Origin of the sequence: Clostridioides sp. ES-W-0018-02 (assembly GCF_020658175.1) — a bacterium.
Taxonomy (GTDB): Bacteria; Bacillota; Clostridia; order Peptostreptococcales; family Peptostreptococcaceae; genus Clostridioides.
On sequence record NZ_JACVVY010000008.1, the window covers coordinates 57,672 to 115,342 of the forward strand.

General features: G+C 29.1%; 53 protein-coding genes and 1 riboswitch (1 of these 54 only partly in view). Of the genes, 1 reads left to right on the top strand and 52 read right to left on the bottom strand.

The window, feature by feature from the left end:
* Positions 1–82 precede the first annotated feature (82 nt).
* The 40 genes from upp to purR form a co-directional block, all read right to left on the bottom strand.
* Positions 83–712, bottom strand: coding sequence for a uracil phosphoribosyltransferase (gene upp, locus IC219_RS16110; protein ID WP_227436248.1), 630 nt, complete (start codon positions 710–712; stop codon positions 83–85).
* 35 nt (positions 713–747) lie between these two features.
* A complete protein-coding gene (gene rpiB / locus IC219_RS16115) occupies positions 748–1,200 on the bottom strand; it encodes a ribose 5-phosphate isomerase B (RefSeq protein ID WP_227436250.1) in 453 nt (150 codons plus the stop codon).
* 16 nt (positions 1,201–1,216) lie between these two features.
* Positions 1,217–1,666: a low molecular weight protein arginine phosphatase gene (locus IC219_RS16120; RefSeq protein WP_227436252.1), complete on the bottom strand. Its 450-nt coding sequence runs from the start codon at positions 1,664–1,666 to the stop codon at positions 1,217–1,219.
* A gap of 16 nt (positions 1,667–1,682) precedes the next feature.
* Positions 1,683–2,723, bottom strand: a complete 1,041-nt coding sequence (locus tag IC219_RS16125) for an L-threonylcarbamoyladenylate synthase (RefSeq protein ID WP_227436254.1) — start codon at positions 2,721–2,723, stop codon at positions 1,683–1,685.
* Positions 2,724–2,751: 28 nt separating this feature from the next.
* A complete protein-coding gene (locus IC219_RS16130) occupies positions 2,752–3,432 on the bottom strand; it encodes a ZIP family metal transporter (RefSeq protein ID WP_227436256.1) in 681 nt (226 codons plus the stop codon).
* A 128-nt stretch (positions 3,433–3,560) separates the two neighbouring features.
* Positions 3,561–4,625, bottom strand: coding sequence for a peptide chain release factor 1 (gene prfA, locus IC219_RS16135; protein WP_227436258.1), 1,065 nt, complete (start codon positions 4,623–4,625; stop codon positions 3,561–3,563).
* A 43-nt stretch (positions 4,626–4,668) separates the two neighbouring features.
* On the bottom strand, positions 4,669–5,520 hold the full coding sequence (prmC, locus tag IC219_RS16140) for a peptide chain release factor N(5)-glutamine methyltransferase (RefSeq protein ID WP_227436268.1): 852 nt from the start codon (positions 5,518–5,520) through the stop codon (positions 4,669–4,671).
* Positions 5,521–5,537: 17 nt separating this feature from the next.
* Positions 5,538–6,431 carry a DUF1385 domain-containing protein gene (locus IC219_RS16145; protein WP_227436270.1) on the bottom strand — a complete coding sequence of 298 codons (894 nt, stop codon included), beginning with the start codon at positions 6,429–6,431 and terminating at the stop codon, positions 5,538–5,540.
* Positions 6,432–6,575: 144 nt separating this feature from the next.
* The gene (gene rpmE, locus IC219_RS16150; protein ID WP_003421397.1) at positions 6,576–6,776 is read right to left on the bottom strand and encodes a 50S ribosomal protein L31; all 201 of its coding nucleotides are present in this window, start codon (positions 6,774–6,776) and stop codon (positions 6,576–6,578) included.
* Between the two features lie 151 nt (positions 6,777–6,927).
* A complete protein-coding gene (rho, locus tag IC219_RS16155) occupies positions 6,928–8,547 on the bottom strand; it encodes a transcription termination factor Rho (protein ID WP_227436272.1) in 1,620 nt (539 codons plus the stop codon).
* A gap of 509 nt (positions 8,548–9,056) precedes the next feature.
* A complete protein-coding gene (gene galU / locus IC219_RS16160) occupies positions 9,057–10,022 on the bottom strand; it encodes a UTP--glucose-1-phosphate uridylyltransferase GalU (RefSeq protein WP_227831523.1) in 966 nt (321 codons plus the stop codon).
* Between the two features lie 117 nt (positions 10,023–10,139).
* Positions 10,140–12,029: an oligoendopeptidase F gene (pepF, locus tag IC219_RS16165; RefSeq protein WP_227436275.1), complete on the bottom strand. Its 1,890-nt coding sequence runs from the start codon at positions 12,027–12,029 to the stop codon at positions 10,140–10,142.
* A 350-nt stretch (positions 12,030–12,379) separates the two neighbouring features.
* On the bottom strand, positions 12,380–14,752 hold the full coding sequence (gene spoIIE / locus IC219_RS16170) for a stage II sporulation protein E (RefSeq protein WP_227436277.1): 2,373 nt from the start codon (positions 14,750–14,752) through the stop codon (positions 12,380–12,382).
* 89 nt (positions 14,753–14,841) lie between these two features.
* Positions 14,842–15,762: a Ppx/GppA phosphatase family protein gene (locus tag IC219_RS16175; RefSeq protein ID WP_227436279.1), complete on the bottom strand. Its 921-nt coding sequence runs from the start codon at positions 15,760–15,762 to the stop codon at positions 14,842–14,844.
* Positions 15,763–15,874: 112 nt separating this feature from the next.
* Positions 15,875–16,159, bottom strand: coding sequence for an FtsB family cell division protein (locus IC219_RS16180; RefSeq protein ID WP_227436281.1), 285 nt, complete (start codon positions 16,157–16,159; stop codon positions 15,875–15,877).
* Between the two features lie 5 nt (positions 16,160–16,164).
* Positions 16,165–16,695: a spore cortex biosynthesis protein YabQ gene (yabQ, locus tag IC219_RS16185; RefSeq protein ID WP_227436283.1), complete on the bottom strand. Its 531-nt coding sequence runs from the start codon at positions 16,693–16,695 to the stop codon at positions 16,165–16,167.
* The gene (locus IC219_RS16190) at positions 16,696–16,950 is read right to left on the bottom strand and encodes a YabP/YqfC family sporulation protein (RefSeq protein WP_003421411.1); all 255 of its coding nucleotides are present in this window, start codon (positions 16,948–16,950) and stop codon (positions 16,696–16,698) included. It lies immediately after the preceding gene.
* A gap of 61 nt (positions 16,951–17,011) precedes the next feature.
* Positions 17,012–17,254, bottom strand: coding sequence for an RNA-binding S4 domain-containing protein (locus IC219_RS16195; RefSeq protein ID WP_227436285.1), 243 nt, complete (start codon positions 17,252–17,254; stop codon positions 17,012–17,014).
* Between the two features lie 71 nt (positions 17,255–17,325).
* Complete coding sequence (locus IC219_RS16200) at positions 17,326–17,604, bottom strand: HU family DNA-binding protein (protein ID WP_227436295.1); 279 nt, start codon at positions 17,602–17,604, stop codon at positions 17,326–17,328.
* Positions 17,605–17,692: 88 nt separating this feature from the next.
* The gene (gene mazG, locus IC219_RS16205; protein WP_227831524.1) at positions 17,693–19,141 is read right to left on the bottom strand and encodes a nucleoside triphosphate pyrophosphohydrolase; all 1,449 of its coding nucleotides are present in this window, start codon (positions 19,139–19,141) and stop codon (positions 17,693–17,695) included.
* A gap of 106 nt (positions 19,142–19,247) precedes the next feature.
* Positions 19,248–20,861 carry a polysaccharide biosynthesis protein gene (locus tag IC219_RS16210; RefSeq protein WP_227436298.1) on the bottom strand — a complete coding sequence of 538 codons (1,614 nt, stop codon included), beginning with the start codon at positions 20,859–20,861 and terminating at the stop codon, positions 19,248–19,250.
* Between the two features lie 119 nt (positions 20,862–20,980).
* Positions 20,981–21,520: a stage V sporulation T C-terminal domain-containing protein gene (locus IC219_RS16215; RefSeq protein WP_227436300.1), complete on the bottom strand. Its 540-nt coding sequence runs from the start codon at positions 21,518–21,520 to the stop codon at positions 20,981–20,983.
* A 123-nt stretch (positions 21,521–21,643) separates the two neighbouring features.
* Positions 21,644–22,639 carry a peptidylprolyl isomerase gene (locus IC219_RS16220; protein ID WP_227436302.1) on the bottom strand — a complete coding sequence of 332 codons (996 nt, stop codon included), beginning with the start codon at positions 22,637–22,639 and terminating at the stop codon, positions 21,644–21,646.
* A 30-nt stretch (positions 22,640–22,669) separates the two neighbouring features.
* On the bottom strand, positions 22,670–26,056 hold the full coding sequence (gene mfd / locus IC219_RS16225) for a transcription-repair coupling factor (RefSeq protein WP_227436304.1): 3,387 nt from the start codon (positions 26,054–26,056) through the stop codon (positions 22,670–22,672).
* Between the two features lie 16 nt (positions 26,057–26,072).
* Positions 26,073–26,633, bottom strand: a complete 561-nt coding sequence (gene pth / locus IC219_RS16230; protein ID WP_227436306.1) for an aminoacyl-tRNA hydrolase — start codon at positions 26,631–26,633, stop codon at positions 26,073–26,075.
* Positions 26,634–26,646: 13 nt separating this feature from the next.
* A complete protein-coding gene (locus IC219_RS16235) occupies positions 26,647–27,297 on the bottom strand; it encodes a prepilin peptidase (protein WP_413927529.1) in 651 nt (216 codons plus the stop codon).
* A gap of 102 nt (positions 27,298–27,399) precedes the next feature.
* On the bottom strand, positions 27,400–28,182 hold the full coding sequence (locus tag IC219_RS16240; RefSeq protein ID WP_227831526.1) for an A24 family peptidase: 783 nt from the start codon (positions 28,180–28,182) through the stop codon (positions 27,400–27,402).
* The gene (locus IC219_RS16245; RefSeq protein ID WP_227831527.1) at positions 28,163–29,245 is read right to left on the bottom strand and encodes a type IV pilus twitching motility protein PilT; all 1,083 of its coding nucleotides are present in this window, start codon (positions 29,243–29,245) and stop codon (positions 28,163–28,165) included. The genes IC219_RS16240 and IC219_RS16245 overlap by 20 nt, the downstream gene beginning before the upstream one ends.
* Positions 29,246–29,350: 105 nt before the next feature.
* Positions 29,351–30,889 carry a hypothetical protein gene (locus tag IC219_RS16250; RefSeq protein ID WP_227483598.1) on the bottom strand — a complete coding sequence of 513 codons (1,539 nt, stop codon included), beginning with the start codon at positions 30,887–30,889 and terminating at the stop codon, positions 29,351–29,353.
* A 20-nt stretch (positions 30,890–30,909) separates the two neighbouring features.
* Positions 30,910–31,437, bottom strand: coding sequence for a prepilin-type N-terminal cleavage/methylation domain-containing protein (locus IC219_RS16255; RefSeq protein WP_227436318.1), 528 nt, complete (start codon positions 31,435–31,437; stop codon positions 30,910–30,912).
* 38 nt (positions 31,438–31,475) lie between these two features.
* On the bottom strand, positions 31,476–32,042 hold the full coding sequence (locus IC219_RS16260) for a prepilin-type N-terminal cleavage/methylation domain-containing protein (protein ID WP_227483599.1): 567 nt from the start codon (positions 32,040–32,042) through the stop codon (positions 31,476–31,478).
* Positions 32,043–32,068: 26 nt separating this feature from the next.
* Positions 32,069–32,977 (bottom strand): type 4a pilus biogenesis protein PilO, encoded by a 909-nt coding sequence (pilO, locus tag IC219_RS16265; protein WP_227831528.1) that lies wholly within the window; start codon positions 32,975–32,977, stop codon positions 32,069–32,071.
* Positions 32,970–34,682, bottom strand: a complete 1,713-nt coding sequence (locus IC219_RS16270; protein ID WP_227436323.1) for a PilN domain-containing protein — start codon at positions 34,680–34,682, stop codon at positions 32,970–32,972. Before IC219_RS16270 ends, pilO begins: the two co-directional genes overlap by 8 nt.
* Positions 34,683–34,697: 15 nt before the next feature.
* A complete protein-coding gene (locus IC219_RS16275) occupies positions 34,698–35,906 on the bottom strand; it encodes a type II secretion system F family protein (protein WP_227436325.1) in 1,209 nt (402 codons plus the stop codon).
* Positions 35,907–35,917: 11 nt separating this feature from the next.
* Positions 35,918–37,594, bottom strand: a complete 1,677-nt coding sequence (locus IC219_RS16280) for a GspE/PulE family protein (protein ID WP_227831529.1) — start codon at positions 37,592–37,594, stop codon at positions 35,918–35,920.
* Positions 37,595–37,748: 154 nt separating this feature from the next.
* The gene (locus tag IC219_RS16285; protein WP_227831530.1) at positions 37,749–38,240 is read right to left on the bottom strand and encodes a type II secretion system protein; all 492 of its coding nucleotides are present in this window, start codon (positions 38,238–38,240) and stop codon (positions 37,749–37,751) included.
* Positions 38,241–38,397: 157 nt separating this feature from the next.
* Positions 38,398–38,483, bottom strand: a riboswitch (cyclic di-GMP riboswitch).
* 843 nt (positions 38,484–39,326) lie between these two features.
* Complete coding sequence (locus IC219_RS16290; protein ID WP_054271950.1) at positions 39,327–40,277, bottom strand: ribose-phosphate diphosphokinase; 951 nt, start codon at positions 40,275–40,277, stop codon at positions 39,327–39,329.
* 94 nt (positions 40,278–40,371) lie between these two features.
* Positions 40,372–41,751 carry a bifunctional UDP-N-acetylglucosamine diphosphorylase/glucosamine-1-phosphate N-acetyltransferase GlmU gene (glmU, locus tag IC219_RS16295; protein ID WP_227436330.1) on the bottom strand — a complete coding sequence of 460 codons (1,380 nt, stop codon included), beginning with the start codon at positions 41,749–41,751 and terminating at the stop codon, positions 40,372–40,374.
* A gap of 210 nt (positions 41,752–41,961) precedes the next feature.
* Positions 41,962–42,240 (bottom strand): septation regulator SpoVG, encoded by a 279-nt coding sequence (spoVG, locus tag IC219_RS16300; RefSeq protein ID WP_003421453.1) that lies wholly within the window; start codon positions 42,238–42,240, stop codon positions 41,962–41,964.
* A gap of 155 nt (positions 42,241–42,395) precedes the next feature.
* Positions 42,396–43,274, bottom strand: coding sequence for a pur operon repressor (gene purR, locus IC219_RS16305; protein WP_227436331.1), 879 nt, complete (start codon positions 43,272–43,274; stop codon positions 42,396–42,398).
* 218 nt (positions 43,275–43,492) lie between these two features.
* Between purR and murC the strand changes: the two genes are divergently transcribed.
* The gene (gene murC / locus IC219_RS16310) at positions 43,493–44,845 is read left to right on the top strand and encodes a UDP-N-acetylmuramate--L-alanine ligase (RefSeq protein ID WP_227436333.1); all 1,353 of its coding nucleotides are present in this window, start codon (positions 43,493–43,495) and stop codon (positions 44,843–44,845) included.
* A 77-nt stretch (positions 44,846–44,922) separates the two neighbouring features.
* On the opposite strand, the gene IC219_RS16315 is transcribed toward murC, so the two are convergent.
* From IC219_RS16315 to IC219_RS16370, 12 genes are all read right to left on the bottom strand, one after another.
* Entirely contained in the window at positions 44,923–45,717 is a 795-nt protein-coding gene (locus IC219_RS16315) for a hypothetical protein (RefSeq protein WP_227436335.1), read from the bottom strand.
* A gap of 69 nt (positions 45,718–45,786) precedes the next feature.
* Positions 45,787–46,683 carry a cation diffusion facilitator family transporter gene (locus IC219_RS16320; protein ID WP_227436337.1) on the bottom strand — a complete coding sequence of 299 codons (897 nt, stop codon included), beginning with the start codon at positions 46,681–46,683 and terminating at the stop codon, positions 45,787–45,789.
* Positions 46,684–46,868: 185 nt separating this feature from the next.
* The gene (locus IC219_RS16325; RefSeq protein WP_227436340.1) at positions 46,869–47,984 is read right to left on the bottom strand and encodes a M20/M25/M40 family metallo-hydrolase; all 1,116 of its coding nucleotides are present in this window, start codon (positions 47,982–47,984) and stop codon (positions 46,869–46,871) included.
* A gap of 149 nt (positions 47,985–48,133) precedes the next feature.
* Positions 48,134–49,420, bottom strand: coding sequence for a hypothetical protein (locus IC219_RS16330; protein WP_227436342.1), 1,287 nt, complete (start codon positions 49,418–49,420; stop codon positions 48,134–48,136).
* A gap of 65 nt (positions 49,421–49,485) precedes the next feature.
* The gene (gene rsmA, locus IC219_RS16335) at positions 49,486–50,355 is read right to left on the bottom strand and encodes a 16S rRNA (adenine(1518)-N(6)/adenine(1519)-N(6))-dimethyltransferase RsmA (protein ID WP_227825271.1); all 870 of its coding nucleotides are present in this window, start codon (positions 50,353–50,355) and stop codon (positions 49,486–49,488) included.
* A gap of 161 nt (positions 50,356–50,516) precedes the next feature.
* Positions 50,517–51,047, bottom strand: coding sequence for a ribonuclease M5 (rnmV, locus tag IC219_RS16340; RefSeq protein ID WP_227436345.1), 531 nt, complete (start codon positions 51,045–51,047; stop codon positions 50,517–50,519).
* A 357-nt stretch (positions 51,048–51,404) separates the two neighbouring features.
* The gene (locus IC219_RS16345) at positions 51,405–52,472 is read right to left on the bottom strand and encodes a putative 2-aminoethylphosphonate ABC transporter substrate-binding protein (protein ID WP_227436348.1); all 1,068 of its coding nucleotides are present in this window, start codon (positions 52,470–52,472) and stop codon (positions 51,405–51,407) included.
* 11 nt (positions 52,473–52,483) lie between these two features.
* Positions 52,484–54,172: a putative 2-aminoethylphosphonate ABC transporter permease subunit gene (locus tag IC219_RS16350; RefSeq protein ID WP_227436349.1), complete on the bottom strand. Its 1,689-nt coding sequence runs from the start codon at positions 54,170–54,172 to the stop codon at positions 52,484–52,486.
* Positions 54,173–54,189: 17 nt separating this feature from the next.
* A complete protein-coding gene (locus IC219_RS16355; RefSeq protein WP_227831531.1) occupies positions 54,190–55,185 on the bottom strand; it encodes an ATP-binding cassette domain-containing protein in 996 nt (331 codons plus the stop codon).
* On the bottom strand, positions 55,186–56,022 hold the full coding sequence (locus IC219_RS16360) for a PHP domain-containing protein (RefSeq protein ID WP_227436354.1): 837 nt from the start codon (positions 56,020–56,022) through the stop codon (positions 55,186–55,188).
* Positions 56,023–56,025: 3 nt separating this feature from the next.
* The gene (locus IC219_RS16365; protein WP_227831532.1) at positions 56,026–57,195 is read right to left on the bottom strand and encodes an alpha-D-ribose 1-methylphosphonate 5-triphosphate diphosphatase; all 1,170 of its coding nucleotides are present in this window, start codon (positions 57,193–57,195) and stop codon (positions 56,026–56,028) included.
* Positions 57,196–57,671 carry the 3' portion of a phosphonate C-P lyase system protein PhnL gene (locus tag IC219_RS16370; RefSeq protein WP_227436358.1) on the bottom strand. 238 nt of this gene lie beyond the right edge of the window, so 476 of the gene's 714 nt are visible here — the last part of the coding sequence; its start codon lies beyond the right edge, outside the window — the gene reads right to left on this strand; the stop codon is at positions 57,196–57,198.

The window sequence follows — 57,671 nt, forward strand, 5'->3', positions numbered from 1 at the left end:
ACATATAAAAAGGAACCTCCTTATATTAAATAATTTTTACTATATAAGAAAGTTCCCAATAAATATTTATAGTTATTAATTTTTATTTAGTTCCAAATAATCTGTCTCCTGCATCACCAAGACCAGGAATTATATATCCATGTTCATTTAATTTCTCATCAATTGATGCAACATATATATCAACATCATCATGATATTTTTGTACTTCTTGTATTCCTTCAGGTGCAGCTACTAAATTAGCTAATTTTATACTTTTAGCTCCTTTAGATTTAAGTAAATCTATTGCTGCAACAGCAGAACCTCCTGTAGCAAGCATAGGGTCAACTACTATTATATCTCTTTCTCCTATGTCTTGAGGAAGTTTACAATAATATTCAACTGGTTTTAATGTTTCTGGGTCTCTATATAATCCTACATGACCAACTTTTGCTGCAGGCATTAAACTTACTAAACCATCTACCATTCCAAGCCCTGCTCTTAAAATTGGAATTATAGCTAGTTTTTTACCTGCAACAACTTTAGATGATGTTTTTTGAATAGGAGTCTCTATTTCTACATCTTTTAATGGTATATCTTTTGTTATTTCGTATCCCATTAGCATTGCAATTTCAGTTAAAAGTTCTCTGAAATCTTTAGAACCAGTATTTTTATCTCTCATTAAAGTTAGTTTATGTTGTATTAATGGATGGTTTGTCTCTACCACTTTGCTCATTTTGATAATTCCTCCTGATAAAACTGTAATTTTTATTATTTATTGTGTTTTTCTTCTATTGATTTAATCATATTTACTCTTCTAGCATGTCTATCACCTTCAAAATCTGTACTAATCCAAGCCTCAACTATTTCAAGTGCTAAACCTTTACCTAAAACTCTTTCACCTAATGACAACATATTTGCATCATTGTGTGCTTTTGACATTTTTGCAGAAAATACATCTGATACAACTGCACATCTTATTCCAGGAACTTTATTGGCAGCTAAAGATATTCCTATCCCTGTACCACAGCATAATATTCCATAATCTACATCTTTATCTATAACTGCATTTGCAACTATTTCTCCATACGCAGGATAATCAACAGAATCTGTAGCATTCTTAGTTCCATAATCTACACATTCAATCCCTTTTCCTTCTAAATAGTTTATTATTTCTTTTTTTAAATTATATCCTCCATGGTCACAGCCTAATCCTATTTTCATTTCTTTATCCTCCGTTTTATATATTTTTTACTATTTGGTTGACAGAATATATTATTTCTTTCATAGTATCTCTATAAGTATCCAAGCTTCCACCAAATGGGTCAGATATATCTGACTCATCCTGATTTGCGAACCCTTTAAAAGTATACACTTTTTCTTTGCATTTTGGAACTGCTTGGACTAAAATTTCTTTATGAGATTTAGTCATTGTTAGTATGATATCTGATTTATCTAATAAATCCTTAGTAATTACTCTACTTTTATGATTTGATAAATCTATTCCAAGCTCTTTTAAAGCTTCTATAGAATTATTAGAAGCATCCATACCATTTGCTGTAGATATACCCGCTGAGGATATGCAATATTCTTCAATATTTTTTCCAGACTCCTCAATAGCTTTCTTTAATATAACTTCAGCCATAGGACTTCTACAAGTATTTCCTGTACATACAATAAGTATATTCATATTTCACAACTCCTTTTTAAGCTTTTATTACTTTATATCCTGCTGACTTAAGTAATCTATTCATAATTGCTTGTCCGACACCGCTCTTAGGAAATTCCTCAGAATATATAACATCCATACCTTTTTTATCCATTTCTATGAGAGCATCAAACAAATTACTTGCTACTTCCTCAAGAGTACTCCCCAAATCTATTACTTCTCCATTATAAAACTCTTTATTTCTACTAATGCACATTACACCTGTTTTTAGACCTTTTTCTTTATTAGATTTTATCATATCATTAATCTTTGTTGCTACATTCTCCCTTTTGCCAGATATAATATATACGTCTGCATTTGGTGAATAATGTTTATATTTCATTCCTGGAGCCTTGGCTTTTTGATTATCTTCTTTTTTACTTAATGATGGATCAAGCCTTACTTCACCAAGAATTTCTTCTAAGACTTCTTTAGTTATACTTCCAGGTCTTAATATCATAGGAATCTCTTCTGTAAGGTCTAATACAGTTGATTCTAGTCCAAAGTTACTATCTCCTCCTAAAACTATTCCATCAACTCTTCCATTCATTTCTTCATATACATGTTTCGCTTTTGTTGGGGATGGTCTCCCTGATATATTTGCAGAAGGAGCTGCAATAGGTATGCCTGCTTCTTTTATTATTGCCCTGGCAATAATATGAGAAGGCATTCTTATTGCAACTGTATCAAGTCCTCCACTAGTTCTATATGGAATTATATCTTTTTTATTTAGTATTATGGTTATAGGCCCTGGCCAAAGTTTTTCCATAACAAGTTTAGCTTTATCACTTATATCTTTAGCTAAATCATAAACTTCTTCTTTTTCATAAATATGGACTATAAGTGGATTATCACTAGGTCTACCTTTAGCTTCATAAATCTTCTTTACTGCATTTTCATCTAATGCATTTGCACCTAATCCATATACTGTCTCAGTTGGAAAAATAACCGTCTTACCTTCTCTAAGAAGTTTTGCTTGTATTTTTATTTCCTCATAATCAATATTATTTATATCAATATTACTTATAATAGTCTTCATCTTTCGTATGCCTGCTTTCATTTTAATTTTAGATATAGTTTACAATTATTGTACCTAACAAAAAACCAACTATACAATACACACTTTTTGAATGCGGAAAAATTTCTTCCAATACAACATACATCATTGTACCTCCTGCTGTAGCAAGAAATACACCTATAAGAGAAGTAAACACTCCTCCAAAATAAACACCTAAAAAACTTCCTAGACCCATAGGCAATCCAGCTATTATTGTAAATAAAATAACTTTACTCATCCTCATTTTATTACATATCAGACCCAATGCCATAGCTAATCCTTCTGGTATGTTATGTAGACCTATTACTATAGCAAGAGTGATACCTAAGCTTTCTGTTGACATAAAAGAAGAACCAATAGCCAATCCTTCTGGTAAATTATGTAGTAATATACTTATGAATATAAGATATCCAGATGCCATACTTCCAGATACATCCAATCTTGTTTTTATGTACATAGTTATGAGAGCTCCAACAAATGTAAATATAACTGTATTGATTACTCCCATTTTATCCATGGATTCTTTCATCAAATCAAATACTACTACAGCCAACATTATTCCGCCAGACAATCCCATAAAGAAATTTAGGTATTTATCAACTTCTCTTTTAAAGATAGCTGATATAACTCCTCCTAATCCTGTCCCTATAACACCTGCCAAAAGTCCAATTATTGTTACTTTTAGTATCATATAACCCTCCTGTACTTGTATATAACAATTATATACAGTAGAATATGATAACATGACCTAAAATGCAAAATAGCTGTTTCAAAATAGAAAATAATTTCTAGAAAGAAACAGCTCTTTTAAAACATTCCTTATATTGCAGTCATTTTTTCTGTTTGGTCAACAGTAATTAAAGCGTCTATCATTTCATCTATATCCCCATCTAAGAATGCATCTAGCTTATATAAAGTTAAATTTATTCTATGGTCACTTATTCTACCTTGAGGGAAATTATATGTTCTTATTCTTTCTGATCTGTCACCAGTTCCGACTTGGCTTTTTCTTTCTGCTGCTATATCTTTGTGTTGTTCTGCCAATGCTTTATCGTAAAGTCTCGCTTTTAATATTTTTAAAGCTTGCTCTTTATTTTTTAATTGTGATTTTCCATCTTGACAAGATACTACTTCACCTGTAGGTATGTGTGTTACCCTAACAGCAGAGTCAGTAGTATTGACACTTTGCCCTCCATTACCTGAAGAACGGAAAACGTCTATTCTTAAATCATTTGGATTTATGTCAACTTCTACATCTTCAACCTCTGGTAATACTGCAACAGTAGAAGTTGATGTGTGTATTCTTCCACCAGATTCAGTTGATGGTATCCTTTGAACTCTATGAACTCCAGATTCATACTTTAATCTTGAGTAAGCTCCTTTACCTTTTATCATAAAAGATACTTCTTTATATCCACCCACTCCAGTATCACTAGCACTTAATAATTCTATTTTCCATCTTCTTCTCTCAGCATATCTCGAATACATTCTAAATAAATCACCTGCAAATAGAGCTGCTTCATCTCCTCCAGCTCCACCTCTAATTTCAACTATAACGTTCTTGTCATCATTAGGGTCTTTAGGTAATAGTAGTATTTTTATTTCTTCTTCTATTGGAGCTACTTTTTCTTCCATTTCAGATAGTTCCATTTTAGCTAATTCTCTTAACTCTTCATCTGACTCTTCTTGTAAAATTTCTTTTGATTCCTTTATGCTATCTAAAACGCTTTTGTACTCTCTGTATTTCATAACAATAGGCTCTAAGTCAGCATGTTCTTTTATATACTTTTGCCAAACTTTTTGATCATTTATTACATCAGGATCACCTATTTTTTCACTTAAGTCTTTATATGTATCTTCCAATACCTCTAATTTTTTTAACATACTTTCACCTCGATTAAATGTAACATATCAATTGTTGATTATATCATATATTGTATCCTATAACAACTCTATCAATGCCTTGTATATCCTTCTTTGTATATATTTTTTTATATCCATTACTTTTCATAATATTAATTACATCTTCAGCTTGATTGTGACCAACTTCATATGCTAATATTCCACATTGATTTAAATATTTCTTACCTTGCTCTGTTATTTTTCTATAAAAATCCAATCCATCTTCTCCACCCTCAAGTGCATTATATGGCTCATAATCTTTAACTTGTGTGTGTAGTGTTTCTATGTCTTGTTTTTTTATATATGGTGGATTTGAAACTATAATATCAAATTTTATATCACTATTATTCAATACTGTAAATAAATCTGATTTAATGTACTCTATTTTTTCATCAACTTCATTTATAATAGCATTTTTCTTTCCTATTTCTAAGGCTGTTTCTGATATATCAAAAGACATCAATTTAGAATTTTCAATATATTTTGCTAAGCTAACTGTAATCGCACCTGAACCAGTACCTATATCTAGTATGCTTACATTCTTTCTACCTTTACATATTTCAATTATTTCTTCTACCAAAGTTTCTGTATCTGGTCTTGGGATTAATACTCCTTCCTTAACAAAGAAATCTAGTCCCATAAACTCCCTATTTTCAACTATATATGCTATTGGTCTTCCATTTATTCTTTCTTCTGCAAAACCTATAAATTCTGTTTTCTGTTCTTCAGTTAATTCTTTACTTAGATTTAAGTGAATATACAATCTATCAACGTCACCTAATGCTTTTTGTAACAATAATTCTGTATCTAGTCTTGGAGTATCACTTATACCTTTAAATTCCTCTGAATATTTAATAATTATATCTTTTATCGTCATAATAAATACCCTTTTCTTTAATCTACTACTGCCTTTAATGCTTCTAAAGCTACTTCTAACTGCTCATCATCAGGCTCTTTAGTCGTAAAGTATTGCAACATCATACCTGGATATGCAATAATCTTAGTAAATCCATTGTCGTATTTTCCAAGAATTCTAATTACTTCATAAGATAATCCTGCTACTATAGGAACGCATATGATTCTCATAAATATCCTAAGTATTGGATTTGGCCAACCAAAAAATGCAAATAGTATTATTGATACAGCCATAACTATAAACAAAAAATTTGTACCACATCTAGGGTGAAGTCTTTTAAATTTTCTAGCGTTTTCTACTGTAAGTTCCAAATTATTTTCATAACAATATATGGATTTATGCTCTGCGCCATGATATTGAAATACTCTTTCTATATCCTTACTTCTAGAAATCAATACTATATATGCAAATAATATAACTATCCTTATAATACCTTCTATTAAATTGAGCATAAAATCACTAGGTATTACCTTAGAAAAAGCCCCTCCTACTAGTGTAGGTATAAAAATAAATAAACCAGCTGAAAGTATCATGGCTATAACCAAGGAAAATACTATAAGTATATCATTTGCCTTATCTTTAAAAATCTTCTTCATAAATAAGTCAAATTTGTCCTCTTCAGCTTCTTCCATAAAAAACTCTGAAGAAAAGTTCAAGCTCTTTATTCCTTGAATCATTGTATCTATCATAACAAAAGAACCTCTAATAAAAGGTATCTTGTCTATATTCTTATCTCTTACCCAACTTTTTATTCTATCTTCTTTTAAGGCTATTTCTCCGTCACTTTTTCTAACAGCTACAGCTCTTTTATCTTTTGATTGCATCATTACGCCTTCAATAACAGCTTGACCACCTACAGATTGCTTTCCCATCCACTCACCTCATTCAATTGCATTTTAAATACTTAATTTAACATATTTATTATTATAATACAAAAAGACAATTTAAAGTAGAATATGAACCTTTTTTTGTAATAAAATAGGAGTTGGCTTCCTCCAACTCCACTTTTATAAAAATTAGTCCATTTTGAATCTTTTTTTGAATTTGTCGATTCTTCCACCTTTTTCTATGTTCTTTTGTTTTCCTGTATAGAATGGATGGCACTCTGAACATATTTCAACTTTTATTTCGTCCTTAGTTGAACCAGCAACAAATGTGTTCCCACAAGCACAACGCACTTCAACTGGATTATATTTTGGTTGTATTTCCTTTTGCATTATAGTCACCTCTTCTCTTTATTTAAAAAAATTAATTATATTAACTTTCTTTTTACATTATCAACTACATTATTATAGCATAACTTATTATGCCATTCAAGTGATTTTTCTATTACTTTATATAATCTATTTTTACAATTATTCCTTGATTTTACAAACTCTTTATCGATTTTACAAATTCTTTATTGTCTTTGGTTCTTTTTATAAGTTCAATGACTTTATCTGTGATTTCCATCACTGAATTATTACTCATTTCTCTTCTTAATCTCCAAAGAGCTGTTTTTTCTTCATCATCAAGCAATAGGTCATCTCTTCTTGTCCCAGACTTATAAATATCAATTGCAGGGAATATCCTTTTTTCAGCTAATTTTCTATCTAAATGTAATTCCATATTTCCTGTACCTTTAAATTCCTCGAAAATTACATCATCCATTCTAGAACCAGTTTCAACTAATGCTGTTCCTAGTATTGTCAGGGAACCACCTTGTCTTATATTTCTAGCAGCTCCAAAGAATTTTTTAGGTCCATGAAGTGCCCCAGGGTCAATACCTCCAGATAAAGTTCTACCTGTAGGAGATATTGTAAGGTTATATGCTCTTGCAAGTCTAGTTATACTGTCTAGTAATATTACTACATCTTTACCGTGTTCAACTAGTCTTTGAGCTCTATTTAATACCATTTCTGCAACCTTAACATGATGACTTGATACTTGGTCAAAAGTAGAATATATAACATCTCCTTCAATAGATTCCTTCATATCAGTAACTTCCTCTGGTCTTTCATCTATAAGAAGTACTATAAGTTCAACATTTGGATGGTTTTTAGCTATACTGTTTGCGACACTTTTTAAAAGAACTGTTTTCCCAGCTTTTGGAGGTGCTACTATCAATCCTCTTTGTCCTTTACCTATAGGAGAAATTAAATCTATAATTCTTGTGGCTATCTCATTTCTATTTGTTTCCAGTGTAAGTCGTTCTTCTGGAAATATTGGTGTCAATGTCTCAAATGCATTTCTTTGTATAGCTGTATCAGGATTTTCATCATTTATCTTTTGAACATATAAAAGTGCTCTAAACTTTTCTCCACTTTTTGGATGTCTAGTTATACCCTTAATCTTATCTCCTGTTTTCATATTAAATCTTCTTATTTGAGATGGCGAAACATATACATCGCCTTCAGTAGATAAATAATTTGAGCCTCTTAAAAAACCAAATCCATCTGGTAAAATCTCAAGTACACCGACCACTTCATCTTCCTTTGATGTGTTAAATTCATCTACTATCTTAGATTCATCAACTTGTTTAGGCATATAATAGTTTTTATTATTATTTCTGACCATTCTATTACATGTATTTGACGCCTTATTGTAATCATTTGTATTTGATGTCTTATTATAATCATTTTTTTGGTTTCTGTTATCTTGGCTTTGGGAAATATTTTGATTATCCATATCTTTTTTGTTATATGATTTGGCAGGGCTCTTATATTCAACTTCTTTTTCTATGCTTTCGCTCTCTATATTTTCTTTTCTATTTTTTATGTCTTCTTTTATATTTTCATTTTTATCTTTAATTTCTTCACTCACTTTAATATCACTTGTTTTTACTTCGTTCTTGCTCTTAGAATTTATAATCTCAATTAGCTCATTTTTCTTATATGTAGTAATTGATTTTATTTTTAATTCTTTTGCTATTTCTCGTAGTTCAACTAATGTTTTACTACCCAATCCTTCTAATACTTTATCATCTAAAATCAAAAAAATCCTCCTCATCTATATATTCATTTATATACATACTTTTTTTTTGGAAATTGAAGGCATGAAAAAGAAAAGTTTTATTCAAACAGTTAAGTCTAATAATATCACTATTTATACATTATGGTCAATAAATAAAATTTAAAACATTATTATCCATATTATCCATTTATTTATTATATCTCAAGTCCAATCTTAGCACGTTTTTATAAATTTATCACTATATTTATATCTTATAATAATATTTTCCCTTAAAATATGCAACTATTATAAAAATTATTTTTTATCTTTATAAATTCTAAAAACCATACATAACTAGAATTCTGTAAATTTTTAACTACATCAAGTTATATATGGTTTTTATATTTATGTATACTACAGTAGTTATTTATTTCTACAACATAGTTGCAATCATGCTTAAAACAGCTGTTATACTTGTTAATACAAGAACACCTACAATCCCAACAGCTATTATTCTATTAATCTTTTTTTGACTTGATTTTGCCACACTACATCACCTTTCCTAATTATTTTTGAACTTCGAGTTCTTTAATCTCGCAAATCTTATCTGAATCTATTCCTTCATTTGTACTATTGTATAACACATTGTCATCTTTATCAAATTCATTACAGACATGTCTTAGATATTTAATAAAATCTTCCTTAAGGTCTTCTTTCTTTAGAGCAAAATCGACAGTCGCTTCTAAAAATCCTAATTTATCACCTACATCATATCTCTTACCCTCAAAGTTATATGCATACATGGCTTCCTTTTTAGATAATACTTTTAAAGCATCTGTAAGTTGTACTTCTCCACCTTTGCCTGGTGGTAAATCCTTGAGGATGTCAAATATCTCAGGAGTTATTATATACCTACCTAAAATAGCTATATTTGAAGGTGCCTTCCCTGATTCTGGTTTTTCCACCATATCTTTTACTTTATAAACCCTACCCTCTATATTTTTAGCTTCTATTATACCATATTTATTAGTATCTTCTGGATTCACTTTTTGCACACCTAATATTGTAGTTCTATACTCTTCATATGCGTCTGTTAATTGTTTTAAACAAGGTACATCATTGTCTACAATGTCATCTCCTAACATTACAGCAAAAGGCTCATCACCTATAAAATGTCTAGCACAATAAATCGCATCTCCCAGTCCTTTTGGTTCTTTCTGTCTTATATAATGTATATTAATCATATTAGATATGTTTTGTACTATTTCTAATAACTCTTTTTTACCTTTTTTTTCTAAGTCAAGTTCTAATTCTACAGATTTATCAAAATGGTCTTCAATAGATTTTTTATTTCTACCTGTTATTATTAATATTTCCTCTATTCCTGAAGCTACAGCCTCTTCTATTATGTATTGTAGTGTTGGCTTATCAACTATTGGTAACATTTCTTTTGGCTGTACCTTTGTAGCTGGCAAAAATCTAGTGCCTAAACCTGCTGCTGGTATTACAGCTTTCTTAACTTTAACTTGCATAGAATCATCTCCCACTAATTAATAGATAAAAAGCCCTATTTATAAATAGGACTTTAAACTTTTAGTATATTTTAACATTAATTCGATATATTTTCCATGTGGATTATAATAAATCTTTTATAATAGCTTTTCAAGTTCTGCTACTAAGCTGTCAAATTTTTTGATTGTATTTTCTATAGGTTTTGTATTAGTTAAATTTATCCCACTTCCTTTTAATAAGTCTATTGGATAATCTGAGCTTCCTTTTTTAAGAAAATTTATATAATTATCTGAGCCATTTTTTAGTATATCTTGGGCGAAACTGACTCCTGCACTACAGCCTGTAGCATATTTATAGACATAAAAACTATTATAAAAATGTGGGATTCTTGCCCATCCGACCTTAGATAATTGGTCTAATTCATAGTTTTGCCCATAATACTTCTTGAGAAGTTGTCCCCAAACATCATTTAACACTAATGCATTTACACTTTTTCCTTTTTCTACTAATTCATGTATAGTTTTTTCAAATTCAGCATACATAGTTTGTGTATAAAGAGTATCCTTTATTAAATCTAGATATTGTGTTATATAATAAGCTTTCTCACCATTACTTTTAGATTCTCTTATAAGCATCTCATAAAGTAATGCCTCATTAGTAGTAGACGCAACTTCATGAGTAAATATAGATGGACTTGAATTAAAATAATTTTGGTTCTTAGAACTTAGATATTCATATACAGCATGACCTAACTCATGTGATAAAGTTGAAACTGAGCCTAGCGAATTATTATAATTTAAAAGTATATATGGATGATTTTCATAGACAGATAGGCAATATCCACCACTCACTTTATTTTCATGTGAATAAACATCTATCCATTTTTCATTAAACGCTTTGTATACTACATCATTGTATTCTTTTCCCAAAGGTGATAATGCTGAATATACTATACTCTGAGCTTTTTCATAGTTAATATTACTATCAACAGCCTTAACTATAGGTACAGACATATCATATGAATGAACCTTATCCAACTTTAAGACTTTTTTTCTTAAATCTATATATTTGTGTAAACTATCCATATTACTGTTTACAGTTCTTATTAAATTATTGTATACTTTTTCATCTACATTATCAGATTCTAAATACATTTCTAAAGACGACTCATAACCTCTTTCTTGAGAATAAAATATATTCTTTTTAACTTGGCCAGTAATCAAGCCCGCAATTGTATTTATATTATCATTATAAGTAATGAGTTCATCTTGATAAGCTTTTTTTCTATTTTCTCTATCTGGCGATTCCAGTTCACTTGCATATTGAGCTGGTGTCAAATTAGTTTTTCTATCCATATTTCTAAATAACTCATACACTTGACTTGGAAGACTACTTATTGAAGACACTTTACTTAGAATATCTTCTGATTTATCGTCCAAATAATGTACTTTATTTCTTCTTATATCTCTTAAATACACACCATATTTTCTATTTATATTTTTATTTGAAATAATCTTCTTATAATCTCTATTTGATAATTTTAATATCTCTAACTCTAAATCTGAGCAAATCCCCATATAGTCTCCATAAGATTTACCCATACTATCACTCATATCTAAATATTTATATGAATTTTTATTAGTATCTTGTTTTAATTTTACATAAGCAGAAAGTTTATTTAATCTTATATCAAGTTTCTCTTTGATATCTAACGCAAAAGACAAATGCGTTGGTGACTTTGTAACTTTACCTATGTAATTTTTAAGTTCTTTTGTATCTTTATTAAAACTCTTAAGTTCTTTTTTCCATTGGTCATCACTTTTAAATAGAGACTGTAAATTCCAACATGTTTTTTCATAATCTATTTCTTGTTTTTTTTCAGCATCATCTTCAGTATCATTATTCATGACAGTAATTGCTCTATCATTATTTTTTTGATATCCTTGGTCAGCTTTTATACTTATTATTAACATGCAAAAAATAGAGATAAATAAAGGTATTATTGCTTTGCACAATTTCCTATTCATAAAAAGCCATCCTTTCAATAAGTTTACTTAATAATAGGATGGCTTTTTTTAGATATATTATTCAATTATTCATACTATATAAATAAATATCGAATTAATAGTTATCCACATAATAATCAACATATTCACAGGCTTTACTTGCTTAGAAATTTAGTTATTTCAACATGAATCTCTTTTGATAATAGCTTTTGTTTTTTCTTTTTTTACATTTTATTAACATTTATGCCATACTTATCAACAAATTTTGTTGATTTATACGTTTTTTTTGTTAATAACTTTACTTTTTTCAAAAGTCTATTAACACATTATACACAAGTTATCCACATATTATACACAGAAATTTATAAAGTTTATTTTGTACATATTTTTGTAACTAGAACAGTCATGTCATCTTCGATTTGTAACGCTTGTAACTCCAATGCTCTATCTAATATTAAATTTGAAATTTCTTTTGGATTAGTAGTTTCTATGTTTTTTAAGAAATATATTAACCAATTATCACCTAAATTGTTATTTCTTCCTGCATCTACAATTCCATCAGAAACCATTATAACATAGTCCCCTTCCTTAACTTTTACATTTTTTCTATCAATCTTTACATCTGACAATATACCCACAGGTAAAGATGATGATGATATTAAATCAACTTCTCCATCCTCTCTTTTTATATAGGTAGAACATGCTCCCATCTTTATAGTTTCTAAACTCCCTCGTTTTAAATCTAAAATACCTAAGTCGAGAGTTGAAAACATTTCTTCTGAAGACTTTAATAACAACATATTATTTATAGTATCTATAACTATTTCATCTTTAATCTTTGCATCTATCATTTTTTCTAGTATATCAATAGTAGCAGAAGACTCTTCATAAGCTTTTTTACCTTTTCCCATACCATCGCTTATAGCCATCATATATTTGCCATCATTTATCTCCATATATGTGTAGTTATCTCCACAAAGGATATGTCCATCCCTTGACATTGCTGAAACTTCTGTAACAGCCTTATATTTTTGAGACTTAACAAATGTTGCTTTACATTTACCTCCTAAACAGTGACATCCTATTTTTCTAACAGACATATTCTCTCCTACTAGGTCTGAAATTATATCTACAATTTTATTTTCACACATGCAACCATCATTGCAAGTTTTCTTTTCTATTGATATTTCAAACTCGCTGTTACTCTTTGTTAAGTAACTTACTTTATCAACAGTTATATCATATCTCTCTAATTGTTCATATATATTTTTTTCTTTTTCTATATCTAACATTATATCGCCCTCTAAATCCTGAGACAGCGATTTAATTGATTTTGAAATACTCCTTATCTGATTTGCTATTAATTTTCTACTTTCTGAAAACTTCACACTCCAATCATAATCTAATACAAACATTTTATAATAGTGATTTGATATTTTCACTATTGACTCTGGCTTCATACATTCCTTTCTAAAGTTTTTAGGTATATCGTTTACACTTAATTCTCCTTTCTCTTCAATTTTTTCAAGAATATTATATATCATAGTGTATGTATGATTAAATCTTGATTCCCAACACATTCTTCTCATACTACAACTTTTACATTCATCATTATGAATCATATCTATTACATTAGCTATGTCTCTTTGGTCTAGCACCTTATCCTTTTCTCTTATCTTGTCAAATGTATCTGCAAGGTCATCATAGGTTTTATAGATACTGTTTAATCGGCTATTCGTTAAGTTTTTGCTTCTCATAATATAATCGTATACAATTTCATTTGAAGCTACATTACTTTTTATTAATTTTTCAATCTTATTGAATAACCTTTCAGGCAACACAATCACTATCAAGCATCCTAACAATATATCTCTTAGTTGCATCATATTTGAAGTAATACCAGAAGTATATAGGTATATTATTGTCCAACTTAGAATATATCCTAATATACAGAAATATTTATTTATTTTATTAAATGCACCACTTATTAATCCTGAAAAAGAATATATACCCATATAAATAGCTGATGTCATATTATTTAAAATAGATGCCACTCCAATAATTACACCACTAGATGCTCCCATGGTAGCTCCACCTACTATTGAGGTCAGTAATATCAATACCGTTGACAAAATGGTCCTTATCGATATTCCAAATAAAGATATATCTCCTATCCCCATTATACTAAAGGTTAGCAGTAAACTTATTGATATGGCTTCTTCTGTCCGTACAGACATCCTATTGTTTACATTGGCCATTAAACCTATACCATAAGAAAATACATATATAGATATAAACATTATTATTGCTTCTACACCTGCAACAAGCAGATTATACACACACCTATCAGAAAAGAACGCTTGTCCCATGGAAATTGGAAGTAATACCATTGAACCTATAAGCGCCACTTTGGCAATTGAATCTAATAGTTTTAGTTTCTTATTTAATGCCATAAATATTGTAAGGCACACAGCATATTTTGCTACATTTCCAAAATCATTGAATGATAACAATATCCCTATTAATGCTGATATAAATACAGGTATCTTGTACTTATCAATCTTTGATGCACATATAAAAAAGGCAATCCCTAAAGGAGCTACAGAGTCTACTATGATAGACCTACTAAGTAAAAATCCCATTACAGCGAATGACACTGTAGTAAAATCAATATATCCGCTTATTAATTTTATGACATTTGGTTTTACAGTTTTGTTCTTTACAACTGCTACACTTCTTTGCATAAAAAAACCTCCTCTTTTGTTTATATTAAGAATTGTAACAAAGAGGAGTAATTTTTTTTGTCATAATCGGTTCCAAATATCAAAAAATATTAATACATTTTTTTTGACTTTTGACATATTAAGCCTTCCAAATTATCGTATTCACTTACGGTTATTTCTTCTATTTCTAATTTTTCCATTATTATATTCAATATTTTTACACCAGCAGTTATAATATCCGCACGTTTTTCTTGTAGCCCTTTTAAGTTCTTTTTATCACTTAATGTCATCTTTATTAATTTTTGTAGAATTTCTTCTATTTCTTTTTTGCATATCTTACTATTATGTATTTTTTCCATAGAGTAAATTTCTAATTCTTGATTCATTGCTGACAATGATGTGATTGTACCTCCTATACCTATAAGAGTTTTTAATCCCTTTTCTTTTATGTAATTTAAAGTCTCACTGATTTCGTTATATATAAATGAACTCATAGCTTCAAACTCTTCATTTTCAATGATATCGTGTTTTAAAAATTTTTCTGTCATTCTAAGAGCTCCTACATTTTCACTTTTATTAAATTTAATTCCATCTGAATCACCTATAATAAATTCTGTTGAGCCTCCTCCAATATCTATAACAATAATATCATTCTCTTCTTGTATGCCTTCTAAAACACCTTTAAAGCCCAAATTTGATTCTTCTATACCTGTAACTATGTCAACATCAATACCAGCCTCTTCTTTTGCTAGTTTAACAAAATAATCTCCATTTTTACTATCTCTAAGAGCAGATGTCCCCATACAATAAATATTTTCACATTTTTCATCATTACACTTGTCAGAGAATTCTTTTAATGCTTCTATATTTCTTTGAATCGCATCTTCCTTTATATATCCCTTGCTATCTACACCTTGCCCAATTCTAGTTGTGTTAACAAATTTTTTTCTATTTATAAGTTTTCCATCCACATAATCTACTATCAACAATCTCATTGAGTTTGTTCCAATATCAATAGCTCCTATTTTCATTATAAAATTCCTCCTTAAATCAAAATAAAAAAGTCATCCTTAAACTGAATGACTTTTTTATTCAATCTTAAATTTTAAAATCAATACTCGTAGACTTATTGGCAACTTTTAATCAACGATTTATATCTACATAAACGGTTTCATTAGGCTTTACCATGTTTAACCTTTTTCTAGCTATTTCTTCTAAGTCTCCTTCATATGATTTTTCATCTTTCTTTAAGCTGTTTATTTGTATTTCAGTCTTTTTTAATTGTTTATTTAGACTTGCTATTTCTGTTTTATATTCTTTAGCTTTTTCGTACTCAAATACAAATCCTGTCATTATACTAAAAATTGATATTCCTAAAAATAAACTGATAACAATAATTTGTCCTGAAAATTTTTTTCTTAAGTTCATTTTTCCTACACCCTTTTTTTAGTTTTAGTTTTTTTCTTAGATTTTGATTTTTTCTTGTTTTTTGATTTTTTATTTGATTTTCTCTTTATACTTTTTTTTGTTGCTATAAATATATTTGGTATATAAAATATAATATCAAATAGTAGGTGTAGTGAATAGATTATAACGTAATACAAATTGTTTAAAAAACTGACTATGTAGTATGTAACTTTTTTAAAAGAATTCCTCACAAAACGAATTATTTTATTGATAATTGATAAAACAATTTTACTTATGGTGTTATAGTATAAAATAAAACCAATAAACAAAGCCACAAAATGGTAATATCTTAAATTAAAAAACTCTGTAAGGTTTATTGTTATAAATATTATAATGGTTGCTAGAAACCAAAATAATACATCAAAAATTATTGCAAAATAATTGATGAATTTAAAACTCCCTCTCAGGCTTCTATAAAAATCAAACAACACTCCTATGAGTATTCCACCATAAATAGTAGCGTAGAAAATACTTACATCTTGAGTAAAAGGTATCATCTATCTAAATACCTTTTTCAAAAAACTTTCTTGTGGCTTTTTAGGCTTTGCATATACCATAGAATTTATAGTTCCATCTATGCTAATTATATTTTCGTCTATACTTAGCTTGCTCATATCTAGGTTTTCGCCTTCAATTACCATCTCACCAACAGAAGTTTTAAGCTCTACTCTTTTATCATTAAAAGAATATATGTGCTCAACTCCTGAAATAACCAGCTTTGATCTATCTTTCAAAGTTATGTTCTGTTCCATAATATCCCCCCAGTAAATATTTCACTAATACTACTATTAATATACTAGAGGACTATTAATTTTATTCTAAAATTTCGTACATTTCTTTCGCATCATTTTTTAATACATGCTCTCTTACTTCATTTATCTTAAACTTCATCTTCTTCTCTCCAAATTGTATTTCTAATGTATCTCCAATATTCACTTCTGAAGAAGATTTAGCGACTTTTCCATTTATAGTGACAATTCCTTTATCACATGCATCTTTAGCAACAGTTCTTCTCTTTATAATCCTAGATACTTTTAAAAACTTATCTAATCTCATAATTATCACCTTCCTTAGCTCTATAGAAAAAGTGTGGTAAATTTATCCACACTTTTTCACAAGATTTCTAATTATCCATTTATTGTATCCTTTAATCCTTTTCCAGCTTTGAAAACTGGTGCTTTAGAAGCTGGTATATCTATAATTTGCTCTGGATCTCTTGGATTTCTTCCTTGTCTAGCAGCTCTTTCTCTTGTCTCAAATGTTCCAAATCCAACTAATTGAACTTTTTCATTATTTACTAGTGCATCTTGAACAGAACTCATAAATGCGTTTAACGCAGCCTCTGCTTCCTTCTTTGTTAATCCACTTTTTTCTGCCATCTTTGATACTAATTCAGCTTTATTCACGATATTTACCTCCTAAAAATGTTTATAATATAGACTCCTATCTTTCTGATAAAAGTTCTAGATTTTTGACAAATTTCCTTCCACAATTTTATTGTTTTTTAGCCTGATTCCAAAATTCATCCATCTCTTCAAGTGTCATGTCTTCTAATTTCCTATTTAAATTCATTGCACTTTTTTCTACAAACTCAAATCTATTTATGAATTTATCTGTAGTACAGTTCAAGGCTTCTCCTGAGTCTATGTCTAAAAATCTAGCTAGATTTACTATCGAAAATAATAAATCGCCTAGTTCTTCCTTTATGTATTTTATATTCCCGACCCTGTGTTCGTCAAGTAATTCCTGATATTCTTCTTCAATTTTTTTAAATACATCTTCTACATTGTCCCAATCAAAGCCAACAAGAGCTGCTTTATGTTGAACTTTACTAGCCTTCATAAGAGCTGGTAAATGTTTTGGTATTCTTCTAAGGCCATCTGTTACAGTGCTTTCGCCTTTTTCTTCTTTCTTTAACTCTTCCCAAGTTTTTTCAAACTTAGACATATCTAATTTTACACCATTAAATATATGAGGATGTCTATGAATTAATTTTTTGCATATACCATTTACCACTTCTTTTAAATCGAAGTAGCCCTCCTCATTACCTATCTGACAATGGAATATAACTTGTAAAAGAACGTCTCCTAGCTCTTCTACCATTTCATCTATATCATTATTATCAATTGCATTACAAAGTTCATATGCTTCCTCTATAACAGAATTTTTTAATGATTGATGTGTTTGTTTTTTATCCCATTCACATCCAGATGGGCTTCTTAATGTATTAACTATTATTTCTAAGTCATGTACTGTATTATACATCTTTTTAGAACTTTTGGGTATATATAAGCTAGTTAAATAGTCAAAAAAGTTTTCATTTCTGTCTAATTCACATAATTTTATAAACTTTTTACTTTCTAAATCTTTGACACCTGCTCCATTTACTATACATATTTCTTGATTATAATCATAATATTCCATAAGTTTTAACTTTACATTTGATGCTATAAATTTATCATACACTTGAGTTATTATCATACTTGTATCTAAATCTATATATGATTTTTCTATCTCAAAAGCATCTATCAATTTAAATCCATCAGATGGGTCTATAGCTAAATAGTTGAACATAGCGTCTACAAAGCTCATAGAAGGTACTATCTCCACTTTTATGTGCTTTTCATTGGCAAGTCTCTCTATTATACTTACAGTCTTTTCTGCGACCCTTGGATGACCAGGAACCGCATATACTAAGTCACCTTTTGTAGATTCTTCTATAATAAATTCAGATATTTTTAAGTAAACACTCTCAAAGTTTTCCTCATTTTCATAAAAGTAATCTAAAGAAGTGTATTGTATAGTTTCTTTAAGCTTATCAATTATCGGATGTTTCTCTGTTCTAAAAAAGACTCTAGGGCTATTTTTTAAAGATTCCAGTACACCTTGACTTATAAGAGAATAGTCTCCTGGTCCAAGCCCTACAATACTTATCTTACCCATAACATCACTCCCATTAGCAAATTTCACTTTATTTTTGTATTGTTATACAAATAAGGAGCTTTACTATTTGTATAGTATTTCCTTTATTTGCATATATATTCCTATATTATCTTATAAGTTTAACTTTTTTTAACAATTTATATAATTTATCACCTTTTGGCATAGTTAGTATCTCTTCTTTTTTAATTCCGCCTATTCCAAGTATAACTACTACATATACAATACCACCAACACCTATTGCGATTATTGTAGATATACTATTACCCAATAATCCAACTAAAGCACCATAACTCAATTTAACCATTATAAACATTGTCATAACTGTTATAAATGGTTTTATTATAAATTCCTTCTTAGGAAATTTTACATTCATATATTTCTTAACATATAATAAGTTAATCATAGCTGCCACAAAGTATGCTGTAACTGTTCCAAAAGCTGAACCTAATACATTAATATCTGGAATACCTGTCAATGTATAACTTATAACAATCTTACATAACATACCCACACATAAAGCAATTACAGGAACTATTGGTTTTCCCATTCCTTGAATTATACCAGTCAATGTTTGTATTAATCCTAAGAACAGTACACATGGAGTAAGAGTAAACAAGATAGTTCCTACAGATGATGGCTCATGTGGAAATAAAAGACCCATTATTGGTATCGCTAATGATGCCATACCAAACGCACAAGGTAATACTATAAGTAAAGTCACCTTAACAGCACTTTTAGTATCTTTTCTAGCCTTTGATTTATTACCTAATGCATATGCTTTAGAAATAGCTGGAACTAAGCTCATACTCATTGCAGTTGTTATAACGGCTGGTAAATTTATTGTTGCCATTGCCATACCTGTCAATTGACCAAACATTGAATTTGCTACTTTATATGTAAAGCCTGCTTCCATAAGTCTTCTTATTACAATAACATTATCTATCATATTTACAAGTGGCATTACTGATGCACCTATTGTTATCGGAATAGCAACTGTTAAAAGCTTTTTAAAGATATAAGAAACTTGTTCATCCTTAAACCTTTGACTCGCATCTATCTCAGCTCTACGTTCTCTTCTTCCTAACATATAAGCAAACATCAGATAAACCATAGATGCTACTGAACCTATTGTAGCTCCTGATATAGCACCCGCTGCTCCTAAAGTTTGCCCAAAGCTTTTCATAAGTAGGTAAGCCAAAGTAAGACCTAATACAACTCTAAAAAATTGCTCTGCAACTTGAGACACAGCAATCTTAGTCATGTCTTGTCTACCTTGGAAATATCCTCTATATGCTGACATTGCTGGAACAAATAATAAAGCTGGAGCAATAGCTTTCATAGAGTACAATGCACCAGGATTTTTCATTATGTTTGTTACTATGTAGTCAGCTCCAAAAAACAATATACAAAATGATATTATACCAGTTATAAATAAAACTGTATGTGATACTTTAAATATCTTATTTGCACCTTTATAATTTCCAATGGCAACTTTTTCCGAAACCAACTTTGCCACAGCTGTTGGGAATCCAGCAGTAGCTAATGTTAAAAATAGAGTGTACACAGGATAAGCAGCCTGATAGTATCCCATTCCTTCTGAACCAATCATGTTTCCAAGGGGAATTCTAAAAAATCCACCCATTATTTTTACAATTACACCTGCTAGCCCAAGTATAAGGGCTCCTTTTAAAAAGGAGTCTTTGTTTTTGTTATTGTTCATAACATAACCTCCATACTGTTTATATAACAAACTTTAATATACCATATTTTTAATGCTATATTCAATATTTTAAACAAAAACTTCAAAAGACCTTCACGTAAAAGGTCTTTATGATAAAATTATTGAACTTGTTTTCCTAAAAAGTTAGCAGCTATTTTTAAAGATTTTTCTTCACTTTCTGCAATTGTATCTTTATCTTTTGAAACAACTACAATCGAACCTATACAGTCACCAGATGCACTAATTATAGGCATAATAACTTGACTAATATATTCCTTTTGGTCTTCTTTAAATAAAGGTAAAATATTTTTATCTTTTGAGTATTTTACTGTTCTTTCACTTATTATTGCTTCTAACTCATCACTTATACTTTTTTCTTTATAATCTTTTTTAGGAAGTTTAGATACAGCTATTATAGAATCTAAATCTGTTATTAATACACCATATCCTAGTACTTCTGCTAATGTTTCAGCATATTCCTGAGAGAATTCATTTAATTCTCCTATTGGAGAGTATTTTTTAAGTATGACTTCTCCATCTTTTGCTGTGAATATCTCTAAAGGATCTCCTTCTCTAATTCTTAATGTCTTTCTTATCTCCTTTGGGATAACTACCCTTCCAAGATCATCTATTCTTCTAACTATACCTGTTGCTTTCATATTTTTTAATCCCTCCATAAATTACTTTAAGTTTATTTTTACCATTGTTAAGAAAAATATACAAAAAAAGCTATATCTTCTCCAGATATAGCTTTTTTAAGCATATTACTATTTTTTTAGTTTTTATATTGTGATTGTATTTATTACTTTTTCATCTTTTTCTACTTTAGCTTCTTTAGTTAATTTTTCTATTTTCTCTTGATATTTATTTTTTAATAATTGTTCTTTTATAGTTTCTTTAGAATCTTCAAATGGTGTTTGTTCATTTACTTTGTCTGTTACTTTAATTATATGGTATCCATATTGAGTTTCAACTAAGTTAGATATTTCACCCTTTTTCATAGAAAACGCTGCTTCTTCAAATTCAGCTACCATTTGACCTCTTGAGAAGAATCCTAATTTACCACCATCACTTGCTGAAGCATCTTGTGAATATTTCTTTGCAACCTTTGCAAAATCTTCACCTGATTTAACTTCTTTAAGGGCTTCTTCAGCTTTTTTCTTGGCTTCTGCCTTCTTCGCTTCTGAAAGTGGCTTATTGTTATCATCTACTGTTTTTAATAAAATATGAGAAGCTTCTACTTCATCTTTTTTGAATTCATCTTTATGTGTATCATAGTATTTTTTCATTTCTTCATCTGATATTTTGGTTTCTTTAGTAAAATTAGCTTGATAGTTTTGCATAGCTAAATCTTTTTCTTGTTGGTCTTTTAAAAATGTATCATCTATACCTAATTTTTCAAGTTGTTTTTTATAATTTTCATCTTTACTCATAGCGTCTTTTAAATCTTTAAAACTTTTTTCAACATCTTCTTTTTTAGGAAGTAAGTTATCTTTTTTAGCTTGTGAATATATGACTTCTGTAGTTATAAGTTGTTCAAGAATTAAGTCTTTAAACTTGTCCTTATACTTTACTCCTTTTTCAACTTCTTTGTCCCAAATGTCTTTTCCATAAGTTTGTTCCATAGAATCTTTATAAAGAGCTATAGTTTTTTTAAATTCATCTGATGATATTTTTGTACCATTTACTGTTGCTACAGTTCCATCTGTGCTTGCGCTACAAGCTGTTATTGATACTACAACTATCATAGCTATTACTAACGTTATTACTTTTTTCAAATTTAAAACATCCCTTCTTAAATTTACAAGTTATTTTACCTTGCACATTTTTTCTAACAGTTCTTCTAATTCTGTAACTATATTATAACCTATTTTTTGTTTAGTTCTATACTTTGTTATTGGAACTAATAATATTTCATCTTTCACTTGTCTAATTTTTTCTATTTTTAATATCTTACACAATGATTTTATATAAGCTATTGTAAGTAGTGTTTGTACTGGTTTAGGTATATCAGAGAATCTATCTTCAAGTTCTTCTTGTATATCCAACATATCTTCCCTATTTTCAATAGAAGCAATCTTCTTATACATTTCAATCTTAATCAATTCATCCTTAATATAATTGTCTGGAATATATGCATTTACACTTAAATCTATTTCAACATCAATTTCCTCAACAATAGGCTCACCTTTAACCTTTTTAATTGCATCATTAAGCATTTTGACATATAAATCATAACCTATGACTGCCATATGACCATGTTGTTGAGAACCTAAAATATTTCCAGCCCCTCTGATTTCAAGGTCTCTCATAGCTATTTTAAAGCCTGATCCAAATTCTGTAAATTCCCTAATAGCCTTTAATCTTTTTTCTGCTATTTCACTTAAAGTCTTATCTTTTTCATACATGAGATATGCATATCCTTGTCTGGAACTTCTTCCAACCCTACCTCTTAACTGATATAACTGAGCTAATCCCATTTTATCTGCATCGTATATAATCATGGTATTTGCATTGGATATATCCATGCCTGTTTCTATTATTGTAGTACACACTAGCACATCATAGTCTTTATTTAAAAATCCTAAGATTATATTTTCTAGTGATTTAGAAGTCATTCTTCCATGTGCAACAGCTACTCTAGCATCTGGCACAAGCTTTTGAATCATACTTGCCATTTCTTCAATATGTTCAACTCGATTGTATACGAAGAATACCTGTCCACCTCTGCTTAATTCTCTTTCTATTTCATCTTGAATTACGCTTTCCTTACTCTCAGTAACATACGTTATTACAGGATGTCTTTCTTGCGGGGGTTCTTCTATAACACTCATATCTCTTATCCCACTTAAAGACATATGTAGAGTTCTTGGTATAGGAGTTGCTGAAAGTGTAAGAACATCTACTGTAGATTTAATTTTCTTTAAAGCTTCTTTGTGTTTTACACCAAATCTTTGTTCCTCATCAATAACTACAAGACCCAAGTTTGGTAAATTTATATCTTTAGATATTATTCTATGAGTACCAATTAAAATATCTACTAACCCTTTTTTAGCATCTTCAATAATCTGCTTTTGTTGCTTTGGAGTCTTGAATCTACTCAAAACTTCCACTCTCAAAGGATAATTTTCAAACCTTTCTTTAAATGTATTGTAATGCTGTTGAGCCAGTATCGTTGTTGGTACTAATACTGCAACCTGCTTTTGGTCCATACATGCCTTAAAAATACTTCTAATTGCTACTTCTGTTTTTCCATAGCCAACATCTCCACAAACAAGTCTATCCATTACTTTACTTGATTCCATATCATGTTTAGTTTCCTCTATTGCTTTTAATTGGTCTTCTGTTTCTTGATATGGAAACAAGGATTCAAACTCTGCCTGCCAAGGTGTATCTTTTGAAAACTTATACCCTTGTATCTTTTCACGTTTTGCATAGAGTTCAATTAAGTCTTTTGTCATATCTTCAATTTCTTTTTTGACTTTTGCCTTTGCCTTTGTCCACTCATTTGTTCCAAGCTTATTTAACTTAACTTTTTCTACCTCTGCACCAATATATTTTTGTACTTTATCCATCTGATCTATTGGTACATATAAATTATCTCCACCTTGGTAAACTATTTTCATGTAATCTTTTTTGATGGCGTTAACTGTAATCTGTTCAATTCCTGTGTATCTACCTACACCACTATTTTCATGTACTACATAATCTCCAACGCTTAAATCTAAAAATGACTCTATCTTCTTTCCTTTTTTGGCTTTTTTATTACTAGTCTTAGAGGCTCTCTTATAGACCCCTATCATTTCATTATCTGTTATAACAACAAATTTTATGGATTTATACTGAAAACCACTATTTATATGTGCAGGTACAATTACAATTTGAGAAGATTTAATTTCAATATCTCTATCTTTAGAAACAGTTGTTTCTAAGCCTTTATCCAATAAATCTTTTCCTAATTTATTTGCTCTTTCCAATGTATTTGTAGCCAAAATTATTTTATAGCCATTGTATTTCAGCCGATTTAATTCTTCTACAAGTAAGTCTACTTTTCCATTAAATGTAGGTACTTCTCTACTTTCAAAATTTATTATGGATTTTACAGAAAAGTTATTTATAGACTTTGGTAATAGTGAATTTAAGACTACAGACTTGTCTTTTACTAGGTACTCTAAATCTGTATAGTGGTATAATAGTTTTCCTTGATTTTTAATAGCTAAACCTCTTTCAAGGTTTAATTTGTAATTTTCTCTAAACTCATTTAAGTAATTTTCACATCTTTCCTTAAGTCTTGTTATATCATTGATAAATACTATTGCATCATCTGCTAGATAAGTAAATATACTTTTGTTTTCTTCTGGATAGATATAATCTATATAGTTTTCTACACCTTCAAAATAGGTCTTACTTGATATATATTCTATATTTTGAAAGGTTCCTTCATCAGTATTTTTAGTTGTTTCTTTTTTTAATCTAACTAATGCATCTGTAGTTTTTTCTGGATAAATAAATTCTCTTGAAGGGGTTATAGAGAATTGTTGTAATTTATCAATTGATTTTTGAGAAAATACGTCAAAAGTTCGTATGGAATCTATCTCATCATCAAATAATTCCATACGAATCGGATTTGTATACTCAAGCGAGAACACATCAATAATTCCACCTCTTATACTAAATTGACCAAACCCTTCTATTTTTGAAACTCTTTCATATCCTAAGGAAACTAACTTCTCAGTTAATTTTTCTAAATCTAAACTATCCCCCACTTTGTAATGAGACACACTATCAAGTAAAACTTGTTTTGGTATATATTTTCTTAAAACGGCTTCAATAGAAGTCACTAAAATTATTTTTTCTTTCTTTGCTAGTTTTAACAACACCTTTAATTTTTTTGCTTCTTCGTTTCTGTCCTTTGCATCTAAATGATAAAAGTAAATATCTTGAAACCCTAAATATTCGACCTTATCCCCAACATAAAAATTTAAATCTTCATATACTTTTTTTGCTTCTAAATCACTACTTGTGATAAAAATCATTTGTCGTGACAAATCATTAAACATAGAATATGATATATGAGGTTTTTGTACTGGTAAAAGTCCATTAACCAATAATGAGCCTTTTGTATTTTTTATGCAGTTTATTATATCTTTATACTCTTTTGAGTTCTGCAAAGGATATAAAAAAACATCATTCATTTAAATCTCCCTCTCACTATCCATTGTATTTGTTCATAGACATGTCTATATTTTCTCTTATTATTGAGTCAACAGCACACGCCGCTTTTTCTAGTGCTTCATTTATATTATCAGATTCTTCTTTTCTAAATCTAGAAAGTACAAAATCTGCTAAGTCTTGGCCAACTTCTGGCTTAGATACACCTACTCTTACTCTTGGGAAATCATTTGAACCTAAACACTTCGTTATAGATTTCATTCCATTATGAGTACCACCACTTCCTTTTTTTCTTATGCGTATCTTTCCAACATCTAAATCTATATCATCATACACTACTACTATATTATTTAAATCTACCTTATAATATTTATATATATCTATTAATGTTTCTCCACTTAAATTCATATAAGTTTGTGGTTTTACTAGTAATACTTTTTCAGTACCTACTCTACCTTCGCCAATTAAAGCTTTGTGTTTTATTTTAGTAACACTAATGTTGTATTCTTTTGCAAGAATATCTATGACATCAAATCCAACGTTATGTCTAGTCTTTTCGTATTTTTTTCCTGGATTTCCTAACCCTACTACTACGTACATTTTTTACCTCCTGTTATAGAAATTTATATAACAAACTATAATAAAAATCAAATATATTATACTCTGTAAATATTATTATAATTGTCGCTAGAGAAATAAATGGTGTAAAAGGAATTTGTTTTTTGATATTTATATTTTTAAAAATTTTAATTACATATAAAATAACAAAAAATAAAAATGCTAAAACAAATGATAAAATTATCACATAAAATCCATAGTTATTTCCCAATGCAAAGCAACATAAGCTATAGAGACCTACATCTCCATAGCCTAATCCTTTTGTAAATTTAGCAATAATATAAGGTATAATAAAACCTATTGCCAGTCCAAATATATGACTTATATAGTCAATTTGCACTATATTGCAAAAGATTAAAAAAATTACACCTTGAACTATTATACCACTAACTATTGTTATATCATATACATATATTGTGTAGTAGTCTATAATAGATATAATTATTAAAAATGGAATCAATACTATATATTGTACACATTCTGTACTAATCCCAAATTTTAGATATATTAATACAGATAAAACTACAGTTACTATGTAAATAAAAAGCATATTATACGAACTTTTCTTTAATCCATCACAAAAAATATATAAGGATTTATTTATCAAATATGCAAAAAATAAGGAAATTATTATTATATACTCCATAGTCTACAGTACTCTGTAGTAGGGTTAATAATAATATTGTCCTTATTGATTACTTTAATTCACTTTTATAAAAATTAAAATTACATTAAACTTAACTATCCTCTACATAAGTATAGAAAAGTAAAATTCAAGTAATTGTCTTCCAAATAAAATTGTTATTAATGCTCCAATTGATATAAATGGCCCATAAGGTATAACAGAATTGTATTTCTTTCCCTTTATCTTGCTCAAAACTATCACACAAATTCCATATACTGCTCCTACATAAACACTCAGTAAAGCTGTTAAAAGACCATTTTTAGCACCCATATATAAGCCTAACATTGCGAATAGTTTAATATCTCCTCCACCCATGCATTCTTTTTTTATTATGAATTCAATTAGAACTACTATAAGCCAAACGCTTCCTCCACATACAAAAGCACCTATAATAGAATCTTTAATTGAAACTTCTTTTAGTAGAAGATTAAAAATTATAGCAAATATAGCCCCAAAAACTATTATCCTATCTGGTATTATAAAGTGGTCAATATCTATAAATGTTATTACAATTAATAAAGATACAAGAACCAAATAATAAATAGTTGATATGGATATTCCATAAACCATAAATACTGTTAAAAATAAAATTCCTGTAATTAACTCTACTATAGCATATCTACTAGAAATTTTCTCACCACAATATCTGCATTTTCTCCCACTCATTAAATAGCTAAAAACTGGTATTAAGTCCATAGTCTTTAATCTAGTATTGCAACTCATACAATGAGATGGGGGACTAGAGATAGATATACCTTCTGGAATCCTAAAAATACAAACATTAAAGAAACTTCCAAATACTAGCCCAACTACAAATACATATAAATTAACGACTATAATTTCCATTATAACTTACTCCACCTATCATTCTAGTCATAAATTCTTGGTCAGTACATCTACTAAGTGCCATATCTTTTGTAATCTTTCCATTTTTATAAAGTTCCATTAAATCTTGATCCATAGTTTTCATACCTGCTTTAACTCCAGTTTGTATCATATTTGGAATTTGATATGTTTTTCCTTCTCTTATTAGGTTTTTTATTGCTGGTGTTGCAAACATCAATTCAATTGCAGCTATCCTACCCTTCCCATCTGATGTAGGAAGTAATTGTTGTGATACTACCCCTTCACACACTGTAGACAATTGAGTTTTTATTTGTTGTTGTTGGGCTGGCTGGAACATGTCCACTATTCTGTCTATTGTCTTAGCAGCACCAACTGTATGTAGTGTTGAAAATACTAGATGTCCTGTTTCTGCGGCTGTTAACGCTATTGACACAGTCTCAGGGTCTCTCATTTCCCCTATTAGTATTACATCTGGGTCTTGACGTAAAATAGCTCTAAGAGCTGAGTGAAAACTTTCTGTATCAGTTCCTACTTCTCTTTGGTTTACTAAACTTTGTTTATGGTGATGGACATACTCTATTGGGTCTTCTAGTGTAATTATATGTTTTTGTTGCGTTTCATTTATTATATTTATCATACTTGCAAGTGTTGTACTTTTACCACTTCCTGTAGGTCCTGCAACTAAAACCAATCCTTTATGTCTTTCAGTAAAAGATTTTATGTTTTCTGGAAGTCCTAGTTTCTCAAAAGTTGGTATTTCTGCTGTTATAGTTCTTATTGCTATTGCATAATTTCCTTTTTGTCTATAGGAGTTTACCCTAAATCTTTCTCCAGTTTTTAGAGAAGCTGAAAAATCAGCTTCTCCATGTTCTTCTATTACTTTAAACATAGATTCCCCTGCTATGTCTTTTGCCATTTGCATCGTTATCTCTGGTGTCAAGATTTGTTCACTTAGCTTTACAAATCCACCTTTTACTCTAGCTACAGGATTTGTACCAACTGTTATGTGTATATCTGATGCATTTAAACTTATTGCTTGCTCTAATAAATCATAAATATACATAATATTTATTCTCCATATCTTTTATTAATTTACTTACTTTTTTAGTAATAAACATACAAAGTCATTTTATTACTTATTAGTTTATACTAAGTTATAGTTTTGTGTTTAGTTTACTTTTTTGTACGAACTTATGTCATGACTAATTGAAATTTTATCTTTTATGTCATAATTATCTAATATATTTGAATCTACATTTATATTAAATTTAACTTTAGCTTCAACTTCATATTTTGAATTTGAGTTTTCTTCAACACCTAATCCAAGAATATTTTTTTGTCCATCTTTAACTTCTACCTCTTTTATTCCATCTTTATCACCAGTTACTACTAAACTTAACTCTGCCCCTGAGCCATTTTCTTTTAATTCTGGCCAGCTTTCTTTCGTCATGTCGTAGTCAGCTTTATAAAAAGGTATTTTTATAGTAGCATCTTCTGTTTTATCAACTTCTTGAGGTTTTAATTCCTTCAGTCTACATTTTATCTCCGCTAAAAGCTCATTTTGTATATAATCAAAAGTTGTTATCAAAGTCATATTATCATATTTAACAGGTATTTTCTCATAAGACATACTTTTTAACTGATTACATTGGTCTGATATCTCATATAGTAACTCTTTATATTCCAAAAAATCTTCTGCTGTATTTTTATTTCCACTATATATATTCTCACTTAATTTTTCAAATTTCCTTACATTATTTCTCAAGTGAACCCTCAAAGCATTAAATCCTTCAGTTTGATTTGGTAAGAGTTTTAACAAGTTTTCTAATGTATCCCAGTTACTATTCCAACCATATCTCTTCCCATTTATTATAGGATTTTGTATTAAGTCATAATATTGTTGAGAATCTGGAATTCCATCAGATATTTCTACTTTTGGTTCATCAATATGAAATGTATGTCTGTATTCAATCATATTTTGCATTGCCAAAGAAATACTATCTAAAGCTTTATAAGTGTATGAAAATGTCCCATTTAAATGTTCATTTTCAACTTTATTTCCTTCTAAAAACATTTTTAAAAGAATATCATTATTTACTAACTTTGCCTGAAGTAATGTAGTTGAATCTATATCTCCAACCAAAATACTTTCATTTATTTTACTGATATCTCCAGAAGTATAAGTCTTACAAATTCTTAATGTAGAATCTCTATGTGAAAGAATAGTTTCAGCTATATCTTCAATATCCCTATCCTCAAATATATTTAAACCCTGTAATTTTTTTAACTCTATACTAGCTTTTTCTAAATCTGGAGCAGCTTTATTTAAATAGAACTTTATATTATTCATATACCCAAGTCTCTCCACTGGAAGATTTTCCTCATCTTGATTATTAAGTTCCAAACTTGATATATTTCTTAATGCTGACCTTGATATTGATTTTTCTTGATTTTCACTTTTAAGTTCATTATCTATTTTTTCAAGCTCATCATACAATTTTTCATATGCTTTATCAACACTATTTTCCACACATGTATCTGCTAGATACTTGGCCTGTATACCCTCATTAGTAGTCTTTGTAGATTTTATTCTATTAGCTATCTGATTTGAAAATGTCAATCCAACAATAGAAAGCAATGCTACTACAACCAAAACTAAAACTAATGCCGCCCCTCTTTCGTTTTTTATCTTATTATACTTCCTCAAAATCTCACCCCCAAGTAAAATTATTTATCTTTAAATATTTCAGTTACAATTTTAACTTCTTTTTTACTTGAATAGTCATTCATGCTTTTTCCCGTTGCAGTTATTTTGTATATTTGACCACTTTTATCATCTACAATAACCTTTACTTTGTTTGTAATACTTTCCTTGTCAATTATATTTCCGTCTTTATCTTCTACTGTTGTAATCTCTTTATATGGAGTATCATATAAACTCACATCATCCTTGTTAAGTACTTTATCATATACGACTTTGTTTGATTTATCTATTAATTTTTCATATTCCACTGTTCCATCTTCTCGCTTATCCAGACTGTCAAAATCAAATGTTCCACTTTTTATTTTCTCTCTTAAGTTCTCTATTTCACTTTGAACATAATTTAAGGAACTTATATCTGCTTCATTTTTAGTGTTGGCCTTTTCATTAGTATTGATAATATTAAAAAATGCAAATAATATAATTCCCATAATCGCCATAGCTACTAATACTTCAATTAAAGAAAATCCTTTTTCATTACTCTTTTTACTCATATTTTATCAACCTACTTATTTTTTAAATAAATTCCCATTTACCCAATTCTTGACATAACATCAAATGTATAAGTCTTATTATTTAAATCACTGCTTTTCTGGCCTTCTTGAGCTGATTCATTATAATATACACTTACTGTATAAATAGATTTATCAGCTTGTTTTTCTATTTTAAATGGCGTTTCCTTCATTTCTTTATTGTTTTGAACTAATGGTTGATTAGAAATTATTTCTTCTCTAAGTGCATCTTCAGTATTAGTGGTATTTTCTTGAATTCTTGTTACAGAGTATACTCCTGTATTGTTTTTGGTATCTATAGATACTTCATACTTTACTGTATTCTCTGGAGTTTCTATATTGTATTCATAGCCACTACCTGAACTGTTCTTTGTTACATCCTTACAGTTTTCTAAGTCTCTATTTAAATATTTATTAATTAAATTAATATTTACTTGAGCATCTGTAATGATTTGTTGTTTTTTTACTGCTGATGTTATACCATTAAATACTTTATAAGAAATGCTTAAAACTATAGTCAATATAAATACAGCTACTATTATTTCTAATAAAGTAAGACCTCTTTCATTGTTTTTGTACAAGCTCATCACCTATCTTTAAAACCTATTTGGTTTTATTTTGCACTAGATTTAAATGGATTATATTTTCCTGGTCTCCATGAAGATGGATTATCTGTATCAAGTACCATTGTAGTATTTTCTTTAGTATACATTATAAATTTAAATGTAGCCTCTACTACACCTTCTGCCTCTGGAGTCGCTACTTCTTTTTTTGTTTCTTTTTCTGTTGCAGCTCTAAGTACACAAGTGTTACATAGATAACTTGTTGACCTATCTAAAAGTTTGTCATTCTTAAGAATTTCTCCTTCTTTTATCAATGGACAGTCATTATATAAATGCCATTTATCTTCGCCTTCTACCCAATATATTTTTGTATCTTTATTTATGTTCACATTTTTAATTAAGTCTTTATTACTTGTTGTCTCTTGTTCTTCTTTTTCTGGCTCTATATATGAAGTCATAGTATAGTCTAATATCTGAGTAACATTTTTTTGCTCTTCTAAATAAGCCATCAATTTTTTAACATTTCTATAGTCCCCTCTAACACTTATTGTTGTTGATATTCCATAAAAATGTTCATATTCTCTAATATTTCCAACATCATAGCTAGTTAAGTCAATATTATATGTTTTCATTTTCTTGTCTAAACCAATTAGAAACAGACCATCTTGCATATCATATAATAGGTTTTTACTTTTTTCATTTAATTCAGTTTCAATATTTTTAAGTTGTTTTTCATATTTTGGCATAAGAGCTGTTTTCTCTTTATATGTATTTAGTTTTTGTGTAGCTTGTTTTACAGAATTTTTTGTAGAAACATATTTCTCATATTGTGGATAAAGTCCAAAATATCCATAGGATAAAATAGCAAGTAAAATTACAACTTTTATAAGTATTCCCTTTAGACTAACTTCCATTTTAAATATATCTTTTATATCTTTTTTAAATATGTCCTTATTCATTAGTTAATACACCTTCTTTCAGGTATAATGTCATATTAAATGTATAGTTGGAATTCTCTTCATTGCTTTTTATGCTATGCAGTTTAACATCTTCAAAATAATACAAGCCCTTTAATTTATATAAAAACTGACCTACATAAGAAGAATCTTTAGCATTTCCTTCTATGTTTATAACATTTGGTATCTTATCATATAATGGTGTTTTATCATCTTTATCTGTATCAGCACTATCAGTTCCACTATCTCCAGTTAATGCTTCTGACACATTTGTAGTCTTATCTTCATTTAAATCACTGCTGGCTTTATCTCCATCACTACTACTTTTTGTATTTGATTTTGTTTCATTACTACTTGATTTATTTGTGGTAGTTTTATTGTTATTTGAGTTCTCAGTTTTATTAGTAGTTCCAAGATTTTGATAAGTCGTTGATAAACTCATTAGTTCAACTCTACTTGGAGTATTTTTATCTATATCATCCAATAGATTTTCCCATTTTACCTTTTTCCCAATTAACATATCATATACCTTTATTTCTTCTGTTTTACTTTGTATCATTTTTTCTATATTTCCAATTTGATAGTAAGCAGACTCAATATTTCTTATTTCATCATTTACATTTTCAAGTTCTTTATTAGCTAAACTGTTTGAAAAAATTAAACATAAATATGGAATAGAAATCACTAAAATAACCACAGGTGCCATTTTCATTACACTTTTTATTTGTTTAGCTTTCATTTGTTTTCTAAGTATATCTATTGGTAGAAAATTTATATTTTCAAAATCTTTTTTGTCTTTAGGCTCTATCATACAACCTAAAAGTTCTACAATTGAATTTATATCATCTTCATCTATATCACCAGATACCATATCAGCTATATCCATTATCTCTGTAAGACCTTGAGAAACATAGTTTGAAAATGCAGAACTAAAAGCCTCATAAATTAATTTATTAGAGTACCTTTTCCCCAATATCAATATAGTGTCTGTTACCTTACCAAAGTTTCTTGACGAATAGTAATTCATAAGTCCTTTTGACTCTTCGACCACATTTAATAATTGCATTTCCATATCTTTAGCAGTTATTCTTATTGGTATATTATCACTAATAAATAAAGTATCTTTTTTATATATGTTTATAATTGTGCTATTATCGCTTATATTTGTCACCATTATATCATTGTAATCTAAATTCTTGAGAATTCTTAAATAAGCTGTTGATAATGTATCTATTCTATCCAATACCAAATCAAATTCATGTATTATATCTACAATTGCATTTATTTCTTCTTTCTTTATAGCCCCAATAATCAGATTTAAACTAGCCTCTTCACCTTCTGACCTATCAGATATCTCACTAGATACTTCATATGAAAATACATACTCATCTGATTCCAGGGCCATCATTTCATCCATTTCTAGCTTCATAAATCCATCTAAATCTTTTTTATCCATCTTAGGCAACTTTTGAGGTTTTAGAATTACATCTCTCGTATTCAAACAAAACACTATATGTTTTGATTTTAACTTTACATTTTCTAATGCATATCTCAATAGAGCATACTTTTCTTTAGAAAAATCTTGAGCAATATCCTCTATTGAAAATACATTAAAGTTTTTTATATAAAATTTATCTTTATCATGTTTGTATCTGCCTTCAACTATGGATATAGAATCACCATAATATGATACATAAACCTTATTCATTTGTTGTTTTCCCTCCTACATAGCATCATATATACTAAGCATTGGCATGAATATTGATACAACCAGTACCGCAACTATAATACCAACTGCAATTATTAAAACAGGTTCTATCATTGATGCCATTCTATTTAGATAAATTTCGGATTCATATTCATAGAATTCAGCCATCTGTCTACTTATGTTCTCTAATTCCCCTGTCTGTTCCCCTATAGCTATCATCTGCACTAAAACTGAATCAAAATACGTATATCTTTCTAAGTTTTCTGCTAGACTTTCACCTCTTGTTATTCCATCTTTTGCTGATGTTAAAATCTTTTCTGCCATAGTATTATTTACACTATCTATAATATAATCGAGCCCTTGAACTAATGGATACCCAGTTGATACAAATAGATACAATGCTCTTGAAAATCGTGTAGCCACCATACAGTTTATACCTTTTCCCAATACAGGAATTTTATTTATAACTCTATCCTTTTGAGCTCTACCCACTGGTGTTTTTAGATACTTCTTAAATTGGTAAATAGACAGTATAATAACTAAAAGTACTATTGGCCAAAATGTCTTCATAAATGTACCAAATCCCATAACAATCCTTGTTACAAGTGGAAGAGTGGCACCTACTGTTGTGATTGAATTAATCATCTTAGGTACCATAAATGCTGTAAATATAAAAATCATTATAAATGAAGAAATCAAAACTATTAATGGGTATGTAGCTGCATTTCTAAGCTTTTGCTTAACTCTATGCTCACTGGAATAAAATGAAGCCATACTTTTTAATACTTCATCTAGTTTACCTGTAGCCTCACCTGTAGCCACCATAGCACCAAGTAACTTTGGAAACTTAGACTTTGGTGCAAGCATTGAGTCAGCAATAGTAGAACCTATTTTTATCTCTGCTACTATACGATTTATTTCTTCTCTTAATGTAACATTAGTTGACCTTCCTGCTAATGTTTCTAATCCAGAAATACTATTTATACCAGAAGATACTATAATAGCAAACTGTCTGCAAAAATGGCTTATTTGGTCAGCCCCTAAGTCTTTTTTTCTCTTTCTAGAAGATATATTTATATTTTTACTTTTACTTTCTTTGATTTCAAGAACTCTAAGATTTCTTTTTCTAAGAAGACTTTTAGCTTCATTAAAATCATTAGCTTCAATCACATCAGTTTGCTTTTTCCCATCCTCTTTTATTATTGTGTACTTAAAACTTTTCATAATATCATCCCTTAATCAGTCATCAAAATTATTCTAATCATTTCTTCTACTGTTGTCTTTCCACCTAAAACCTTTTTAACTATATCCTCTTTTAGACTAATCATACCTTGTTTTTTAGCTAACTTTAAAATTTCTCTTTGATTTGCAGATGAATCTATTAGCTCTTTTATTTCTGGTGTAATTTCAAGCATTTCAAATATACCTAGACGACCCTTATATCCAGTATTATTACATCTTTCACATCCCTGTCCTTTATAGATAGTCACTGATTCGTTTACATCAATGCCAAGAGCCTTTTTTTCTCCAGTGTCTGCCTCATATGAAATTCTACAATGTTCACATATTTTTCGTGTCAGCCTTTGAGATATTACCCCTAAAAGAGATGAAGTTATCAAAAAACTTTCCACATCCATATCTAAAAGACGTGAAATCGCTCCGACTGCTGTATTTGCATGTAATGTACTTAAAACTAAATGTCCTGTAAGAGAAGCTCTAATTGCTATTTCAGCAGTTTCTGTATCTCTTATCTCTCCAACCATTATTATATCTGGGTCTTGACGCATAAAGGCTCTAAGCCCACTGGCAAAAGTAAGTCCTGCCTTCTCATTTATTTGAGATTGATTTACACCAGGTAGTTCATACTCTATAGGGTCTTCTATCGTTAATAAATTTCTATTTTCCGTATTCAATTGATTTAGCATTGAATATAATGTAGTAGTTTTTCCACTTCCAGTAGGTCCAACTACCAATATAAGCCCATAAGGAGTATTTATTAACTCATCATATATCTTAGAGCCATGTTCATCTATTCCTAGTACTTCTTTACTTACCATAAAATTACTCTTATCAAGTACTCTCATTGCTATTTTTTCATCCCTATTAGTAGGCATTGTAGAAACCCTAAAATCTATAGGTTTATTATCTACTTTTAAATATATTCTACCATCTTGTGGAATCCGCTTTTCAGATATATTTATATCTGACATTATTTTTATACGACTTATTACCGCTTTGTATGGAGCAGAGTTCATTCTCATATATTCTCTTAACATTCCATCTATTCTAAATCTAACACGCATGTAATTTTCGCTTTGTTCTATATGTATATCACTGGCCTCCATTCTAACAGCATTTTCTAGTATATTATTTACTAGTCTTACTATTGGAGCAGCATTTACATCCTCTTCAAGGATTACTGTTTCTCTAATTCCACCAGTCTTGTTTTTGTTGTATTCAGTCATTGCTTTATTTATTTCTGAATGTGCATAAGCATGACCTATTGCTTTGTTTATATCTTCTGCACTTGATATAAATATTTCGACATCTTTACCTGACATACGTCTTACATCTTGAACTGCTTCTCTGTCTTGTGGGTCTGACATGGCTAGACATATCTTGTCTCCATCGATTTTGAATGGAAATATCGCATATCTTTTACATATATTTTCTGGAACCATTTTTGTAGCTAATGTGTCTATTTCTGTTCCTTCTAAAAATACACTTTCTATATCCAAAAGTTCTTTTAATACACTTATTAATAAGTTACTATCTATAAGACCTTCTTGTACTAGAAATTCTCCTAGTCTTTTTCCACTGTTTTTTTGTTCTGATAATGCCCATTTAAGCTGGTCTTCTGTTATGTATCCTTTTTCAACCAGTTTGTCTCCTATTCTAACTTTTTTAGCCACAGATTTCACTCCTTTACTATCTCAATTATATCATCATTTGTGATTGGACATTAAAGAAAATAGTATAAAAGACAGGAAGATTTTCTTCCTGCCTTTTTCATTAAATTTATAATTAAACTTAAATATAATCAAATAATAAATATATTATTTACTATTAATTACCACTACTACCATTATCCTCTAAATTATCTATAAGAATGATGTATATATCACCTTTATCTAAAGCACTAGTTAACTTACTAGAAAGATTTTCATCTGTATAAACCTTATCTTCCCCTATATCAGATACTAGTTTGTTCGCTTGTTCTTTTGTTATTGTTGCGCCATCTATCAATAATGCTAATTTTTTATTATTACTAACTTTAACTAAATCATAAGTTCCACCAATATCAGAATTTTCTATATCAGATTCCAAGTATGATTTTAAGTGCGTTTTTATATCTGTAGGTAATGTGTTAGTATCTGCATAATAAGACAATGCTGCACTTTTAACTGAACTATAATCAGACTCAACACTTGCTACCTTAGCTTTGTTTATATTACTAAATAAAGCTGGAACTGCCACTACTGCTAATATACCTATAATTGCAATTACTACCAATAATTCCACTAAAGTGAAACCTTTTTTATTCTTTCTTAACTTCATTTTTATTCCCCCTCAATTTTTTTAATTAATACTTAATTATAATATATCTGGTTAAAAATCTAAGTAAAATTATTTACACGTACTAACCAGATTTATTTCTAGCATATAACCATTTTTTTGAACAAAAAAAACTATGAAAATAAAAGTATCATAAATACAATTTCATAGCCGGTTGCACCACTAACTCAATATGTTCCAAGGTGCCCACATTACAGAACATACATCAACGTTTCTATTTTATTAAATTTAGAATGATATATAACTCATAATAGAGATACATATCCACTTATATTATATAATAGTTACCACATTTTAGCAATACAGTTTATATTATTTATATATACCAAACTTTAACATATTCAAACATAATTTCCGAAAGTAATTATACTATACAAAAAAAGAAACATCTCCCTACAATTATCATATATCGTAAGGAGATATTTATAAATTATCATTTAGTTTTATCATTGTCATTTCCATCCTTTGCTAATATTTATTTGAAAGCTAAAAGCTATTACAATATAGTATTTTATTAAAAACATCTATATATAAACATTCTATATTCTTGCAGTTATGATTCAGCCACAATCACTATATAAATGAAACTCTTCATCTATATATATGCTTATCGTACAAAATTACTTTCTTTACAGTAACTTTATATAATCCAGAACCCTCTCACAAACACTAAAGATATAGAATAGATACTATTTTCAATTCTTATAAATAAACTTTCAATAGATTTTTATATTTACTTTAGATTGTGGCTGAATCAATTAATTATTAGGGGTTCATCTTCAATCCTTCCCATTGGAAACACCTCTTTCTTTAATTTATATTTACATAATACTACATAATTCAAACTTTTTCAATGATTTTTCCAAATATTTTTTATATTCGTAATATTCATAATTTTATATTTTTTATTAAATTTAGTTTTTAATTACTTATCCACATGTTTTACAAGAAACATTTACTTTTATATACACACATACAACTCCAATAAATTATACTAATACATAAATTAGATATTAAAAAAGAGTTGCTTAAAAACTTACTTTAAGCAACTCTTATAAATCTAATTAATTAAAATAATTTACTTACTGATTCATTAGAGAATATCATTCTTATAGCATCTCCAAATAAAGGAGCTACTGTTTTTATTTTTATCTTATCTATTCTTTTTTCTTCAGGAAGTTGTATAGTATCAAGAACTATTAACTCACTTATTTCTGAATTAGAAATTCTTTCAATAGCTGGTCCTGATAATACACCATGAGTACAACAAGCATAAACATCTTTTGCTCCAAACTCTTTAAGCGCATTTGCAGCATTAACGATTGTTCCAGCTGTATCTATCATATCATCTAATAGTATAACATTTTTACCTTTAACATCACCTATTAAGTTCATAACTTCACATACATTAGCTTTTGGTCTTCTCTTATCTATTATCGCTATTGGAACTTCTCCATTTAAAGTATTAGCAAACTTTCTTGATCTAGTAACACTTCCTAAATCTGGAGATACTACTACTAAATCTTCTATTTTCTTTTCATTGAAGTAATCTGCTAATATTGTTCCACCTAATAAGTGGTCTAGTGGTATATCAAAGTATCCTTGTATTTGAGCTGCATGTAAATCCATTGTTAATACTCTGTCTGCCCCAGCAGCAGTTATTAAGTTTGCAACTAATTTAGCAGTGATTGGATCTCTTGCCTTAGCTTTTCTATCTTGTCTTGCATATCCATAGTAAGGAATAACTGCTGTTATTCTTCCTGCTGATGCTCTCTTTAATGCATCAATTAAGATTAATAACTCCATTAAGTTATCATTTACTGGACTATTAGTAGATTGTACTACAAACACATCACAACCTCTTACTGTCTCATTCATGTTTACACATATTTCACCATCACTAAATGTACCTACTTCACAGTCTAGCACTGATACACCTATATAGTCAGCTATTTTTTGTGCTAACTCTTTCGATGAATTACCTGCAATAATTTTAATCTCGCTTCCGCTAGTATTCATTTATGTAACCCTCCTGAAAATTTTAAAATCCTAATGAATATAATTTATAATAATTTCGAGCTAATTTTATTAGCCAAAATAATAAACTAAATAACTACTTACCTTGATTATCTTTTTGATTCTTCTTTTCTACCCATCCTTCTTTAACAACTTGTCTTTGTCTTGCTATTGCTAAAGCTCCATCTGGGACATCATGTGTTATTGTTGAACCTGTTGCTATATATCCTTTTTCTTCTACAACTACTGGTGCAACTAAATTAGAATTTGAACCTATAAACGCATCATCTTTAACTATTGACTTAAATTTATTTTTACCATCATAGTTTACAAATACTACTCCACATCCAATATTTACATTTTTTCCAACATGCGCATCTCCTATATAAGAAAGATGAGATGCTTTTGAACCATCTTCTATAACAGCATTTTTTACCTCTACAAAATCACCTATTTTTACATTGTTTCCTAAGTTAGTTTTCGGTCTTAAATATGCATATGGTCCAACAGTAGTATTATCTCCAACTTTACTATCAAGTATCGTTGAATTTTTTATTTCTGTACCATTTCCTATTTCTGAGTTTGTTATAGATGAGTTCATTCCAATTATACAATCTGAACCTATCTTTGTTTTTCCTTGTAACATAACCCCTGGATATATTATAGTATCATTACCTATCTCAACATCAGATTCTATGTAGGTAGAGTTAGTGTTTATTATAGTCACTCCATTTACCATATGAGATTCATTTATTCTTCTTCTCATAATTTCTTCTGCCTTTGATAATTCCACTCTTGAGTTAACACCCATAAGTTCTTCAATAGTTGAACCTGCAAATGCACCAACTTTTAAGCCCTTGTCTCTCATTATTTTAGCAGTATCAGTTAAATAATATTCACCTTGTGCATTGTTATTATTTAACAAATCTAATGCTTCTCTAAGACTCTTTCCATTAAAACAGTATATCCCAGAATTTATCTCACTTATCATTTTTTCTTCTGAATTTGCATCTTTTTGTTCCACTATTTTAAGAAGGTCACCCTTCTTATCTCTTATTATTCTACCATAACCTGTTGGATTTCCAACTTTTGTTGTAAGAACTGTGGCATGATATTTATTTTCTATATGGAAATCAAATAATTTCTTTAATGTTTCTTCCTTTATAAGTGGAGTATCTCCACAAAGTACAACTATTATATCGTCATCATTTATATATTCTTTAGCCATTTTTACAGCATGTCCTGTTCCAAGCTGTTCTGTTTGCATAGCTATCATAGTTTCTTCTGCAAGTTTTTCTTTTACTACATCCGCTTCATGCCCCAAAATTACAACAGTATCCTTTACACCTGATTTTTTTGAAACATCTATAATATGGTTGACCATTTCTTTTCCGCATACTTTATGTATAACTTTTGGGTATTTAGACTTCATTCTTGTTCCTTTGCCAGCGGCAAGGATTATAGCTTTAAAGTTCATTGATACACTCCATTCAATCTAATTTAATTTTATTCGTATTATTATCTCAATCAATATACATTATAATACATTTATTTAACAATTTGTATACAACATATACATTATCACTAATAATATAGCACTTTTTTACTAAAAAGTACATATTTTAATGCAAATTCTACATTTAAAAAGAGCCTAAATGTTCGGGCTCTCTCCATTTTATATTTATTGTTATTCAGCAGCTACTTCCCATTGAACTAATGCTTCATGATACGCTTGTAAAACTGCATCTTCTAAAACTTGTCTCATTTCTGCATTTATTGGATGAGCTATGTCTCTGAAATTTCCTTCGCCTACTTTTCTGCTAGGCATTGCTATAAATAACCCATTGTGGCCTTCTATAACTTTTATATCATGCACTACAAACAAATTATCAAAAGTTATTGAAACTATACATTTCATCTTGCCTTCTTCTGTTAATTTTCTTACTCTTACGTCAGTTATCTTCATACCAATATATCCCCCTTTGATTTTGACAGAAATTAATTTATATTAAAATTATTATTGTTGGAATAAATTAATATAAACTGTTTTTTAAGTAATTCTATGGACAACTAGGGATATCCTCTTTTTATTTTTACATATTTTTCTAAATATTTTTTTTATTAATCTTCATCTATTTCAAATTCAAATTCTGAATCATTTTCTTCATCTAATTCTTCATTTCTATATTCATCTTTAAAAGTTTTTAAATTTGGTTCAACTACTATTTTATCTCCAGTAACATCTAACTGAATTAGTGATATATAATCTTTTACCATTTTTTCTGAAGGATTTGTTGTAGATATAAATACTCCAGTACCTATAACCTCTGCTCCAAATTCATTCATAAGGTCTACCATTCCTTTTATAGTACCTCCACCCCTCATGAAATCATCTATAATTATAACTTTACTATCTGGTTTAAGAGCCCTTCTTGGTAAACTCATACTCTCAACCTTCGAATTATTTCCACTTACATATGTCATACTAAGGGTAGGACCTTCTGATACTTTTATGTCTTTCCTTATTATAACTAAAGGCAAATTCATAGCCTTTGCAGTCATAAGTGCCATAGGTATACCTTTTGTTTCCATTGTTACAACATAATCTGCATCTACATATTCAATGTTTGAAGCAAATATTTTTCCTATCTTAGCAGCTATTGTAGGGTCATAAATTAAATCAATTAAGTATAAAAAACCACCAGATAGTATTCTAGATGTGTCACATATTTTCTCACATAATTCCATTAAAAACTCTGCATTTTCTGCTATAGAAGTTTTAGGTATATATTTTACTCCTCCTGCTGCACCTGAGATAGTTATAACTTTCCCTAAATGTAGTTTTTCAAATACATTTTTTACAACTAATAAATCTTCACTTATTGTGGATTTTGCTGCATTAAATTGATTTGTAAAATAACTTAATGTATATATTTTATTTGGATTATCAGATAGTATTTTAACTATTGCTCCAATTCTCTCTGTTCTTTTAAATTTCATTACTATTTCCTCCTACAAATACCTTTATATAACGTTAAACTAAATAATGCATAACAATTCGTATTGTGGTATAATATTACTTATGTTTTATTATATTCAAAAATAAAATACATATAATATTATATGCATATTAATTATAAAATATTGAACATTATATTATTATACCACAAAAATAGTTCATATTGTAGGACTTAATTAAAAAGAAAGGTGGTTTTATTATGAATATACACTTTATAGGAATTGGCGGTATCAGCATGAGTGCATTAGCCGAAATATGTATCAATAAGGGTTATCAGGTTTCAGGTTCGGATTCAAACGAATCATATCTATTAGACAAACTTAGGGATCAAGGGGCAAACATCTATATCGGTCAAAAAAAAGAAAATATATCAGATGATGTAAATATGGTTGTTTATACTGCAGCAGTTCACCCAGATAATGAAGAACTTATAGCTGCTCGAGAAAAGAATAAATTAATAATGAACAGAGCTACTTTTTTAGGCCAGATTATGAGAGAATATAAAAACTCTATAGCAGTTTCTGGTACACATGGAAAGACTTCTACAACATCTATGTTGTCTACAATTTTTGAATATGCAGACTTAGACCCAACTATACTAGTTGGTGGTAACTTAAGCATGATAGGTGGTAATGTTAAGATAGGTAATTCTAACCATTTTATAACTGAAGCATGTGAATATGTAGATAGTTTCCTTAATTTTAATCCTAAGATATCTATAGTTTTAAATGTTGAGGAAGACCATCTTGATTATTTCTCAGGTATAGACGAAATCAAAGCTTCTTTTAATAAATTTGGTAAACTTTTACCTCCAGATGGATATTTCATAATAAATGGTGATGATGAAAATGTAGATGACATATTATATGATGTCAAAGCTACTATTATAAAATATGGTAGAGATTCTGACAATGATGCTGTAATAAAAGACATACATTTTGATAATAGTGGTCATGGGATATTTAAAATAGAGTATCAAGGAAAAGATTTGGGAGAATTCGAGCTTTCTGTATATGGTCTTCATAATATATACAATGCTTCTTCTGCTATAATGGCAGCTCTTGTTTCTGGTATTGATTTAGAGACTATAAGAAAAAATTTAAAAATATATAAAGGTGTAGGAAGACGATTTGAATCTAAAGGATACTACAAAAATGCCTTAGTAATAGATGATTATGCACATCATCCAACTGAATTAAAGGCTACTTTAGCTGCTGCTAAAAAGTTAAAAAAATCAACTTTATGGTGCATCTTCCAGCCACATACTTACACTAGAACAAAATCTCTTTTAGGAGAATTTTCAGAAGCTTTCTATGCTGCTGATAAAGTTATCATAACAGACATATATGCTGCAAGAGAAGATGATCCAGGAGATATACACTCTAAAGATTTAGTTGAAAAATTATATCAAAACAACGTAGATGCTATCTACATAAAAGAATTTGAAGATATAGTAAAATATTTACGTGAAAATGTTAATGATAATGATTTAGTAATAACTGCTGGTGCTGGTCCAATATATAAGGTTGCAGACTTACTAGTTGAAAAATAGTATGTAACTAAAAATAACATATAAAAATTAATGTAGGCTATCAAATGATATAATCGCTTGATAGCCTTCTTAATATTTTATTTCTTTCCAATCTCAAATATTTCATTTTTAAGATAATCAAATAAACTTGTATGAACCTCGTAGTAAGAGACAGTTTTTTTAGAAGTAACTTTTACATAATCCTTGCCCATTGTATCTACTTTCACAGCAAAATTTTCACCTTTTATATTTATACTGAAATTATAATCACTTCTTTCCTTGCTTTTTTCTGGCTGAACCTTTCCTACAACTCTTTTTGAAATCATCTTATGTGCTAAATCATCAAACTTCCATTTATGAACCTTCTTAGTTTCTTTTCCATAAGTTATAGTGACCTCTTTCCAGTCTTTATAGTGACTCAAAAGGTCAAATGAAGTATATATACTCTCATCTAAAAGTTTCTTAAAAGAATTTTTGGAATCAATTGGAACTTTATAATATTCCTCTTTATTTACAGTATAGACTCTAAAAAAATTAAGGTCTGTAGAAAATTTAATTCCATCATCAGAATACCCTTCATAAATTGCTTCATAAGAAGTAGTATTTCTTACCTTCTTAAATTCTGAGAAAAAGAACTTTATCTCGTTCCACATATCTTCTTCGATTTTTATGTTTTCTACATTTTTATCTGATACATAAATTTTCTTTTTCTCTTTTATTTGAGTCATTAAAGACCTATTATCTTCTGTCTCTGTTTCTACTTTCTTTGGAACTTCACTCTTATCCTTCTCCATGTTTAGACCTATTTTAAAGGATATAAAGTATATTATAAAGAAAACAACTACTCCTATTAATATTGCAGCTTTTTTCTTTAGTTTTCTTTTCTTACTCATTTAACCACCCCTAGAGTTTATAGTCATAAAACAATTATATAACTTTTTACACTTTTTTTTAAGCTATAATTATTTTATACACTTATTTCCTTGGCAATTAGTGCATGGTTCAACATGAACTGTTATCCCTTTTACAAATTCCATATGTTTTATTATATGTTTTTCCAACTTAGTAGCAATATCGTGCCCCTGTTTTACTGTGAGATTTTCATCAACACATATAGTCAAGTCCACATATGCCATAGCTCCATGCTTTCTAGTCTTTATATCTCCTAGATTTTTAACACCTTCTGTATCTGCTACAATAAACTTTAATTCTCTTCTTTCTTCTTCATCAACTGAAACATCCATCAATTCATTTACAGAACTTCTAAGTATATCGATTCCTACCTTAGCCACAAATACTGCCACTACAACTGACGCAATTGGGTCTAATGGTTTAAATCCTAAAATAGAACCTCCTATACCTATAAATGCAGCCACTGAAGATAGAGCATCTGACCTATGATGCCAAGCATCTGCTTTTAAAGCTGGTGAATTTATCTTTTTAGCAACTTTGATTGTTATTCTATATTGATACTCTTTTATCAAAATTGAGATGACTGACACTATTAACGGAAGTATTGATGGAACACTCAATGCATCTAAGTTAAATAATGATTTAATAGCCCCTATACCTATTGTTATAGAAACAAATATAAGTAATATTGATAATACGAATGATACCAATGTCTCTGCCTTTTCGTGACCATAATTATGTTCCTTATCTCCTGGTCTAGAAGATACATAATTACCTATCAGTACACCTATAGAACTTATAATATCTGAGGCTGAATGTAATCCATCTGCAATCATAGCACTCGAATTACCAATAATACCAGCTATCACCTTAATTATTGTTAAGACTATATTCCAAATTATTGATTGTATTGTTATTTTATTTGCTTCCTCATACCTTGTTTCCATTGTTATTCCTCCTAACAAACCAAATCTAAATATTATTAAAAACATATACTTAAACATAAATTAAATTTATTATTATATTCAAATGTATATCTTTTACTTTCAATAGAGATTATCAATCTTCTATAAAATGAAAAATCACCTAGCTTGAGCTAGGCGATATATATATTATACACTATTATTTAAATTTATGCTTCTTTTATTATCTCTATTACCATTTTGGCAGAATCATATAAATCCTTTATAGCTATATGTTCATCTAATGTATGCGCATTTTTCATACCTATTCCTAGAGTTATAGCTTCAATACCATTTTTACTTAATATATTAGTATCGCTACCTCCTCCTGTAGATTCAGTATGACCTTCTATTCCTAAATTTGAAAATGCTTTTTTTGCAAGTTGTATTATTTCTGAATCTTCATTCACATCTATTGGAGTATATGCTCTATTTACATCTATTTCAATTTTAGCTCCAAAATCCTTAGCAGCTTTTTCAAAAGTTTCTACCATATGTTTAGTTTGAACATCTAATTTATCTTCTTTTAGACTTCTAGCTTCTGCAACTATGTTAACTTCTCCTGTTACTATATTTGTAGCTGTTCCACCATTTATAATTCCTATGTTAGCAGTTGTTTCTTCATCTATTCTAAGTAAATTCATATTATCTATTGCTCTAGCAGCTACCATTATAGCACTTATACCAGCTTCAGGCTCAAGACCTGCATGGGCTGTCTTTCCTAATATCTTAACATTTATTACATCTTGTGCAGGAGCTTTTACTATTATCTCTCCTGGAGAACCACCACTATCTAATACAAAGGCATATTTAGAATCTATTTTTGCATAGTCTAAATTTTTAGCTCCAACTAATCCACATTCTTCACATATAGAGAATACAACTTGAATATCAGTATGTTCTATATTATTTTCTTTTACTTGTCTTAATCCCTCTAATATAGCTGCTATGCCTGCTTTATCATCAGATCCTAATATTGTAGTCCCATCACTTTTTATTATTCCATTTACTTCATCCACTATAGGTTTTACCCCTATTCCTGGAGTTACTGTATCCATATGTGAACTAAATAATATTTTCTTTCCTTCTTTATTTCCTTTTAAAGTAGCTATTATATTGCCTGTTTCTCCATTTGCTTTTTCACCAGCATTATCTACTACAACTGAACAACCTATTTCTTCTAACTTTTCAACTAATACTTTGGCTACGTTCCCCTCTTTTAAAGATAAACTGTCTATCTGTATTAATTCAAGGAACTCATTTAAAATTCTTTGCTCGTTTATCATAATCTTCCTCCATAATATAATAGGTATTTCAACATATATTGTAGTGTAATATTTAAATATTATCAATAGTTTTTAAACTTTTATATCATTTTAGTTAAGTTTCTTTACTAAAATGAAAGTTAAAGTTAAATTCTTTCATTCTTATTGTTTTATCTAACTATACTTCTCTGTCTAGAATCTATAAAGCATAACCAGTAGCCTAAACTATTGGTTCTGTGGTCACAAGCTTGATATCTCAAAAATCCTGTACTTCCATTATCTGGTTGTTCATTTCTATTACCTGGAATAGCATAAATATAATGCTTTCTCTTATTATATTCATCATATTGTACTCCGAATAAGTAATGTCTATATTTATATGAATGTAAAACTGCATCACTATACATTGTATAATTCAATACATTTAAATATCCTAAATAAGGCATTGAATATCCACACAATGTTGTAGGGTTTACCTCTATTTTCCACCATCTTGTATTGTCTATATAATCTGCTGTAAAAGGCTTAACTTCTCTAAATAGCTTTAACCCTTTCTTTATTTGTCTAGGCATAAGTAATGTTCCAGCTTGCTTATTCCCACTATCTATTTGATTTATTCCATTGGCTCTTTTTACTTTTTCAACATTATTTTGTTCTTTTTGAGTTTTCTTTGACTTAGTAGTTTTTTGAGAAGCAACTACCTTTTCTTCATGTCTTATTTCAAAATCTTCTTCATCCTCATCATATTCATCTTCATATTCTATATCGTCATAGAATTCATTTTCTTTAGCCTTGTTATAATTTTCTATTTCCTTATAGTTATTAAATTCTTCAATTTCATCATCACTAGAATCTTCTACATCTGCTCTTATCTTTAATTCTCCCTCTTCAGTTTCATCATCTTCCCAATAATCTTCATATTCATCTTCATCATATTCTTCTATAATATATTCTTCGTCACTATCACTGTTTTCTTCATTATCAGCATCTTCTTCTAAGTACTCTTCTTCTCTTTCAACCTCTATATCTTCTTCTAAATACTCTTCTTCACTTTCAGCTAATTCTTCATCTTCTACATCTTGGAATAATATGTCCTCATAATTTTCAATCTTATTTCCCTTAAACCCAACTAGAGGAATATTTCTTTCATACAATAAGGCAATTCCTTTTATTTCTTCATCATAATCCTCTAAATCTAAAACAAATTCACCTCTTCCTTGTTCATTTAAAATTATATTTCCTAAGTCTATTAATCCATGGTCACCTTTTATTGCTACTGCTTTATACCCATCTTTAACATATTTTAGATTTTCTACATATAATGCAATGATTGATTTTTCATCATTTACTTCGACTTTTGCAAAAGCTTTTGGCAGTACTCGTTCTTTGTATCTAAAGTTTATGTCTTTAGCTTCTAGTATTATATAGTCTCTTTTAAACTTTCTTTTAGAACCCACTGCAATCCCCCCTTAACACAGTTTCTCTAAACAATATATGTTAATAAAATAAAAAAAAGTACCTCCTATTTAGAAGATACTTTTGTATTTACTATATTTGAAAGAACTGCAAACTCTTCTATACTAAGAGTTTCACCACGTCTTTTTTCATCTATATTAGCTTCTTTTAATATTTCTCTTATTTCGTCCTTATTAAGAAAACCAAGGCCTCCCAATGAATTAAGTAAAGTCTTCCTTCTTTGTCCAAAAGATGCTTTTACTGTCTTGAAAAATAGTTCTTCATTATGAACATCATATTTCTTTTCAGCTCTGACATGTAAACCTATAACCGTTGAATCTACATTGGGTTGTGGTATAAACATATGTCTTGGAGCCTTTGCTACAATTTCTGTTTCACAATAGTACTGAACAGCTATAGACAATGCTCCATAATCCTTTGTACTTGGAACAGCATTCATTCTATCTGCAACTTCTTTTTGAACCATAACTACTATATCCGTTACAGGTATATCCTCTTCTAAAAATTTCATAACTATTGGTGTAGTTATATAATATGGAAGATTTGCTACAAGCTTAACTGGTCCACCATTTAATTTATCTTTTACTAGTTCTTGTATATCTACTTTTAATATATCTTGGTTTATAACTTCTATATTCTCTAAATCTGATAAGGTATCTTTCAATATAGGAATTAAGTTTCTATCAATTTCTATAGCTACCACTTTCTCTGCTACCTTACCCATTTCACGAGTAAGTGTACCTATCCCAGGACCTACTTCTATTATGTTATCTCCTTCTGTAACTCTAGCTCCATCCAATATTTTATCTATTATATTACTATCTATTAAAAAATTCTGACCTAAAGACTTTGAAAATTTAAAATTATGTTTTTGTACTACTTCTTTCGTTGCACTGTGTGAAGATAGTCTATCCATCGTTTACTCCTTTTTAACTTATTTTAAGATTTTATCCTATTAATTATACTTATTTACATGTGTTTAAAGCAAAATATTTATTAAAGATAATTTATTTTAAATTACTCCATAATTTTATATTTATTTTTTATATATTTTTTTCATATCATACATGCTTACATTTAAATTTGTTTTAATGCACTTATAAATTCTTCTCTTTCAACACCATAATTATTTAATCTATTTAAAAATTGCTTTGCATTTCCATAACCAATCCCAAGTATTTTACCAAGTGCATCTCTCCTAGATGATGCATCTTCATTTCCTATAAGACCATTTCTAATCAAATCAACTTGTTTAAATTCATCTCTTTTCTCTGTACTTTCAGTTCTAACTTTATTTAAAGCTGCTATTATACTTTTAGGAGTAGCATTTTCTATACCTATATCTCCATCCTTTTTAGCTTCTTCTCTTGGTAAAAACGCATGTTTACATCCTGGAACTTCTGATGCTATTTTTTTTCTTATTTTTTCACCTGCAAAATCTGGGTCGGTAAATATTATAACTCCTCGTCTTTCATTAGCTGATTTTATACGCTCCATTACTCCTTTTGGAAATCCAAATCCACCTGTGGTTATAAGTTCTGCATCTATTGCTCTCTTAACAGCTGTAACATCATCTCTTCCCTCTACTACTATTATCTCTTTTATCATATAAATTCACCTTTTATTTGTTTTTAGTTTTTGTTTACATCTCTTTATTTTAAGGTTTTTATTTAATTTAATCAAGGCACTAACCTATTTATTTTTATTTAGAAATCTATAGTTTAAGAAAAATTTATTCCTACTAGATAAATATATTCACTATTATATTCTATTGAATCACCTATAAGCAACAATAAGTCCCATGTAGCATTACCTGTATTAATATTATATCATCCATACAATTTTCTTTTTTAATATTAATGATTTATAGAAAAAGATGTAGAACTCAGGACAAATATACATTAAAAGAGCCTAGATATAAATTTTATATTCTAGGCTCTTTTTTATTGGATTTTATTAATGAATTTAACTTTCCTTTTCTGTCTTTCCATCATATTTTGATATCCATTTATTTAATATAGTTTCTCTATTTTTTGCTGCTGATTTTAAATCATTATCTATCATTTGTTCTAATGGCTTTTTAGGGAATCCTTCTGGGATTGGATTTCCTGTATCAACTGTAGTAACTGCATAGTTCTTAGAATACTCATTCATTGCATCTTTACTTATTGCCCAATCTAAAAATACCTTAGAAGCTTCTTTTATATTATCTTTTTTTACAAGAGCATTTGCTTCTATATCCCATCCAGAACCTTCTTTTGGAAACACTACTTCTACTGGATAACCTTCTTCTTTTAATTTTATGCCTCTGTATCCAAAAGATATCCCTATAGGATACTCTCCTGAAGCTGCTGATGTAGCTGGAGCTGAACCTGATTGAGTATATACACCAATATTTTCATGTAACTTATCCATATATTGCCATGCTTTTTCTTCTCCCATAATTTGTATAAGCGCTGATACCGTTAAATATCCTGTACCAGAAGAAGATGGATTAGGCATAGATATAAGACCTTTATATTCTGGCTTTATCAAATCTTCATAAGAACTAGGAACTGGTATATTTTTATCTTTTAATTCTTTAGTATTTACTGTTATACCTGTCATCCAAGCATCTATTCCAACCCATGAAGGTACTTCTTTATCATCTTTAAATGCAGGGTCTATCTTATCAGACCCTTCTGGAGCGTATGGTTCTAACATTCCTTGGTCATCTGCAACTAGCAAGCTTGTGGCAGCAATCCCCCATACAATATCTGCTTGAGGATTATCTTTTTCTGCTAATAGTCTTGCTGTTATATCTCCTGTTGATGCTCTAACAACATTTAATTTAATATCTGGGTATTTTTCTTTAAATGTAGCTAAATATGGGTCTATACTGTCTTCTTCGATTGCTGTGTAAACTGTTAAATCACCTTTTGTTTTACTATCAGACTTTGAGTCTCCACCTGATGAGGCAGTGCTACATCCTGTTATTACACTCAATAAAAGTGTTGATAATACTCCTAAAGAAACTAGCTTCTTAAATTTCATCTTTACCTCCCCTATGCAACATCTTTTTGTTGCCATTTTTGTGTATTATTTTTTAATTTTTTTGTTACGAATTCATAGCAAAGTCTTACTATTATATTTGTTAAAAGCACTAATACTGCCATAGCTGCTGATGGTCCTATATATCCTATCTCATCTAACTTCAATATGGATATTGATGCAGTCTGAGTCTGAGGAGTATATAAAAATATTAATGCTGAAACAGTAACCATTGAATTTACAAAATAATATACTACTATCTCAAGTATTGATGTTATAGACATTGGTACTGTGATGTTGAAAAACACTTTATAAAAGGGAATATTTATAGATTTTGCAACTAACTCATACTCTCTATCCAGCATTTTTAGTGACGAATTTGAAGTTATAAAGCAAACAGAGTAAAAATGTACTATATTTACTATGACAAGTATAGCTGTACCACCATATAGGAAATTTAGTGGATTACTTGCTGAGTTAAAAAAAGTTATATATGATATTCCTAGCACTAGACCTGGTAATGCCATTGGTATCATAGATAAAAAGTAAGCTGTTTGTCTTAATCGTGGAAACTTATCTACTTTTTCTATCATGTATGCACTAAAAAACACAAATATAGTTCCAAATATAGCTGTTAATGTTGATATTTTTAAACTGCTTAAATAGGTTTTTAATCCGCTTCCTAAAATACCTTTAAATGTATAATGTTCCATTGTAAAACTTAGGTTATATGGCCATAATTTTATGACTGAACCTATAACTGAAACAAATATCAAAATGAAGATTAATAAAGTTATAAAACTACATGCTATTAAAAATACTCTATCTCTAAATTTGTTTTCTTTAATTTTATAAGGCATAGATTTTGCTGTTATAGTCATTCCTTGTTTTTTACTTGCCACCTTGTCTAATGTAAAAGCTATTAGTACAGGAATCAACATTACCATAGAAACAGTTGCTCCCATTGGTATGTTAAACTGCCCTACTACTTGCTTATATATATCTGTAGCTAACACATTATAGTTTCCTCCGACTACTTTTGCTGCTCCAAAGTCTGTAAATGCAAGTATAAAGGATACAAAGAAGGAGCTTACTAGTGAGTACTTTATGCCTGGAATTGTAATTTTAAAAAACTTTTTAAAATCACTAGCCCCTAAGCTATCTGCTGCTTCATAAAGTCTATAATCTGCCATTGAAAGAGCAACGGATAGTATTAAAAAAGCTTGTGGAAATGTAAACAGTATTTGAGAGACAATTATTCCTAATGGTCCATATAATGGTATCTCAAATCCCATTGTTGTAAATATTCCTTTATTTCCAAACAGGTATATAAGTGAAATACCATATAACATAGTTGGTGCAAAAAGGGGAAACATTCCCATAGTTTTAAAAAAATTCTTAAATTTTATATTTGTTCTTGTTATTGCATATGAATAGATAAATGCTAAACATAGTGATATTAAAGATGAAACTGTAGATACAAAAATTGAATTTTTAAATGATGCTATAAGACTTGGATTTTCAGCATATTTACTAAAATTTGAAATACCTATGAAGTTTCCACTTGTATCTAAAAATGCATTTTTTAATAATGATACTAAAGGAAACAATATAAATACTATTAGTATAATTAGCGAAAAAATTAAAAAACATTTTTGTATTGTACTATCACTTATCCTTCTTTTGTTTTTTGTTGTTATCATTTATTCACCCCTAGCTATTAAGCACATCCCTCTGATTTATATTCTACAATTCCTTCTTTGGGAATTTTAAAATTTATTTTAGACCCTATACATAGTTTCATTTGTTCTGCAACTTTTGAAACTATATCTAATTTTATTTTCTTAGAACAATACTCAACTGTAATTCTATAGTTAAATCCTCTAAATTCAATATCTAAAATCTCTCCAACTTTGATATCATTGTCTTTAGAACCTCTATTAAATTCTACTTTTATATCTTCTGGTCTGATAGCTATCTTATTAATACCATCATCTATAAAGTTTATTGTCCCTATAAAATCAGCTACAAAAGGGGTCTCTGGATTTTTATATATTTCTTTTGGAGTCCCAACCTGTATTATTTCTCCACTATTCATAACAACCATTTTATCCGCCAAGCAAAGTGCCTCTTCTTGGTCGTGAGTTACCATTATAGTAGTAATACCCAGTTTTCTATGTAAGCTTCTAATCTGTTCCCTAAGTTTCAATCTTACTTTTGCATCCAATGCAGATAATGGTTCATCAAGAAGTAAAAAATCTGGCTCTAGAGCAATTGCACGAGCTAGTGCGACTCTCTGTTGTTGCCCTCCTGATAATTGAGAGGGATACTTTTTCTCATATCCACTTAATTCTACTACCTCTAAAACTTCATTAACTTTCTTATCAATATTAGATTTATTTATATTTTTATTTTCTAAGCCAAAAGCTATGTTTTTGTAAACAGTCATATTTGGAAATAGTGCATATGACTGAAAAACTATACCAAAATTTCTACTTTCAGGTGGTGAGTTTGTCATATCCTTATCGTTTATTATTATTTTTCCATCATGTTTGTCTTCAAGCCCTGCAATTATCCTAAGCAATGTACTTTTCCCACATCCACTTGGTCCCAATAAACAAATAAACTCTCCTTTTTCAATATCAATAGATATGTCTTTTAGCACTTTAGCTTGTCCATAACTTTTACTTACATCTTTAACTTGTAAAAAAGACATTTATAAAACCCCTCCTAAGGCTAACCTAAACTTAAATAAATCTTCTCTATTTAAGCTTTTACTTCCTAGATCACACTCATGCTGAGAGTAAAGCCCATGATAATCTGAGCCTCCTGTAACAACTAAGTTGTATTTCTTAGCATAAGAAAGTGACTCTTTTTCTAAGTCTTTATTGTGAGATGGATGATACACTTCTATCCCATCTAATCCAACATTCACCATATCTTCAATAGCATTAAAATTGTCCATTTGCCCAGGATGAGCTAGTACGCAAATTCCACCAGAACTTTTTATAGCTCTTATTGCATCTTTATAATCTACATATTTTAAAGATACATACGCCTTACCATTTCCTCTATGAAACAACTCTTTATATAAACTTGAATATATTTTATCTGTGTATCCTTTATCTATAAGTGCTTTCATTATATGTTGTTTAAATATTCCAGTCTTTGATGAATATTTCTTTACATCTTCTAGAGATATTTTATATCCTAAATCTATAATTTTATTTACCATCTTAACAGATGCTTTATGTCTATCACAAACCATTGGATTACATAAATTTTTTATTTCTTGACTATTTAAATCTATGTTATAGCCCAAGATATGAACTCTTTTTCTGTTTTTATAATCGTATGCTGATATTTCTATACCTGGTATTATAGTTATTCCATAATTTTCTCCCAATATGATAGCTTCATCTAATCCAGACAATGTATCATGATTTGTTATTGCTAAAACACTTATATTATTTTCTGATGCTCTCTTAATTATTTCTTCTGTAGTGAAGTTATTATCTGATATGCTTGTATGACAATGTAAATCTGTTAACAATCTTTATACCTCCCTTTTATAAACTGTTTTTCCATTTACAATAGTATTTACAACTCTTGGATACTCACTATCAATATCCAATAAAACTAAATCCGCTTTTTTATTTTCTTTTATGCTACCTCTTTCACCATATATACCAACTGCTTTAGCTGGATTTGAAGTAAATAGGTTAACTGCTTTATTTAGATTGTTAGTTTCTTGTGCAACTATGCACATGGACTTTATCATTGCTGATGGAAGATAGTCTGAACAAACAATATCACAACAGTCTTCCAATATAGCATCCATTGCCTTTAAGTTGTTATTATGAGATTTCCCTCTTACAATATTTGGGGCACCTAGACAAGTTAAAACACCCAATTTCTTTGAATATTTTGCAACTTCAAGAGTTATAGGAAATTCAGATACATTAACTCCTATATTTTTTATAAAATCCATTTTTTCTAACGTATCATCATCATGTGATGCAACATTTATATTTTTAGTTTTTGCCACTCCTATGACACTGGCTATTTTATTCCAATCTAAATTATCATGTAAATCTACTAAGTCATCTAACCATGTATCTACATAATTTTCTGTTACTCCCCATACCTTAGTAGCATACTCTCTATAGAACTTTGGATTTGTATACTGACCTTGTCCTGGAGAATGGTCCATTATAGATAAATAGTCTATTTTATCTTCTTCTAACAACTCTGACACCTTCTCTAAACCTTCATGGTATAACACTTCATACCTTAAGTGAACTTTATGATTTATATTCTTACTATTTATATTTTTGTACGAATCGATATTTTCAATCATTTCCAAAGAATTATCAATACTTCTAACTCCTACTCCATCACCCAAAGATATAGAATGATAAACTGTTGTTATTCCATTTGCAGGTAGTTTTTTATCTAGTTCATAAAATGCCATATTAAATGGTAATAATGTACTTGGTCTTGGCTCTATTTCCTTTTCAATAGCATCACTATGAATATCTATGATACCAGGTATAACATATAAGTTTTTTGCATCTATTATTTCATCTATCTCATTGAAATCTAGTAAATAATCAATCTTATCATTTGAGACTTTCTTTATTGTATCTCCTGCTATAATTAAATGGCCATTTTCTAATATTTTATCTTCCAATACAATATTTGCATTATGAATTAATTTTACCATCTAAGCTACCCCACTTTCACTTATAGTGCCTTTTGTCATAGTAAATGTTTTATCTATAACGGTCTCCATAAATTCTATATCATGAAATATCCCTATCATTGTAGTTCCTTGATTTTTAAGTTCCAACATTTTTTCTTTTACGTATATTTTAGATTGATTATCAAGTGATGCAGTTGGTTCATCAAGTAACAAAAGCCTAGGTTTTTTGACCATAGCTTGTGCTAGATTTAATCTTAATTTTTCTCCGCCAGAAAAATTATTCGGATAAGCATCCCACAAGTTTTCCTTTATTTCAAACTGAGTTAGTATATCTTTTGCCATATCATATGCACAATCTTTTTCAAATCCACTCTCAATTAAAGAATGTACTACTAGCTCAATAGCCGTTATTCGTGGAAGTGTTTTTAAAAACTGTGATACATATCCTATTTCCTTTTTTCTAAGATTTATCATTTCTCTGTCACCAATTGTAGATA

What these genes read in the sequence shown, in the direction of transcription:
- IC219_RS16285 (WP_227831530.1), bottom strand. Translation starts at nt 38,240, where the DNA reads ATGAAGTTAAGAAAGAATAAAAAAGGTTTCACTTTAGTGGAATTATTG.
- IC219_RS16245 (WP_227831527.1), bottom strand. Translation starts at nt 29,245, where the DNA reads ATGTATATTTATGATTTATTAGAGCAAGCAATAAGTTTAAATGCATCA.
- IC219_RS16355 (WP_227831531.1), bottom strand. Translation starts at nt 55,185, where the DNA reads ATGTCTTTTTTACAAGTTAAAGATGTAAGTAAAAGTTATGGACAAGCT.
- IC219_RS16365 (WP_227831532.1), bottom strand. Translation starts at nt 57,195, where the DNA reads ATGGTAAAATTAATTCATAATGCAAATATTGTATTGGAAGATAAAATA.
- IC219_RS16260 (WP_227483599.1), bottom strand. Translation starts at nt 32,042, where the DNA reads ATGAGCTTGTACAAAAACAATGAAAGAGGTCTTACTTTATTAGAAATA.
- IC219_RS16270 (WP_227436323.1), bottom strand. Translation starts at nt 34,682, where the DNA reads ATGAATAAGGTTTATGTATCATATTATGGTGATTCTATATCCATAGTT.
- IC219_RS16345 (WP_227436348.1), bottom strand. Translation starts at nt 52,472, where the DNA reads ATGAAATTTAAGAAGCTAGTTTCTTTAGGAGTATTATCAACACTTTTA.
- pilO (WP_227831528.1), bottom strand. Translation starts at nt 32,977, where the DNA reads ATGAATAAGGACATATTTAAAAAAGATATAAAAGATATATTTAAAATG.
- rpmE (WP_003421397.1), bottom strand. Translation starts at nt 6,776, where the DNA reads ATGCAAAAGGAAATACAACCAAAATATAATCCAGTTGAAGTGCGTTGT.
- rpiB (WP_227436250.1), bottom strand. Translation starts at nt 1,200, where the DNA reads ATGAAAATAGGATTAGGCTGTGACCATGGAGGATATAATTTAAAAAAA.
- pepF (WP_227436275.1), bottom strand. Translation starts at nt 12,029, where the DNA reads ATGAATAGGAAATTGTGCAAAGCAATAATACCTTTATTTATCTCTATT.
- IC219_RS16215 (WP_227436300.1), bottom strand. Translation starts at nt 21,520, where the DNA reads ATGAAAGCAACAGGTATAGTTAGAAGAATAGATGATCTTGGAAGGGTA.
- yabQ (WP_227436283.1), bottom strand. Translation starts at nt 16,695, where the DNA reads ATGATACCTTTTACTCAAGATGTAAGTATTTTCTACGCTACTATTTAT.
- IC219_RS16120 (WP_227436252.1), bottom strand. Translation starts at nt 1,666, where the DNA reads ATGAATATACTTATTGTATGTACAGGAAATACTTGTAGAAGTCCTATG.
- IC219_RS16125 (WP_227436254.1), bottom strand. Translation starts at nt 2,723, where the DNA reads ATGAAGACTATTATAAGTAATATTGATATAAATAATATTGATTATGAG.
- mazG (WP_227831524.1), bottom strand. Translation starts at nt 19,141, where the DNA reads ATGGGTAAGATAAGTATTGTAGGGCTTGGACCAGGAGACTATTCTCTT.
- rho (WP_227436272.1), bottom strand. Translation starts at nt 8,547, where the DNA reads ATGAGGAGGATTTTTTTGATTTTAGATGATAAAGTATTAGAAGGATTG.
- IC219_RS16320 (WP_227436337.1), bottom strand. Translation starts at nt 46,683, where the DNA reads ATGGAAACAAGGTATGAGGAAGCAAATAAAATAACAATACAATCAATA.
- purR (WP_227436331.1), bottom strand. Translation starts at nt 43,274, where the DNA reads ATGAAATTTAAAAGAACAGAGAGAATTGGAGCAATAGTTAAAATACTA.
- IC219_RS16175 (WP_227436279.1), bottom strand. Translation starts at nt 15,762, where the DNA reads ATGAAAATAGGAGCTATTGATATTGGAACAAACTCAATGAGATTGTTG.
- upp (WP_227436248.1), bottom strand. Translation starts at nt 712, where the DNA reads ATGAGCAAAGTGGTAGAGACAAACCATCCATTAATACAACATAAACTA.
- rnmV (WP_227436345.1), bottom strand. Translation starts at nt 51,047, where the DNA reads ATGATAAAAGAGATAATAGTAGTAGAGGGAAGAGATGATGTTACAGCT.
- IC219_RS16255 (WP_227436318.1), bottom strand. Translation starts at nt 31,437, where the DNA reads ATGAGTAAAAAGAGTAATGAAAAAGGATTTTCTTTAATTGAAGTATTA.
- IC219_RS16240 (WP_227831526.1), bottom strand. Translation starts at nt 28,182, where the DNA reads ATGGAAATTATAGTCGTTAATTTATATGTATTTGTAGTTGGGCTAGTA.
- IC219_RS16190 (WP_003421411.1), bottom strand. Translation starts at nt 16,950, where the DNA reads ATGGAACAGAACATAACTTTGAAAGATAGATCAAAGCTGGTTATTTCA.
- IC219_RS16350 (WP_227436349.1), bottom strand. Translation starts at nt 54,172, where the DNA reads ATGATAACAACAAAAAACAAAAGAAGGATAAGTGATAGTACAATACAA.
- glmU (WP_227436330.1), bottom strand. Translation starts at nt 41,751, where the DNA reads ATGAACTTTAAAGCTATAATCCTTGCCGCTGGCAAAGGAACAAGAATG.
- IC219_RS16195 (WP_227436285.1), bottom strand. Translation starts at nt 17,254, where the DNA reads ATGAGATTAGATAAGTTTTTAAAAGTATCTAGGATTATAAAGAGAAGA.
- IC219_RS16290 (WP_054271950.1), bottom strand. Translation starts at nt 40,277, where the DNA reads ATGAATACTAGCGGAAGCGAGATTAAAATTATTGCAGGTAATTCATCG.
- IC219_RS16235 (WP_413927529.1), bottom strand. Translation starts at nt 27,297, where the DNA reads ATGGAGTATATAATAATAATTTCCTTATTTTTTGCATATTTGATAAAT.
- rsmA (WP_227825271.1), bottom strand. Translation starts at nt 50,355, where the DNA reads ATGGATAGACTATCTTCACACAGTGCAACGAAAGAAGTAGTACAAAAA.
- pth (WP_227436306.1), bottom strand. Translation starts at nt 26,633, where the DNA reads ATGTACGTAGTAGTAGGGTTAGGAAATCCAGGAAAAAAATACGAAAAG.
- prfA (WP_227436258.1), bottom strand. Translation starts at nt 4,625, where the DNA reads ATGTTAAAAAAATTAGAGGTATTGGAAGATACATATAAAGACTTAAGT.
- prmC (WP_227436268.1), bottom strand. Translation starts at nt 5,520, where the DNA reads ATGACGATAAAAGATATAATTATTAAATATTCAGAGGAATTTAAAGGT.
- IC219_RS16315 (WP_227436335.1), bottom strand. Translation starts at nt 45,717, where the DNA reads ATGAGTAAGAAAAGAAAACTAAAGAAAAAAGCTGCAATATTAATAGGA.
- IC219_RS16145 (WP_227436270.1), bottom strand. Translation starts at nt 6,431, where the DNA reads ATGGGAAAGCAATCTGTAGGTGGTCAAGCTGTTATTGAAGGCGTAATG.
- IC219_RS16325 (WP_227436340.1), bottom strand. Translation starts at nt 47,984, where the DNA reads ATGATAAACGAGCAAAGAATTTTAAATGAGTTCCTTGAATTAATACAG.
- galU (WP_227831523.1), bottom strand. Translation starts at nt 10,022, where the DNA reads ATGCAAGTTAAAGTTAAGAAAGCTGTAATACCAGCAGCAGGTTTAGGC.
- mfd (WP_227436304.1), bottom strand. Translation starts at nt 26,056, where the DNA reads ATGAATGATGTTTTTTTATATCCTTTGCAGAACTCAAAAGAGTATAAA.
- spoVG (WP_003421453.1), bottom strand. Translation starts at nt 42,240, where the DNA reads ATGAAGATAACTGACGTAAGAGTAAGAAAATTAACAGAAGAAGGCAAG.
- IC219_RS16210 (WP_227436298.1), bottom strand. Translation starts at nt 20,861, where the DNA reads ATGAACAATAACAAAAACAAAGACTCCTTTTTAAAAGGAGCCCTTATA.
- IC219_RS16275 (WP_227436325.1), bottom strand. Translation starts at nt 35,906, where the DNA reads ATGAAAAGTTTTAAGTACACAATAATAAAAGAGGATGGGAAAAAGCAA.
- murC (WP_227436333.1), top strand. Translation starts at nt 43,493, where the DNA reads ATGAATATACACTTTATAGGAATTGGCGGTATCAGCATGAGTGCATTA.
- IC219_RS16130 (WP_227436256.1), bottom strand. Translation starts at nt 3,432, where the DNA reads ATGATACTAAAAGTAACAATAATTGGACTTTTGGCAGGTGTTATAGGG.
- IC219_RS16180 (WP_227436281.1), bottom strand. Translation starts at nt 16,159, where the DNA reads ATGAACTTAAGAAAAAAATTTTCAGGACAAATTATTGTTATCAGTTTA.
- spoIIE (WP_227436277.1), bottom strand. Translation starts at nt 14,752, where the DNA reads ATGCAAAGAAGTGTAGCAGTTGTAAAGAACAAAACTGTAAAACCAAAT.